The sequence below is a fragment of the Pseudomonas sp. MB-090624 genome, from assembly GCF_003205245.1.
In the GTDB taxonomy this organism is placed as follows: domain Bacteria; phylum Pseudomonadota; class Gammaproteobacteria; order Pseudomonadales; family Pseudomonadaceae; genus Aquipseudomonas; species Aquipseudomonas juntendi.
In genome coordinates this window covers 112,522-159,961 of the sequence record NZ_QJRK01000004.1, presented here as the reverse complement: position 1 = coordinate 159,961, position 47,440 = coordinate 112,522, and the positions used below count along the sequence as shown (strand labels likewise).

42 protein-coding genes (1 of these 42 cut by a window edge) are annotated in these 47,440 nt (G+C 60.3%); 27 read left to right on the top strand and 15 right to left on the bottom strand.

What is annotated here, in order from left to right:
* Positions 1-701: 701 nt before the first annotated feature.
* Entirely contained in the window at positions 702-1,259 is a 558-nt protein-coding gene (locus DMX12_RS03690) for an L-threonylcarbamoyladenylate synthase (protein ID WP_015268440.1), read from the bottom strand.
* Positions 1,260-1,300: 41 nt separating this feature from the next.
* Positions 1,301-2,398, bottom strand: a complete 1,098-nt coding sequence (gene dprA / locus DMX12_RS03685; RefSeq protein ID WP_054906112.1) for a DNA-processing protein DprA — start codon at positions 2,396-2,398, stop codon at positions 1,301-1,303.
* Positions 2,399-3,782: 1,384 nt separating this feature from the next.
* Between dprA and ltrA the strand changes: the two genes are divergently transcribed.
* The 6 genes from ltrA to DMX12_RS03655 all read left to right on the top strand — a co-directional run bounded on the left by ltrA (position 3,783) and on the right by DMX12_RS03655 (position 10,121).
* Entirely contained in the window at positions 3,783-5,489 is a 1,707-nt protein-coding gene (gene ltrA / locus DMX12_RS03680; RefSeq protein WP_110676278.1) for a group II intron reverse transcriptase/maturase, read from the top strand.
* 108 nt (positions 5,490-5,597) lie between these two features.
* The gene (def, locus tag DMX12_RS03675) at positions 5,598-6,104 is read left to right on the top strand and encodes a peptide deformylase (RefSeq protein ID WP_009682343.1); all 507 of its coding nucleotides are present in this window, start codon (positions 5,598-5,600) and stop codon (positions 6,102-6,104) included.
* Between the two features lie 60 nt (positions 6,105-6,164).
* The gene (gene fmt, locus DMX12_RS03670; protein ID WP_110676276.1) at positions 6,165-7,097 is read left to right on the top strand and encodes a methionyl-tRNA formyltransferase; all 933 of its coding nucleotides are present in this window, start codon (positions 6,165-6,167) and stop codon (positions 7,095-7,097) included.
* Entirely contained in the window at positions 7,094-8,404 is a 1,311-nt protein-coding gene (gene rsmB / locus DMX12_RS03665; RefSeq protein ID WP_110676274.1) for a 16S rRNA (cytosine(967)-C(5))-methyltransferase RsmB, read from the top strand. Before fmt ends, rsmB begins: the two co-directional genes overlap by 4 nt.
* Positions 8,405-8,427: 23 nt before the next feature.
* Positions 8,428-9,801, top strand: coding sequence for a Trk system potassium transporter TrkA (trkA, locus tag DMX12_RS03660; protein ID WP_009682347.1), 1,374 nt, complete (start codon positions 8,428-8,430; stop codon positions 9,799-9,801).
* An 11-nt stretch (positions 9,802-9,812) separates the two neighbouring features.
* Positions 9,813-10,121, top strand: a complete 309-nt coding sequence (locus tag DMX12_RS03655; protein ID WP_029888062.1) for a tetratricopeptide repeat protein — start codon at positions 9,813-9,815, stop codon at positions 10,119-10,121.
* Between the two features lie 429 nt (positions 10,122-10,550).
* Here the strand turns inward: DMX12_RS03655 and DMX12_RS03650 are convergent, their stop codons facing one another.
* Positions 10,551-11,438, bottom strand: coding sequence for a lysophospholipid acyltransferase (locus DMX12_RS03650; protein WP_009684691.1), 888 nt, complete (start codon positions 11,436-11,438; stop codon positions 10,551-10,553).
* Between the two features lie 41 nt (positions 11,439-11,479).
* Positions 11,480-12,031 (bottom strand): DNA-3-methyladenine glycosylase I, encoded by a 552-nt coding sequence (locus DMX12_RS03645; protein WP_009684690.1) that lies wholly within the window; start codon positions 12,029-12,031, stop codon positions 11,480-11,482.
* 83 nt (positions 12,032-12,114) lie between these two features.
* On the opposite strand from DMX12_RS03645, the gene glyQ reads away from it, so the two are divergent.
* From glyQ to DMX12_RS03625, 4 genes are read left to right on the top strand one after another with little or no spacing between them, the layout of a single operon-like run.
* Positions 12,115-13,062 (top strand): glycine--tRNA ligase subunit alpha, encoded by a 948-nt coding sequence (glyQ, locus tag DMX12_RS03640; RefSeq protein WP_003253126.1) that lies wholly within the window; start codon positions 12,115-12,117, stop codon positions 13,060-13,062.
* On the top strand, positions 13,059-15,110 hold the full coding sequence (glyS, locus tag DMX12_RS03635) for a glycine--tRNA ligase subunit beta (protein ID WP_029886429.1): 2,052 nt from the start codon (positions 13,059-13,061) through the stop codon (positions 15,108-15,110). Before glyQ ends, glyS begins: the two co-directional genes overlap by 4 nt.
* Before the next feature lie 3 nt (positions 15,111-15,113).
* Positions 15,114-15,641: a D-glycero-beta-D-manno-heptose 1,7-bisphosphate 7-phosphatase gene (gene gmhB / locus DMX12_RS03630; RefSeq protein WP_110676272.1), complete on the top strand. Its 528-nt coding sequence runs from the start codon at positions 15,114-15,116 to the stop codon at positions 15,639-15,641.
* A gap of 46 nt (positions 15,642-15,687) precedes the next feature.
* The gene (locus tag DMX12_RS03625; protein ID WP_110676270.1) at positions 15,688-16,473 is read left to right on the top strand and encodes a 1-acyl-sn-glycerol-3-phosphate acyltransferase; all 786 of its coding nucleotides are present in this window, start codon (positions 15,688-15,690) and stop codon (positions 16,471-16,473) included.
* 322 nt (positions 16,474-16,795) lie between these two features.
* Here the strand turns inward: DMX12_RS03625 and DMX12_RS03620 are convergent, their stop codons facing one another.
* Together DMX12_RS03620 and DMX12_RS03615 are read right to left on the bottom strand one after the other, a co-directional pair.
* Complete coding sequence (locus DMX12_RS03620; protein ID WP_009684686.1) at positions 16,796-18,415, bottom strand: MFS transporter; 1,620 nt, start codon at positions 18,413-18,415, stop codon at positions 16,796-16,798.
* A gap of 97 nt (positions 18,416-18,512) precedes the next feature.
* On the bottom strand, positions 18,513-20,159 hold the full coding sequence (locus DMX12_RS03615; RefSeq protein ID WP_110676268.1) for a GMC family oxidoreductase: 1,647 nt from the start codon (positions 20,157-20,159) through the stop codon (positions 18,513-18,515).
* A gap of 176 nt (positions 20,160-20,335) precedes the next feature.
* On the opposite strand from DMX12_RS03615, the gene DMX12_RS03610 reads away from it, so the two are divergent.
* Complete coding sequence (locus DMX12_RS03610) at positions 20,336-21,223, top strand: LysR family transcriptional regulator (protein ID WP_029886432.1); 888 nt, start codon at positions 20,336-20,338, stop codon at positions 21,221-21,223.
* On the opposite strand, the gene DMX12_RS03605 is transcribed toward DMX12_RS03610, so the two are convergent.
* Genes DMX12_RS03605 through DMX12_RS03595 form a run of 3 tightly spaced genes read right to left on the bottom strand, consistent with a single transcriptional unit; the run spans position 21,212 to position 24,222 of the window.
* Entirely contained in the window at positions 21,212-22,030 is an 819-nt protein-coding gene (locus tag DMX12_RS03605; RefSeq protein WP_009684683.1) for a sulfite exporter TauE/SafE family protein, read from the bottom strand. The genes DMX12_RS03610 and DMX12_RS03605 overlap by 12 nt on opposite strands.
* Positions 22,027-23,298, bottom strand: a complete 1,272-nt coding sequence (locus DMX12_RS03600; protein WP_110676266.1) for an FAD/NAD(P)-binding oxidoreductase — start codon at positions 23,296-23,298, stop codon at positions 22,027-22,029. Before DMX12_RS03600 ends, DMX12_RS03605 begins: the two co-directional genes overlap by 4 nt.
* Before the next feature lie 39 nt (positions 23,299-23,337).
* Positions 23,338-24,222 (bottom strand): MBL fold metallo-hydrolase, encoded by an 885-nt coding sequence (locus DMX12_RS03595; RefSeq protein ID WP_110676264.1) that lies wholly within the window; start codon positions 24,220-24,222, stop codon positions 23,338-23,340.
* 221 nt (positions 24,223-24,443) lie between these two features.
* Between DMX12_RS03595 and DMX12_RS03590 the strand changes: the two genes are divergently transcribed.
* Together DMX12_RS03590 and DMX12_RS03585 are read left to right on the top strand one after the other, a co-directional pair.
* Positions 24,444-25,736: a sigma-54-dependent Fis family transcriptional regulator gene (locus tag DMX12_RS03590; protein WP_029886434.1), complete on the top strand. Its 1,293-nt coding sequence runs from the start codon at positions 24,444-24,446 to the stop codon at positions 25,734-25,736.
* Positions 25,737-25,877: 141 nt separating this feature from the next.
* Entirely contained in the window at positions 25,878-26,279 is a 402-nt protein-coding gene (locus tag DMX12_RS03585) for an RcnB family protein (protein ID WP_110676262.1), read from the top strand.
* Between the two features lie 156 nt (positions 26,280-26,435).
* Here the strand turns inward: DMX12_RS03585 and DMX12_RS03580 are convergent, their stop codons facing one another.
* On the bottom strand, positions 26,436-27,017 hold the full coding sequence (locus tag DMX12_RS03580) for a helix-turn-helix domain-containing protein (RefSeq protein WP_110676260.1): 582 nt from the start codon (positions 27,015-27,017) through the stop codon (positions 26,436-26,438).
* 156 nt (positions 27,018-27,173) lie between these two features.
* Here DMX12_RS03580 and DMX12_RS03575 point away from each other — a divergent pair, with 156 nt between their 5' ends.
* Complete coding sequence (locus DMX12_RS03575) at positions 27,174-28,133, top strand: DMT family transporter (protein WP_110676258.1); 960 nt, start codon at positions 27,174-27,176, stop codon at positions 28,131-28,133.
* Positions 28,134-28,584: 451 nt separating this feature from the next.
* Here the strand turns inward: DMX12_RS03575 and yfcF are convergent, their stop codons facing one another.
* The 5 genes from yfcF to dnaA all read right to left on the bottom strand — a co-directional run bounded on the left by yfcF (position 28,585) and on the right by dnaA (position 35,764).
* On the bottom strand, positions 28,585-29,217 hold the full coding sequence (yfcF, locus tag DMX12_RS03565; RefSeq protein WP_110676256.1) for a glutathione transferase: 633 nt from the start codon (positions 29,215-29,217) through the stop codon (positions 28,585-28,587).
* A gap of 314 nt (positions 29,218-29,531) precedes the next feature.
* Positions 29,532-31,952, bottom strand: coding sequence for a DNA topoisomerase (ATP-hydrolyzing) subunit B (gene gyrB, locus DMX12_RS03560; RefSeq protein WP_009684678.1), 2,421 nt, complete (start codon positions 31,950-31,952; stop codon positions 29,532-29,534).
* A gap of 4 nt (positions 31,953-31,956) precedes the next feature.
* On the bottom strand, positions 31,957-33,060 hold the full coding sequence (gene recF / locus DMX12_RS03555) for a DNA replication/repair protein RecF (protein WP_054914199.1): 1,104 nt from the start codon (positions 33,058-33,060) through the stop codon (positions 31,957-31,959).
* 15 nt (positions 33,061-33,075) lie between these two features.
* On the bottom strand, positions 33,076-34,179 hold the full coding sequence (dnaN, locus tag DMX12_RS03550) for a DNA polymerase III subunit beta (RefSeq protein WP_029886848.1): 1,104 nt from the start codon (positions 34,177-34,179) through the stop codon (positions 33,076-33,078).
* A gap of 40 nt (positions 34,180-34,219) precedes the next feature.
* Positions 34,220-35,764 carry a chromosomal replication initiator protein DnaA gene (gene dnaA, locus DMX12_RS03545; RefSeq protein WP_110676253.1) on the bottom strand — a complete coding sequence of 515 codons (1,545 nt, stop codon included), beginning with the start codon at positions 35,762-35,764 and terminating at the stop codon, positions 34,220-34,222.
* Between the two features lie 595 nt (positions 35,765-36,359).
* On the opposite strand from dnaA, the gene rpmH reads away from it, so the two are divergent.
* The 13 genes from rpmH to DMX12_RS03480 all read left to right on the top strand — a co-directional run.
* Positions 36,360-36,494 (top strand): 50S ribosomal protein L34, encoded by a 135-nt coding sequence (gene rpmH, locus DMX12_RS03540; RefSeq protein WP_003253163.1) that lies wholly within the window; start codon positions 36,360-36,362, stop codon positions 36,492-36,494.
* Between the two features lie 13 nt (positions 36,495-36,507).
* Entirely contained in the window at positions 36,508-36,912 is a 405-nt protein-coding gene (gene rnpA, locus DMX12_RS03535) for a ribonuclease P protein component (RefSeq protein ID WP_029886846.1), read from the top strand.
* Positions 36,905-37,150 (top strand): membrane protein insertion efficiency factor YidD, encoded by a 246-nt coding sequence (yidD, locus tag DMX12_RS03530; RefSeq protein WP_009684672.1) that lies wholly within the window; start codon positions 36,905-36,907, stop codon positions 37,148-37,150. The genes rnpA and yidD overlap by 8 nt, the downstream gene beginning before the upstream one ends.
* Positions 37,151-37,152: 2 nt before the next feature.
* Positions 37,153-38,835 carry a membrane protein insertase YidC gene (gene yidC, locus DMX12_RS03525; protein WP_009684671.1) on the top strand — a complete coding sequence of 561 codons (1,683 nt, stop codon included), beginning with the start codon at positions 37,153-37,155 and terminating at the stop codon, positions 38,833-38,835.
* Between the two features lie 87 nt (positions 38,836-38,922).
* Positions 38,923-40,293 carry a tRNA uridine-5-carboxymethylaminomethyl(34) synthesis GTPase MnmE gene (gene mnmE / locus DMX12_RS03520; protein ID WP_110676251.1) on the top strand — a complete coding sequence of 457 codons (1,371 nt, stop codon included), beginning with the start codon at positions 38,923-38,925 and terminating at the stop codon, positions 40,291-40,293.
* A 600-nt stretch (positions 40,294-40,893) separates the two neighbouring features.
* The gene (gene mnmG / locus DMX12_RS03515; RefSeq protein WP_009684669.1) at positions 40,894-42,786 is read left to right on the top strand and encodes a tRNA uridine-5-carboxymethylaminomethyl(34) synthesis enzyme MnmG; all 1,893 of its coding nucleotides are present in this window, start codon (positions 40,894-40,896) and stop codon (positions 42,784-42,786) included.
* Entirely contained in the window at positions 42,783-43,433 is a 651-nt protein-coding gene (gene rsmG, locus DMX12_RS03510; protein ID WP_009684668.1) for a 16S rRNA (guanine(527)-N(7))-methyltransferase RsmG, read from the top strand. Before mnmG ends, rsmG begins: the two co-directional genes overlap by 4 nt.
* Positions 43,434-43,451: 18 nt before the next feature.
* Positions 43,452-44,243 (top strand): ParA family protein, encoded by a 792-nt coding sequence (locus tag DMX12_RS03505; RefSeq protein WP_009684667.1) that lies wholly within the window; start codon positions 43,452-43,454, stop codon positions 44,241-44,243.
* Between the two features lie 9 nt (positions 44,244-44,252).
* On the top strand, positions 44,253-45,125 hold the full coding sequence (locus tag DMX12_RS03500; RefSeq protein WP_009684666.1) for a ParB/RepB/Spo0J family partition protein: 873 nt from the start codon (positions 44,253-44,255) through the stop codon (positions 45,123-45,125).
* 149 nt (positions 45,126-45,274) lie between these two features.
* On the top strand, positions 45,275-45,682 hold the full coding sequence (locus DMX12_RS03495) for a F0F1 ATP synthase subunit I (RefSeq protein ID WP_009684665.1): 408 nt from the start codon (positions 45,275-45,277) through the stop codon (positions 45,680-45,682).
* Positions 45,683-45,698: 16 nt separating this feature from the next.
* On the top strand, positions 45,699-46,568 hold the full coding sequence (gene atpB / locus DMX12_RS03490; RefSeq protein ID WP_003260030.1) for a F0F1 ATP synthase subunit A: 870 nt from the start codon (positions 45,699-45,701) through the stop codon (positions 46,566-46,568).
* A 144-nt stretch (positions 46,569-46,712) separates the two neighbouring features.
* The gene (atpE, locus tag DMX12_RS03485; protein WP_003097235.1) at positions 46,713-46,970 is read left to right on the top strand and encodes a F0F1 ATP synthase subunit C; all 258 of its coding nucleotides are present in this window, start codon (positions 46,713-46,715) and stop codon (positions 46,968-46,970) included.
* A gap of 58 nt (positions 46,971-47,028) precedes the next feature.
* Positions 47,029-47,440, top strand: partial view of a F0F1 ATP synthase subunit B gene (locus DMX12_RS03480; protein WP_003253189.1) — the 5' portion only. It continues 59 nt past the right edge of the window; 412 of the gene's 471 nt are visible here — the first part of the coding sequence; it begins with the start codon at positions 47,029-47,031; its stop codon lies beyond the right edge, outside the window.

Below are 47,440 nucleotides of genomic sequence, written 5' to 3'. Positions count from 1 at the left end.
GGGTAGGGGTGGGTCGGGCACTATCTTTTTCATTGGAAACTCTCGCTTCAATGCCCCACCTATCCGTTACCACACGATTAGGTGGCAGCTGTACACGGGGTGGTAAACCGGAGAAAGTTCCCAAAACCCGGCAGGCACAAAGCCTCCCGCGTACAGCCGCCATTGACTGCCAGGAACTCTCCGGTTCGGGTTACCACACCCGATCGCCAAGTTATTCAGCGACGGTTGAAGCCTAAGGGCAGAGGTTCCCACTGAGAAGGTAATGGCAGGGGACGCGGCTCGTAGGATATTTCCCAAGCCGCAAGCTGGACAGCCATTTTGGTAAGATTCAGAAAACCCTGATCACGCAAATGGCAACAGGAGGCGCATGCACAGCACGTGAGAGAAAGGGCACTGCCTTGACCATGCTGGTTTGGAAGCGTAGCGTTTCTGCTTCAGGTTGTACTGGTGCGTCGGCTGAGCTCAAGTTATCCGGGCGAGTACATCCTTACCATTTGGGCCGCTTATGCGGCCTTTGTTTTTTGGGCAATCGGGCCTAGGCCACACCCTCAATCGATTTGGCGCACGCAGACCGCGTAACGGCAACCAGGCGCTCGATCTCATAAGCGAAGAAAGTTTCAAGGCTGGCACCCGTCAGCCCTCACACGATCACCCGCGAACCGAGACAAATCAGAAATCTGCGGAAGGCTTGTAGACAGATATCAGCCCGGGCGAACGACCTCGCCAGTAGCCAAATTCCGAATCACACTCGGATTCTTCCGCCCCCCCAGCGCCCCACCCAGCACCAGGTCTAGCTGGCCATGGAAGTACTGCTCCACCCGCAACCGGGTCTTCGCCGCCGGGCGCCCGCCGGGGTTGCACGAGGTGGAAATCAACGGCCCCACCAGCGCGCACAGTTCGCGCACCACCGGGTGGTCACTGACCCGCAGCGCTACGGTGTCATGCTGGCCGGTCACCCACTCCGGCAACAGGTCCTGGTGCGGCACCAGCCAGGTATTGGGCCCCGGCCAGGTGCTGCCCATACGGTCGATCCAGTCCTCGGGGAAATCTTCAAACAAAAAGTCGAACTGACGGATATTGTCGGCGACCAGGATCAGGCCTTTATCCACAGGCCGCGACTTCAGCGCCAGCAGGCGGTACACCGCGTCCTCGTTCCAGGGGTCGCAGCCCAGGCCCCAGACCGCTTCCGTTGGGTAGGCGATTACTGCGCCCGCCCGGATCTCACGTGCGGCTTGTTGCACACGAAAACTGCTTACCATTGCTGTTACTCCGCCTATGAACTTGCCTGTGCGCAGTGTACTTAGCCCGCGCGGGCAAACCAACGCCCGGCTTCATTGCTGACCCGCCCTTCCAGTTCCAGCTCGGTCAATTGCGCAAGCACTTCGGCCAGCGGCAACTCGCTGCAATGGGCCAGGCTTTCGCTGGTCTGGGGCGCCGCGTGCAGCAAGGCCAGCAGTGGGTGGTCGAACTTGTCCACAACCGCAGGTGGCAGGTTCTGCCAGCCCTGCAGGCTTTCCATGATCTGCTCCACGGTTTCCACCAGCAGCGCGCCGTCGCGAATCAACTGGTGGCAGCCCTTGGCCCCAGGGTGGTGGATGGAGCCCGGAATGGCATACACCTCGCGGCCTTGTTCTGCCGCCAGCCGCGCCGTGATCAGCGAACCACTGGCCAGGCTGGCCTCGACCACCAGCACGCCCAGCGACAAGCCACTAATGATGCGGTTACGCCGGGGGAAGTTGCTGGGCTGTGGCCCGGCATCCAGCGGGTACTCGGAAACCAGCGCGCCGCCGCTGTCGATAATCGCCTGGGCAAGCGCGGTGTGCCGCTGTGGATAAAGTTTTTGCAGCCCTGTGCCGAGCACCGCGATCGTACCCCCACCGGCCTGTATTGCGGCCCGATGAGCGGCGCCATCGATACCCACTGCCAACCCGCTGGTAATCGTGAAACCGGCCTGTGCCAGGTAACGGGAAAACGCCGCGGCAGTATCGAGGGCTGGCGGTGAAGCGCGCCTGCTTCCCACAATTGCCAGCTGCGGGCGCTCGAGCAGGGCAGGGTCGCCGGCGACAAACAGCAATGGCGGAGCGTCATCGATTTCCCCCAGCAGCGGTGGGTAACCAGGCCCGTCAAACATCAGTAAATGCTGGCCCGGCTGCTCTAGCCAGGCCATCGCCGCCAGCGCTCCGTCGCGCACTTCGGCACTACGCCGCGCGTCGATTGCTGCCTGGGGAATGCCTAACGCGCGCCAGGCGCCGGCCGGTGCGCACAGGGCAGAAGATGCGCTGCCAAACGCCTCCAGCAATGTGCAGAAACGCCGCAGGCCTGTGTCCGGCAAGCGGTGCAGACGCAGCCGCGCCTCCAGTTCAGCCGGCGCAACAGGCGACGAATGGTGATTCGACATGGGGATCATCCTTGATCTGAAAAGGGCCATCGGCGTGGCACAAGCTGTGGATAACTGTGTTGATAACGGTTTGACAACCTGTCTATCGAATAGCCGACAAGCAGGCCCTGAAAACCCTAGACGAGCTTTCACAGGTGCTGAAATCCACGTTTGCCTTTATTATGTGTGCTCAGGTGCGACACGCGTAGCGTGTCTCCGGTCCCAAGCTGTCGGGTCAGCTTGAGAGATTCCCCAAAGGAATCAAATACTTGGGTATCCATCCCCTTGAACCAAAACCCGCCCAGAAGTCCCTCGCCTTAAAGGACCGGCCGCAGCGGCGGTGGCGAAACCCCTAGGTCGCTAAGCACTCGGTAGCGCGACTGCGGGCCGATTTTATCGGTCTTGGAGTGCCATTCGTCGGAAAGTGATATGTACGAAATGAGTCATGACACATTTGGCATCATTTGCCTCACTAGCCTCCTAATCTTCTGCTTAGGACTGGCAACGTGGGCTAACTGGCCAGAAATCAAGAAACGTTTCAAACGGTCACCTCCACGACACTAACTCAAGCCCTTGCGGCTTCAACCCTTGCGGGAGAAATCCCCGCTGGGGCTTCTCCTGCCTCAAAACAGGAGATACTCAACTCAGGCGAGCTGCCACAGCAGTCCCCGCCCCCCCAAAACGGAGACATGAGCGAAAGCTCTGTCTGTCATTGTCCAACCATCGCCAGTACGGGATGGCAGCGGACTCGTTGTGCGACCAACGGTAGCCTACGACGGCGTGCATCACTAGTAATGGTGGTGTTCGAAGCCCGTCCGACAATGTAGCCCCCCTTCAAGGGGTGCCGTTCTCCTGTGAGGGAGACAGCAGATACTCGGAGCAGTACCGGGTTGAGGCGCTAGGCTGACTGGTACGGCCAACATACGTGAACTGCTACTAAACACCGTAAACATAGCCAAGCCAAAGCTGCTGATAGGCTTGAACCAAAAGGTACGTGATCGGTTACCCCCGTCTGAGCTGGGGGTACGTCGCCTTACAAGATCACCGGTGAAAAGGCAGGTCCTAACCCAGTCGTGTGACAGATAGGGAACGTGGTAAGCCCGTATCGCTGCCCTTGGGCAGGTGAACCGTAAGGAACACTGTTGGCGGTGCGGGTATGGGATCGCAGAGAAAGCGAATGTCAGGCTGTAATGGCTTGGATAGGGGTTGGAACATCACCCCACGGGAAACCGGGCAGACTTCTGCGTGGTCTTCCGTCGCAATAACTCTGACTGAGACCGTCTCATTAACTTCAGGGCTTGGCTTCACTGGCCCTTGATAATCCTACCCTGACGGGGTGCATGCACCCCTCAGTGGGGTACGTGCGCCTTCCGCTCGGGTGGTTTCACTTTGAGAGGAAAGCAGCATGAAAGAGCTCAGCCAGCAAGGTGAGTCTGCGCTTTCCGGCACTCCGCAGCAGTGGCACGACGTCGATTGGCGCCGGGTCCAGCGAAATGTCCGGGGAATGCAGATGCGAATTGCGAAGGCTTGTCGGGAGGGCAAATGGCGCAGAGTCAAATCTCTGCAACGGATGCTCACCCGCTCGAAGTCGGCCAGATACTTGGCCGTACGGAGAGTCACGGAAAATCAGGGGCGCCGCACGGCGGGAGTCGATAAGCAACTCTGGGATACACCCAACGCAAAATGGAATGCAGTTGGTCAGTTGAAGACGCGGGGATACAAGGCTCGGCCACTACGGCGAGTCTACATCCCGAAGTCGGACGGACGGGAACGCCCACTGGGCATACCGACCATGACGGACAGAGCCATGCAAGCGCTATACATGCTGGCCCTGTCTCCCATCGCTGAAACCCAAGGCGATCCGAATAGCTACGGTTTCAGGATCGAACGTTCCACGGCGGATGCGATGGCGCAGTTGTTCTTGTGTCTATCCAAACGGGCCTCGGCCTGCTGGGTATTGGATGCAGACATCGAAGGGTTCTTCGACAACATCAACCACGACTGGCTATTAAGGAACGCCCCCACGGATGTACGGATTCTCCGGCAATGGTTAAAAGCTGGAGTTATCCACAAGGGGCAATTGCATGCGACGGATGCGGGTACGCCGCAAGGAGGGATTATCTCTCCAACATTGGCAAACCTAGCACTGGATGGTCTGGAATCGCTTCTGAAGCAGTATCTAGGAGTGGTAAGAGCCAAGAAGCTGAAGGTGAATGTGGTGCGATACGCAGACGACTTCGTGATCACAGGTGCCTCTCCAGAGGTACTGGAGAACGAGGTAAAACCTTGGGTAGAGCAGTTCCTCGCGACGCGGGGGCTGCGGCTGTCACTCAAGAAAACGCAAATCACCCACATCGACGAAGGCTTCGACTTCCTGGGATGGAATTTCCGGAAATACGACGGAACGTTACTGATCAAACCGAGCAGGAAGAACGTCAAGGCGTTCTACAGCAAGGTAAGAGAGGTGATTGACTCTCACAAGACGGTTAAGCAAGAGGACCTGATCCGAATGCTCAACCCAAAACTGAGAGGCTGGGCGCTATACCACCAACCAGTAGTCGCGAAGCAAGCGTATAGCCAGATGGACAACAGGGTCTTTATTAAACTCTGGCGTTGGGCGAAAAGGCGGCACCCCAACAAGTCCCTCGACTGGGTAAGGAAGAAGTATTTCCGGACCTCAGGCGACAGGAGTTGGGTGTTTGCCACCACGGTGATAGATGAGGCAGGAAACAAAAGGGAGACCGAGCTGTACTCACTCGCGAGTACACCGATCGAGCGACACAAGAAGGTGAGTGGGGATTACAATCCCTACGATCCCACCATGGAGGCTCAAGGCGAGAAACTGCGGATGGACCGGATGCTGAGCAAGCTCAAGTACCGGAAACAAATCAACAGCCTCTTCGCCAGCCAAAATGGATTGTGTTTGCTCTGTAAGCATCCGATAACCAGGGAGACAGGGTGGCATGACCACCACGTCATCCACCGCTCCCTTGGCGGTGGAGACGAACTGGCCAATCGGGTACTCTTACATCCTAACTGTCACAACCAGCTCCACACCCGTGGTCTGTATGTGGACAAACCGGCTTCCATGGGAAGCTTAGTGAAGGCTTGAGCCGTATGCGCTGACAAGGCGCACGTACGGTTCTTAGGGGGGAGTGGGCCAGCAATGGCCGGCTCCCACCCGACTTTTCAACCAAACGCACAGTGACTGCCTGACCTTATGGCCATCTTGAACATTCTCGAATTCCCCGACCCGCGCCTGCGCACTATCGCCAAGCCGGTGACAGTGTTCGACGACGCCCTGCGTCAGCTGATCGACGACATGTTTGAAACCATGTACGAAGCCCCCGGCATCGGCCTGGCCGCGACCCAGGTCAACGTGCACCAGCAGGTCGTGGTGATGGACCTCAGCGAAGACCGCAGCGAACCGCGAGTCTTCATCAACCCTACGGTCGAAGAGCTGACCGACGACATGGGCCAGTACCAGGAAGGTTGCCTGTCGGTGCCGGGCTTCTACGAGAACGTCGACCGCCCGCTGCGGGTACGGGTAAAAGCCCAGGACCGCGACGGCAAGCCGTTCGAGCTGGAGTGCGAAGGCTTGCTGGCGGTCTGCGTGCAGCACGAATTCGATCACCTCAACGGCAAGCTGTTTGTCGACTATCTGTCGCAGCTCAAACGCGACCGGATCAAGAAGAAACTGGAAAAGCAGCACCGCCAACAAGCCTGATCCCCACCTTCCAGAAGGCTTGCTCCGGCAAGCCTTTTTCTTTTTTGAAGCGAGAACTCCATGCGCATCGTCTTTGCAGGCACCCCAGAGTTTGCTGCCGAACACCTCAAGGCCCTGCTCGACAGCCCTTACGAGATCGTGGCCGTCTACACCCAGCCTGACCGCCCTGCCGGCCGTGGCCAGAAGCTGATGCCCAGTGCGGTCAAGGCGCTGGCGGTGGCCCATGGCATCCCGGTACTGCAGCCGCAAACCCTGCGCAACGCCGAGGCGCAAGCGGAACTTGCCGCACTGCAGCCAGACTTGATGGTCGTGGTTGCCTACGGCCTGATTCTGCCGCAGGCGGTGCTGGATATCCCCCGCCTGGGCTGCATCAACAGCCACGCCTCCTTGCTGCCGCGCTGGCGCGGTGCAGCGCCGATCCAGCGTGCCGTGGAAGCCGGCGATACCGAAAGCGGTGTCACCGTGATGCGCATGGAAGCCGGCCTGGATACCGGCCCGATGCTGCTCAAGGTAACCACCCCGATCAGCGCCGAGGACACCGGCGGTAGCCTGCATGACCGCCTTGCGCAAATGGGCCCGCCCGCCGTCGTGCAGGCCATCGCCGGCCTGGCCGACGGGTCGCTGCAAGGCGAGGTGCAAAACGATGCCCTGGCCACTTATGCACACAAGCTGAACAAGGACGAAGCGCGCCTGGACTGGTGCCGCCCGGCCGTCGAACTGGAGCGCCTGATCCGTGCCTTCAACCCATGGCCGGTGTGCCACAGCACCCTCGATGGCGAGAGCGTGAAGGTGCTGGCAGCCAACGTGGCGGCAGGCAAAGGTGAGCCGGGCGAGATCCTGTCCGCCAGTAAAGATGGCCTTGTGGTTGCCTGTGGTGACCAGGCACTGAGCCTGACCCGCCTGCAATTGCCCGGTGGCAAGGCGCTGAGCTTCAGCGACCTGTTCAACAGCCGCCGCGAGAAGTTCGCCGCCGGCAAGGTACTTGGCCAATGAACCCACGCCTCGCCGCCGCCCGTGCCCTTGCCGCAGTACTCAGCGGCAAGGCTTCATTGAACAGCTCGCTGCCGGTACAACTGGACAAGGTCGATGAGCGCGACCGCGGCCTGACCCAGGACCTGGCGTTCGGCACTGCACGCTGGCAGCCCCGGCTCGACCTGCTGGCCGCCCAGCTGCTGCAGAAGCCGTTCAAAGCCGCAGACGCCGATGTGCAGGCGCTGCTGCTGGTCGGCCTGTACCAGCTGTTCTACACCCGTATTCCGGCCCACGCCGCAATTGGCGAGACCGTGGGTTGTGCCGACAAACTGAAGAAACCCTGGGCCAAGGGCCTGCTCAATGCCGTGCTGCGCCGCGCCCAGCGCGAAGGCGAAGCGCTGCTGGCCGGCATGGAGCGCGACCCCGTGGTACGCACCGCCCACCCGCGCTGGCTGCAAAAGGCGCTGAAGGCCTTCTGGCCAGAGCAGTGGGAGGCCATTTGCGCCGCCAACAATGCGCACCCGCCGATGATCTTGCGGGTCAACCGCCGTCATCACAGCCGTGACGCCTACCTGGGCCTGCTGGCCGACGCGGGCGTTGCCGCCAGCGCCTGCCACTACAGCCGCGATGGCATCGTGCTGGCCGAAGCCTGCGACGTACGTGGCCTGCCAGGCTTCGCCGAGGGCTGGGTGAGTGTGCAGGACGAAGCCGCGCAGTTGTCCGCTGACTTGCTGGAGCTGGCCGCCGGCCAACGCGTGCTCGACGCCTGTTGCGCGCCCGGCGGCAAAACCTGCCACCTGCTGGAAGCCGAACCAGGCCTGGCTCACCTGACAGCCATCGACCTTGAGGCCAAGCGCCTGACCCGCGTGCGCGAGAACCTCGACCGCCTGCAACTCGATGCCGAGCTGATCGCCTGCGACGCCCGCGACACTGCCAGCTGGTGGGACGGCAAACCGTTCCAGCGCATCTTGCTGGACGCCCCCTGCTCGGCCACTGGCGTGATCCGCCGCCACCCGGATATCAAGCTGACCCGCCAGGCCGACGACATTCCGGCCCTGGCCGCGCTGCAAGGTGAACTGCTCGATGCCCTGTGGCCGACACTGGAAGTGGGCGGCATGCTGCTGTATGCCACGTGCTCCAGCCTGCCGACCGAGAACACGCAAGTGATCGAGGCCTTCCTCGCCCGCACCCCCGGCGCGCGGGAGCTGGACCTGGCCACCGAGGCCGGCCTGCGCCAGCCGCACGGCCGCCAGTTGCTGGCTCAGGAAGGCGGCCACGACGGGTTCTACTATGCCAAGCTGATCAAGATCGCCGCCTCGCGCGGGTAAGCACAAAGGGTAGGGAGTAGCGGATGAAAATCATCATCCTCGGCGCAGGGCAAGTGGGCGGTACGCTGGCAGAGCACCTGGCCAGCGAGGCCAACGACATTACCGTGGTCGATACCGACGGCGACCGCCTGCGCGACCTGGGCGACCGCCTGGACATCCGCACCGTGCAAGGCCGCGGCTCGCTGCCGACGGTGCTGCGCCAGGCCGGTGCCGACGACGCCGACATGCTGGTGGCGGTAACCAACAGCGACGAAACCAATATGGTTGCCTGCCAGGTGGCCTATTCGCTGTTCCACACCCCGACCAAGATTGCCCGGGTACGCGAGTCGGCCTACCTGACCCGTGAAGAGCTGTTCGACAATGACCACATCCCGGTCGACGTGCTGATCAGCCCCGAGCAGGTGGTGACCAACTACATCAGGCGCCTGATCGAACACCCAGGGTCGCTGCAGGTGATCGACTTCGCCGAAGGCAAGGCGCAGCTGGTGGCCGTGAAGGCTTACTACGGCGGGCCGCTGGTGGGCCAGCAGCTGCGCCAGATCCGCGCGCACATGCCTAACGTGGATACCCGTGTGGCCGCCATTTTCCGCCGCGACCGGCCAATCACCCCGCGTGGCGACACGGTGATCGAAGCCGATGACGAGGTGTTCTTCATTGCCGCGAAAAAAGACATTCGGGCAGTGATGGGCGAGTTGCGTCGTATCGACCAGACCAACAAGCGCATCGTCATTGCCGGTGGTGGCCAAATTGGCGAGCGCCTGGCCGAAGCCATCGAAAGCCGCTATCAGGTGAAGATCATCGAGATGAGCCCAGCCCGCTGCCGGCACCTGTCCGATACGCTAGACAGCACCGTGGTGTTGCAGGGCAGCGCCTCGGACAGGGACCTGATGCTGGAAGAAAACATCGCCGACGCCGATATCTTCCTGGCCCTGACCAACGATGACGAAGCCAACATCATGTCGTCGCTGCTGGCCAAGCGCCTGGGTGCAGGCAAGGTGATGACCATCATCAACAACCCAGCCTACGTCGACCTAGTGCAGGGGGGTGAGATCGACATTGCCATCAGCCCGCAGCTGGCGACCATCGGCACCCTGCTGGCCCACGTGCGCCGGGGCGACATTGTCAGCGTGCACTCGCTGCGCCGTGGCGCAGCCGAAGCGATCGAGGCGGTGGCCCATGGCGATGCCAAGTCGAGCAAGGTCGTTGGCAAGGCGATAGCGGACATCAACCTGCCACCGGGGACCACGATCGGCGCGATCATCCGTGCCGAAGAGGTCATGATTGCCCACGACAACACCCTGATCGAATCGGGTGACCATGTGATCCTGTTCGTTGTGGATAAAAAGCACATTCGCGATGTGGAGAAGCTGTTCCACGTCGGCTTGAGTTTCTTCTAGGAGCAAAAGGCATGCGCGAGTCGCTGGAGAAGATGCTGGCCAAGGGTGTGGATAACCCGTTGCTGCGTTTCGGGCTGGGCAAGGCCTGGCTGGATGAAGGTAACGGTGCAGAAGCTGCGGTGCACCTGGCGCGCTGTGTAGAGCAGGACCCGAAGTACTCGGCAGCGTGGAAGCTGCTGGGCAAGGCCTGTCAGTTGCAGGGTGACCTGCCAGCGGCGCGCAAGGCCTGGGAGGATGGGATCGTGGCGGCACAGGCCCACGGGGACAAGCAGGCCGAGAAAGAGATGACCGTTTTTCTCAAGAAGCTGAACAAGGCTTGAGATAGCCGGGGCTGCTTTGCAGCCCATCGCAGGCAAGCCCCCCCCCACGGGGATCGCATCAGGGCTGACATGTGTTTGCCACAAGGTATGCAGCGCCTGTGAGATCGAGCGCCGCCCGCGCGGCGCATCGCGAGCTGCGCTCGCTCCTACGTTTGTTTCGGGCCAATTATTCCTGTGGGATTCGCGCGCGAACGCCTTGGTGCATGCCTCAATATCGCGCCGTACAAACAAGGCGGCCGCGCGCGCCTGTCACAGGCGTTACTGGCCCGAAACAAACGTAGGAGCGAGCGCAGCTCGCGATTGCGCCGCGCGGGCGGCGCTCGATCTCACAGGCGCTGCATATCTTGTGACAAACACCTATCAGCCCTGATGCGATCCCTGTGGGAGCTGGCGTGCCAGCGAATGGGGCGCAGAGCGCCCCCAGAGATCTCAATACCAGCGCGGCTCGCCAGCCGGGCGCTTCTTGAAGCGCTTCATGCTCCACATGTACTGGCTCGGGTACTCGCGCACATAACGCTCGACCACCTTGCTCATCGCCGCCGCCGACTCATTCACGTCGGTGCTGTACATCGCTTGCGGCGCGGCTTCGAGAAACACCTTGAAACCCGAGCCATCCGGCAGGCGCAAGGCATGCAGGAACACCCCCACTGCCTTGCCGCCCGCCAGCATGTTCGGCACGAACTTGCTGGTCAGTGCCTGGGTACCGAGAAATGGCACGAACACGCCTGCCGATTCGGCCGGCTCCGGGTCAGCGGGGATGCCCACCTGGCCGCCCCGGCGCACCTCCTTGATCACGCTGAGAATGCCTTCCTTGGTCGAAGGCGCAACGCGGTTGCCCATCTGTACGCGCTGCTCACGCAGCAGGTCATCCACAGCCTTGAGCTTGGGCGGGCGGTAGAAAATGATCGGCTTGCACTGGTTGCAATAGAAGTGGTTGAGCACCTCCCAGTTACCCAGGTGGCTGGTGATGCCCACCACGCCCTTGCCAGACGCCAGGGCTTGCTCCAGCACTTCCAGGCCGTGCACTTCCTTGACCAGTTCCAGCGAGCGCTGTGGCGGCCAGATCCAGGCACAGGCGCTTTCCACAAACGACTTGCCAATGTCCCGCAAGGCTTGGCCAACCAGTTGCTCACGGGCAACCGGGTCCATCTCGGGGAAACACTTGGCCAGGTTGATGCGCACCACGTTGCGTGAACCGTTGGGGATCTTCCACATCAGCCAGCCGATGCCGGCGCCCACGCGCTGTACAGCGCCCCAGGGCAGCTTGGCAAACAGGCGCAGCACCCCGACCATCAGGGCGCCCTTGAACTTTTCCACAGGCGAATTCCTTATTTCAGCAAGGCGCGCATTGTAACCCTTCAACGAACCAGGGCGGCGTAACGATCGCAATCGATGGTGTGGTCCATGACCATGCCGGTGGCTTGCATGAAGGCATAGCAGATGGTCGGGCCGACAAAGGTGAAGCCGGCTTTCTGCAGCGCCTTGCTCATGGCCTTGGCCTCGTCGGTGACCGCCGGCACGTCAGCGCGGCCTTGGAAGTGATTGATCTTCGGCGCACCGCCCACGAACGACCACAGCCATTCGGCGGGGTTATCCACAGCCAGCCAGGCCTGCGCATTGCGCCGGGCAGCCTTGAGTTTGAGGCGGTTGCGGATGATCCCGGGGTCCTGCATCAGCGCTTCGATGCGTTCGTCGCTGAGGGTGGCCAGTTTGACCGGGTCGAACCCGTGCATCACCTCGCGGTAACGCTCGCGTTTGCGCAAAACGGTGATCCATGAAAGCCCGGCCTGGAACCCTTCGAGCAAAAGCATCTCGAACAGCAACGCCGGATCGCGCTGCGGCGTTCCCCATTCCTGGTCATGGTAGGCCTGGTACAACGGATCGTCGGTACACCAAAAGCAGCGTGGCATAAGGCTCCAATGAGTAGAGGGCGAGGCGAATCAGGTTATACTCCCGCTCTTTACATCCGCATCCCCAGATACAGGTGAATTTCGTGAGCCAGCCTACGCCAGCCGTGCGTACCTTCCAAGACCTGATCCTCGCCCTGCAAAACTACTGGGCAGCTCAAGGTTGTGTGGTGCTTCAGCCCTACGATATGGAAGTAGGCGCCGGCACTTTCCACACCGCAACGTTCCTGCGCGCCGTGGGTCCAGAAACCTGGAACGCCGCCTACGTGCAGCCTAGCCGTCGCCCTGCCGACGGGCGGTATGGCGAAAACCCCAACCGCCTACAGCACTACTACCAGTTCCAGGTGGTGCTCAAGCCGAACCCGGCCAACTTCCAGGAGCTGTACCTGGGCTCGCTGAAAGCCATTGGCCTGGACCCGCTGGTGCACGACATTCGCTTTGTCGAAGACAACTGGGAATCGCCGACCCTCGGCGCCTGGGGCCTGGGCTGGGAAATCTGGCTGAACGGCATGGAAGTCACCCAGTTCACCTACTTCCAGCAGGTAGGTGGCATCGAGTGCTACCCGGTCACCGGTGAAATCACCTACGGCCTCGAACGCCTGGCCATGTACATCCAGGGCGTCGATTCGGTCTATGACCTGGTGTGGGCCGACGGCCCGTTCGGCAAGGTCACCTACGGTGACGTGTTCCACCAGAACGAGGTGGAGCAGTCGACCTACAACTTCGAACACGCCAACGTCGACAAGCTGTTCGAATTGTTCGACTTCTACGAAAGCGAAGCCAACCGCCTGATCAAGCTGGAGCTGCCGCTGCCGACCTATGAAATGGTGTTGAAGGCCTCGCATACCTTCAACCTGCTGGACGCCCGCCGCGCCATCTCGGTGACCGAGCGCCAGCGCTACATCCTGCGTGTGCGTACCCTGGCCCGGGACGTGGCGCAAAGCTATCTGCAAGCCCGCGCACGCCTGGGCTTCCCGATGGCCACCCCCGAACTGCGTGACGAAGTGTTGGCTAAGCTGGAGGCTGCACAATGAGTGCTCAAGATTTCCTGGTAGAACTGGGCACCGAAGAGCTGCCTCCCAAGGCCCTCGCCAGCCTCGGCGACGCCTTCCTGGCCGGCATCGAAAAGGGCCTGCAGGCCGCTGGCCTGAACTATACCGGCAAGCAGGTCTATGCTGCGCCGCGTCGCCTGGCCGTGCTGATTCGCCAGCTGGACGTGCAGCAGCCTGACCGCAGCATCAACATCGACGGCCCCCCCCTGCAGGCTGCTTTCAAAGACGGCGAGCCGACCCAGGCTGCCCTGGGCTTTGCCAAGAAGTGCGGTGTAGAGCTGGCCGAAATCGACCAGAGCGGCCCAAAGCTGCGTTTCTCCCAGCACATCCCAGGCAAAGCGACCGTCGGCTTGCTGCCGACCATCGTCGAGGACTCGCTGAACGATCTGCCCATTCCCAAGCGCATGCGCTGGGCCGCCAGCCGTGAAGAGTTCGTGCGCCCGACCCAATGGCTGGTCATGCTGCTGGGCGACCAGGTGGTCGATTGCACCATCCTGTCGCAGAAGGCTGGCCGTGAATCCCGTGGCCACCGCTTCCACCACCCGGAAAACGTGCTCATCACTGCCCCCGCCAACTACGTCGAAGACCTGCGCAAAGCCTACGTGCTGGCCGACTTCGCCGAGCGCCGCGAGCTGATCAGCAAGCGTACCGCAGAGCTGGCCATGCAGCAGGAAGGTACGGCCATCGTGCCACCGGCGCTGCTGGACGAAGTGACCGCGCTGGTCGAGTGGCCGGTGCCGCTGGTGTGCTCGTTCGAGGAGCGTTTCCTCGAAGTGCCGCAGGAAGCCCTGATCACCACCATGCAGGACAACCAGAAGTACTTCTGCCTGCTGGACAGCGAAGGCAAGCTGCTGCCGCGCTTCATCACCGTGGCCAACGTTGAAAGCCGCGACCCGAAGCAGATCGTGCAAGGCAACGAGAAAGTCGTGCGCCCACGCCTGACCGACGCCGAATTCTTCTTCAAGCAGGACAAGAAGCAGCCGCTGGAAACCTTCAACGAGCGCCTCAAGAACGTGGTCTTCCAGGCTCAGCTGGGCACTGTGTACGACAAGGCCGAGCGCGTTTCCAAACTGGCTGCCTTCATCGCCCCGCTGATCGGCGGCGACGCCCAGCGCGCCGGCCGGGCCGGCCTGCTGTCGAAATGCGACCTGGCCACTGAAATGGTCGGCGAATTCCCCGAGATGCAGGGTGTTGCCGGTTACTACTACGCGCTCAACGACGGTGAGCCGCAAGACGTTGCCCTGGCGCTGAACGAGCAGTACATGCCACGCGGGGCTGGTGCCGAGCTGCCGCAAACCCTCACCGGTGCCGCCGTGGCCATCGCCGACAAGCTCGACACCCTGGTGGGCATCTTCGGCATCGGCATGCTGCCAACCGGCAGCAAAGACCCTTACGCCCTGCGCCGTGCAGCGCTGGGTGTGCTGCGTATCCTGATCGAGAAGCAGCTGGACCTGAACCTGACCGGTGCGGTGGAATTCGCGGTCAAGCAGTTCGGTGCCAAGGTCAAGGCTGCCGGCCTGGCCGAGCAGGTGCTGGAGTTCATCTTCGACCGCCTGCGTGCGCGCTACGAAGACGAAGGCATCGACGTGGCCACCTACCTGTCGGTACGTGCCCTGCAGCCAGGCTCGGCGCTGGACTTCGACCAGCGTGTTCAGGCGGTGCAAGCGTTCCGCAAGCTGCCCGAAGCCGAGGCCCTGGCCGCGGTCAACAAACGTGTGTCGAACCTGCTGAGCAAGGCCGAAGGCGCCATCGCCGAGCAGGTCGAGCCGAAGTACTTCGACAATGCCAACGAGTTCTCGCTGTACTCGGCCATCCAGCAGGCCGACCAGGCCGTGCAACCGATGGCTGCTGCACGGCAGTACAGCGAATCGCTGGCCCGCCTGGCAGCCCTGCGCGACCCGGTTGATGCCTTCTTCGAGGCGGTCATGGTCAACGCCGAAGACGCCAAGGTACGTGCCAACCGCTACGCCCTGCTCAGCCGCCTGCGCGGCCTGTTCCTGGGTGTGGCCGACATCTCGTTGCTGGGGTAAGCCTTGAAACTGCTGATTCTCGACCGTGACGGGGTGATCAACTACGACTCCGACGCCTACATCAAGACGCTGGAAGAGTGGGTCCCGATCCCTGGCTCGGTCGCAGCGATCGCGCAGTTGAGCAAGGCGGGCTGGACGGTGGCCGTTGCCACCAACCAGTCCGGTATCGCCCGTGGCTATTACCCGCTGGCAACCCTCGAGGCCATGCACGCGCGCCTGCGCGCGCTGGTGGCCGAGCAGGGCGGCGAGGTTGGCCACATCGTGTATTGCCCGCACGGCCCGGATGAAGGCTGCGATTGCCGCAAGCCCAAGCCAGGCATGCTGCGGGCGATCGCCGAGCATTACCAGGTCGGCCTTGAAGGCGTCTGGTTCGTTGGCGACAGCAAAGGTGACCTGGAGGCCGCCCTGGCCGTCGGTGCACAACCCGTGTTGGTGAAAACCGGCAAAGGTGAGTGGACCCTGGCAAAAGGTGTTCCGGAAACTACACTGATTTTCGACGATCTGGCAGCTATCGCCAGAGAACTAATTTAAACAGTGCGCCTGCGGGCGCATTTTTCTCAGGCGGGCATGCCCCGCAATGGTACAAGCCACTATGTCGATCCTGCAGGCGATCAGAATCTTTCTTTTTTACCTGCTGCTGGGCACCAGTTCGTTGCTGTGGTGCTCGCTGAGCTTTTTCGTCGCGCCGTTTCTGTCGTTCCCCAAGCGCTACAAGTTCATCAATGTGTACTGGTGCCGCTGTGCCTTGTTCCTCGTGCGGACGATTCTGGGCATCGACTACAAGATCACCGGTGCCGAGAACGTGCCGGCCGAGCCTTGCGTGATCCTGTCGAACCACCAAAGCACCTGGGAAACATTCTTCCTGTCGCAGTACTTCTCGCCGCTTAGCCAGGTGCTCAAGCGCGAACTGCTGTACGTGCCGTTCTTCGGCTGGGCCATGGCCATGCTGCGGCCGATCGCGATCAACCGCGACAACCCGAAGGAGGCACTGCGCCAGGTCGCGAGCAAGGGCGATGAGCTGCTCAAGCAGAAGACCTGGGTGCTGATCTTCCCGGAGGGCACCCGCGTGCCGTTCGGCACGGTCGGCAAGTTCTCGCGCGGGGGCACCGCGCTGGCAGTCAATGCCGGGCTGCCGGTACTGCCGATTGCCCACAACGCCGGCAAGTTCTGGCCGAAAACCGGTTGGGGCAAGCGCTCGGGCACCATCGAGGTGGTGATTGGCGAGCCGATGTACGCCAACGGCACCGGGCCACGGGCCATTGCCGAGCTCAACGACCGCGCTCAGGCGTGGAATGAAGCGACCCAGCGGGCCATGGGCTCGCTGCCGCCAGCAGCAGAAAAACCGCAGGAGCAGATGGCGTGATATCTGTGGATAACTTGTGAGCACTTTTTCGTTGAAATGCTTGAAGTAATCGCTAAGTTATTGAATTGGCTGTTTATTTTTGCGTATGACATTTTTCTGAAAAGCGTGCATAAGTTTTTTCGGGGCATAAGAAAACCGGCTTATACAGCCGGTTTTTTTATGGGCTCCATTTCCAGTACGCATCGCTTTGTGTAGGAGCGGCCTTGTGTCGCGATGGGCCGCAAAGCGGCCCCGGCAATGTGTGCATCAAGGCAGAAATCCTGGGGCCGCTGCGCGGCCCATCGCGACACAAGGCCGCTCCTACAAGGATCCGCGCCAGCTTTCAGATCTTGTCGATATCCACATCCTTGGTTTCTTTCAGGCAGAAAATCCCCACCACAAGGCTGATGCCGGTCACCAGGATCGGGTACCAAAGCCCGTAGAAAATGTCCCCGGTGTACACCACCAGTGCAAACGACACGGTGGGCAGGAAGCCGCCGAACCAGCCGTTGCCAATGTGGTAGGGCAGCGACATCGAGGTGTAGCGAATGCGGGTCGGGAACAGCTCGACCATCACTGCGGCCAACGGGCCGTAGGTCATGGTCGCGATCAGGATCATCGCCACGATCAGCACCACGACCATCACCTGGTTGACCTGCGCGGGGTCAGCCTTGGCCGGGTAGCCTGCCTGCTCCACTGCCGCACGCATCGCGGCTTCGTCAAAGCCGTTGATGGTCTTGTCGCCCACATTCACCACTACCTCGCTGCCGGCTACGCTGACCGAGCTGTAAGGCAGGCCCTGTTTGACCAGGAAGGTCTTGACCTTGTCGCACGGGCTGTCGAAACGGGCCTTGCCGACCGGATCGAACTGGAACGTGCAGCCTTGCGGATCAGCAGTGACCACGATCGGCGCCTGGCGGCTGGCGGCGTCAATTTGTGGGTTGGCATAGTGGCTCAAGGCCTTGAACAGCGGGAAGTACAGCACCGTGGCCAGCAGCAAGCCCAGCATCAGGATCGGTTTGCGCCCGATACGGTCCGACAGCCAGCCAAAAAACACGAAGAACGGCGCACCGATCACCACGCTGATGATCAGCAGGGTATTGGCCTGGGCCGGGTCTACCTTCAGCATCTGGGTCATGAAGAACAGCACGTAGAACTGCGCGGTGTAGAAGGTCACCGCTTGCCCGGCATTGATACTGAACAGTGCGGTCAGTACGACTTTGAGGTTCGGCCACGAGGTGAACGACTCCCGGATCGGCGACTTGCTGACCTTGCCCTGGGCCTTCATTTTCACGAAGGCTGGCGACTCATGCATGCTCATGCGGATCCAGGTGGAAATGCCCAGCAGCACGATCGACAGCAGGAACGGCAGGCGCCAGCCCCAGGTTTCGAACTGATCGCCACTGACATAGCGGCTGCCCAGTACCACCAGCAACGACAATAACAGGCCTAGGGTGGCGGTGGACTGAATGAAGCCGGTGTGGAAACCGCGCTTGCCCGGGGGGGCATGTTCGGCCACATAAGTGGCTGCACCACCGTACTCCCCGCCCAGCGCCAGGCCCTGCAGCATGCGCAGTATCACCAGAATGATCGGTGCGGCGATGCCGATACTGGCATACGTAGGCAGCAAGCCCACGGCAAAAGTGGACAGCCCCATCAATACGATGGTGACCAGGAAGGTGTATTTGCGCCCGATCATGTCCCCCAGGCGGCCGAACACCAATGCACCGAACGGCCGCACAAGGAAGCCGGCAGCGAAGGCCATGAGGGCGAAGATGAAAGCGGTGGTGTCGTTCACACCCGCAAAGAACTGCTTGCTGATGACCGCTGCCAACGCGCCATAGAGAAAAAAGTCATACCACTCGAACACCGTCCCGAGGGATGACGCGAAAATGATCTTGCGTTCTTCACGACGGTTGGAACTGCCGGCCGCCGCAGCCTGCTCTTGAATGTAATCCGACATCGTTGCTGTCCTCGGCCCGCAGGCCACAGTGATTATTCTTGTTGTTCCACTGTCGGCAGCCTTCGACCGCAAGCTGCCGCTACTGCACGCACCCGGGTCAGGGCGTCGGTAACGCGTCTTCGTTCAGGTAGGTCTGGGTAGCAGCTCCTTTGAGAATCAGTTGTGCCGCCTTTTCGGCGATCATCAGGGTGGGGGAACAGGTATTGCCTGAGGTGATCTGCGGCATGATCGAGGCATCGGCCACGCGCAGGCCGGGGATGCCATGCACGCGCAGCTGGTTATCCACAACGTCCATCGCGCCATTGCCCATACGGCAGGTACCCACCGGGTGGAAAATGGTAGTGCCGATCTTGCCGGCAGCCTCAATCAGGTCCTGTTCGCTTTGCAGGGTCGCGCCAGGCAGATATTCCTCGGGCTCGAATACGGCCAGGGCAGGGGCCTGAACGATGCGCCGGGTAAAGCGGATGGCATCGGCGGCCACCTGCAGGTCCTGGGGGTCGCTCAGGTAGTTGGGGTCGATCAGCGGCGTGCTGTGCATGTCGGTGCTGCGAATATCGATACGCCCAAGGCTGGCCGGGCGCAGGTTGCAGACCGAGGCGGTAAAGGCCGGGAAGCGGTGCAACGGCTCGCCGAAGCGCTCCAGCGACAGCGGCTGCACGTGGTACTGCAAGTTGGCGGTGGCCTGGTCCGGGCTGGAGCGTACGAACGCGCCCAACTGGCTCGGGGCCATGGCCAGCGGGCCGCTGCGGTCGTAGAGGTAGCGCAGGCCCATGCCCATCTTGCCCCACAGGCTGTTGGCCATCTGGTTCAAGGTGCGGGTATTGCGGATCTGGTAGATCAGCCGCAGTTGCAGGTGGTCTTGCAGGTTGCCACCCACCCCTGGCATGTCGTGGCGAACGCCAATACCCAGGCTTTCCAGTAATTGCCGTGGACCAATGCCGGAGCGTTGCAGGATGCCCGGGGAACCGACCGCCCCAGCACACAGCACGATCTCGCGGCGAGCCGCAAACTCGTGCCAGGCGCCTTGCCAGAATGCTTTCACCGCACGTGCGCGGGTATTGTTGAGCAGCACCTGGTCAACCTGCACACCCGTAAGCACGGTGAGGTTGGCGCGGTGCTGAACCGGCCGCAGAAACGCCTTGGAGGCATTCCAGCGCACGCCACTGCGTTGGTTGACCTGGAAATAACCACACCCCTGGTTATCGCCCGTGTTGAAGTCATCCACCTTGGCGATGCCGCTTTGCTCGGCGGCGTCGCGGAAGGCATCCAGTATCGGCCAGCTGTAGCGCTGGCGTTCGACCCGCCACTCGCCACCGCCGCCATGGTGTTCGCTGGCGCCAGCAAAGTGGTTTTCACTGGCCTTGAACAGCGGTAGCACGTCCTTCCAGGCCCAGCCGGGGTTGCCCTGTTCGGCCCAGTGGTCGTAGTCGGCAGCCTGGCCACGCATATAGATCATGCCATTGATGGAAGAGCAGCCGCCCAGCACCTTGCCGCGCGGGTAGCCCAATGCGCGCCCACCCAGGCCGGGCTGGGCTTGGGTCTTGAAGCACCAATCGGTGCGTGGGTTGCCAATGCAGTAGAGGTAACCCACGGGAATGTGAATCCAGGGATAGTTGTCCCGTCCACCCGCTTCCAGCAGCAGCACGCGGCAAGCAGGGTCGGCGGACAAGCGGTTGGCCAGCAGGCACCCGGCGGGGCCGGCGCCTACCACCACGTAATCGAAGACAGGATCGGCTGATGGCATGTGCAACCTCGGGCCTGATAATTATTCTTGTCCCGATCCATCTTAGTGCGTAATTTCGTGGGTGAAACACGCGATTTCGCGCAGCGGTTGTGCGTTTTAGCACAGCGGCACGTCTGTACTGGCCCTCTCGCGGGTTCATCCGGAAAAGGGCTAGACGAACAGCCACAAGGATCAGCATGTTCGATTGGAACGATCTGCGGTTTTTCCTCGAATTGCAGCGCAGCGGCCGCCTGCTTACCGCCGCCAAGCGCCTCAATACCACCCACAGCACCGTGGCCCGGCACATCGAGCGCATCGAAGAAAGCCTGGGCACGGCCTTGTTCGTGCAACACGCCCAAGGCTATGAGCTGACCCCTTCGGGCCAGGCCCTGCTCAAGCACGCCGAAGCCATGGAGAACGTCGCCCTGCTGGCCCAGGAAGAAATCACCCAGGCCATCACCCCTCTGGGCAAGATTCGCCTGGGGGTCACCGAAGGCATTGGCATCATGTTCTTCACCCCGCGCATGAACGCGCTGTTCGAGCGCTACCCCGGGCTGGAAGTGGAGCTGGTGGCAGTGCCGAGGTTCGTCAGCATCCTCAACCGCGAAGCCGAGATCAGTATTCACCTGGAGCGGCCCAACGCCGATTTGCTGATCACGCGCAAACTCACCGACTACCGCCTGGCCCTGTATGCCAGCCAGGGCTACCTCGACCGCGCACCACCCCTGCGCAACCGCGAGGATCTGGCCCGCCACAGCTGGATCGGCTACGTCGACGACCTGCTGTTCAGCCAGGAGCTGCTGTTTCTCAACAGCTTCTGCCGGGCGCCCAATGTGGTCTTCCGCAGCACCAGCGTGATTGCCCAGCAGGTGGCCGCACGTGCTGGGCTGGGCATTGCAGTGCTGCCCAACTACATGGCCCGGCACGACCCGACCCTGGTCCGCGTACTGCCTGGCGAAACCATCCAGCGCAGTTACTGGATCTGTACCCGCCGCGAGCTGCACAAGTCGGTGCGCCTGCGGGTCGTATGGGATTACCTGCTGGCGCTGTGCGCAGAGCAACAGGGCGAGCTGTTAGCTCAGTAATGCCTTGCTGGCCAGCAGCAGGGCAGCGGCGCAACCTGCCACGGCAAACATCTGCTGCAGGCGTGGGCCGGCCAACCTGGCCGCCAGGGGGCGCGCCAGCAGCAAGCCAAGCACGGCGCCGACAGCGAACGGGCCACCCACTTGCCAATGCAGGACACCTGCAAGGCTGGCACTGATCACACTGCCGGCAGACACCAAGGCAATCACCGCCAGCGACGTGGAGACGATCGTGGCCATGCGCAGGTTGGTATAGCGGTTGAGCGCCGGAATGATCACGAACCCGCCCCCCACACCGAGCAGGCCAGACAGCAAGCCGGACAGCGCACCGGTGAATGCCAGGGCGCGAGCGCAGGGCAGGGTCCAGCGCAAGCGACCCTGCAGCGGGTTCAGCACACAAGGCTCGATAAAGCGATGCGCATCGTTGGCTTCGCCACGCAGCTCCCTGGCCGCCTTGCGCCAGATACGCAGGCAGGCGTAGGTGAGCACACCGGCGAACACCAGTTGCAACGGCGTATTGGGCAAACGGTGCGCCAGCATCAACCCCAGTGGCGCTGCCGCCACCCCGATCAAGGCGATGAACAGTGCCGCCCGATAGCGCACCAGGCCGCGACGCAAACCCAGTACCGCGCCCACGGCTGCCGCCAGGCCAACCGCCAACAAGCCGACCGGTGCCGCCTCGACCATCGACAGGCCAAGGCCGAACACCAACAGGGGCACGGCAAGAATGCCTCCGCCGGCGCCCGTCAACGCCAGCACGGCGCCGATGATGGCCCCCAGGGCTGCGCCAAGCAGTTGAGTTTCGATCACTGCCCGCCCTCTGCTACCAACGGTTGTGGCCGTGCCAGCCACTCCCGCCCCTTGAGCATGCCTTGCCAGTACAGCGGCGGCAGGGCCTGGGCCTTGAGCAACCAAGCCAGGCGGCTCGGCTTGCGACCGTCCAGCAACCAGTTGGGGAAGCTGGGCGCCAGCTTGCCACCATAGGTGAACTCGGCCAGCACGATCTTGCCGCGCTCGACCGTGAGCGGGCATGAGCCGTAACCGTCGTACTGGGCCAGTGTCTGCAACCGCCCCAGCGCTACCAGCACATTATTGGCCACTACCGGAGCCTGCTTGCGGGCCGCTGCAGCGGTCTTGGCGTTGCTGGTATTGGCCACATCGCCCAAGGCGTGAACAGTGCTGTACTGGCGATGGCGCAGGGTGTGCGGGTCTACATCGACCCAGCCGGCACTGTCGGCCAATGGGCTTTCACGAATGAAGTCCGGGGCGACTTGCGGCGGAACCACATGCAGCATGTCGAAGGCCTCGACGCGGGTTTCGCTGCTGCCATCGGGCAGGCTACGCACGAAGGTGGCGCGTTGGTTGGGGCCGTCCACGGCGGCCAGCCGATGGCTGAAATTGAGGTCCACGGCATATTTTTCGATGTACTGCATCAAGGCAGGCACGTAGTCGGCCACACCGAACAAGACTGCGCCGGCATTGAAGAAGCTGGCTTTGATCGCGCCCAGGTGACCGTGGCGTAGCCAATGGTCGCACGACAGGTACAGCGCCTTCTGTGGCGCGCCGGCGCACTTGATAGGCATGGGCGGCTGGCTGAACAGGGCACGGCCGTGCTTGAGCTTTTGCACCAGCTCCCAGGTATAGGGCGCCAGGTCGTAGCGGTAATTGGAGGTGACCCCGTTACGGCCCAAGGTCTCGCTGAGCCCATCAATGGCCGCCCAATCGAGCTTCAGGCCAGGGCAAACCACCAGTTGTTCATAGCCGATGGCCCGGCCATCTTCGAGCATGACCAACTGGCGCACCGGGTCGAAACCCTGGACGCGCGCCTTTACCCAGCGCACCCCGCTCGGAATCGTCGAAGCCATGGTGCGGGCAGTGCTCGCCGCGTTGAAAACACCAGCGCCGACCATGGTCCAGCCAGGTTGGTAGTAGTGCACCTCGGCTGGGTCGATCAAGGCCACATCCAGGGACGCGTCGCGGCTGATCAGGCTGGATGCAGTGGCGATACCGGCGGCACCGGCACCGACGATGACCACTGTGTGGTGGTCGGGATGGGTAGTGGACGACAAGGCAGGCATGGCAATAAATCCTGGAAATCTGGTTATAGGGCAGGGCGCTTACAGCGTGTTCAGCGGGATCTTCAAATACCTGACGCCGTTGGCTTCCGGCTCCGGGAAGTGGCCACTGCGCATGTTCACCTGCACCGACGGCAGGATCAGCACCGGCATGTCGAGGGTTTTGTCGCGGGCCTCGCGCATGGCGACGAAGCTGTCCTCGTCGATACCCTGGTGGATGTGGATATTGCTGGCGCGCTGCTCGGCAACGGTGGTGACGTACCGCATTTCGCGACCACCTGGCAGGTAGTCGTGGCACATGAACAGGCGGGTCTGGTCAGGGAACGCCAGCAAGCGCCGGATCGAGCGGTACAGCGTACGGGCGTCGGCGCCGGGGAAATCGCAACGGGCAGTACCGTAGTCAGGCATGAACAAGGTGTCGCCGACGAACACCGCGGTCTCACCCGCATCCTCGATCATGAAGCTCATGCATGCAGGCGTGTGCCCAGGGGTGTGCAATGCACGCGCATGCAGGTTGCCGATGCGGAAACCTTCCTCGTCTTCGAACAGCACATCGAACTGGCTGCCATCACGGGCAAAGCCAGGCTCGGCGTTGAACAGGCTGCCAAAAACCTTCTGCACCTGGGTGATGTGCGCACCAATGGCGGTATGGCCGCCAAGCCTCTCCTTCAGGTAGGCCGCTGCCGATAGGTGGTCGGCATGCACGTGTGTTTCAAGTATCCAGCGCACGCTGGCGTGCAATTCAGCCACGCGCTCGACCAGCCGATCTGCTGAGGCAGTACAGGTGCGCCCGGCCTTGGGGTCGTAATCCAGCACGCTGTCGATCAACGCGCACTGCCGGGTTTCACGGTCCATGACCAGGTAGCTGATGGTCGAGGTCGCCTCATCGTAAAAGGCGTCCACGTGAAGGTTGTTGCCGATGATCATCACGTTCTCCAGTTATCCGCCGCGTCTATTCAAGGCGTAGGCAGTGACAGGAGGTTTATCAAGATGCATGCCAGGCTCTTAATCGTGCCGGGCCCAACGAAACCGGAGCAGTGCTGACAGCACCTGGCTGAATTGGCAGCACGATTGGCAGTCGACTGTCAGCCAATGGCAGTGTTTGGCAGTCCTTGTTACCCTGCATCCATCATCCGAACGGTGCTGTCATGCCTGAAACCCATCCGTTTATCCTGGCGCTGGTTTCCTACCTCGAGCACGATGCCCTGCCGACCATCGTGCTGGACACCGACTACAACATCCTGGCAGCCAATGCTGCGTATCGCCGCCAGTTCGGCCAGCACGAACAAGCACCCCTCGGGGAAAAGTGCCACAGGGTGTCGCACCACTATGCCGTGCCATGCGACCAGGCTGGCGAACATTGCCCCATGCGCAAAGCCTGGGACAGCAAGGTCGCGGAGCGCGTGTTGCACATTCACCACACGCCACGCGGGCCCGAGCACGTGGATGTAGAGCTGCGGCCGATCCTGGACGAACAGGGTACGGTCGTAGCCTTTGTCGAACGCTTGACCACCATCACGCTGGCCTCGGCCCAGCCGCAAGAGCAAGGGCTGGTCGGCCGTGCGCCGGCCTTCAAGGCAGCCCTGGCCAGCCTGCAACGCGCGGCGCCAGCGCAGATCCCTGTCTTGCTGCAAGGTGAGTCAGGCACCGGCAAGGAGCTGTTCGCCCGTGCGCTGCACATGGGTAGCGCCAGGGCAAACGGCCCACTGGTGGTGGTGGACTGCACCGGCTTGACCGAGTCATTGTTCGAGAGCGAACTGTTCGGGTACGAAAAAGGCGCGTTCACCGGTGCCAACCAGCGCAAGATCGGCCTGGCCGAAGCCGCCCATGGCGGCACGCTGTTCCTTGATGAAATTGGTGAAGTGCCGCTGGCGATGCAGGTGAAGCTGTTGCGCCTGATCGAGTCTGGCAGCTTCCGCCCGGTAGGCAGCCTGCGCACAGTGCATTCGGATTTCCGCCTAGTATCGGCCACGCACAAACCCCTCAGGCAAATGGTTGCCGATGGCAGCTTCCGTGAAGACCTGTACTACCGCATCAGCGGCTTCCCGATTCGCCTGCCGGCACTGCGTGAGCGGGTAGAGGACCTTCCCTTGCTGGCGCAGAGCCTGCTGCAACGCATGGCGGGCACATCGGTCCCCAGCTTGAGTGACGATGCCTTGCAGCGCCTTGCCTTGCATCCGTTCCCGGGCAACATCCGCGAGCTGCGCAATGTTCTGGAACGGGCGCGGTTGTTCGCTGATGATGGGGTGATCAGGCCGGAGCACCTGCCTGAGGACATCGGCGCGCAAACGCCGGTGAGCCGTGGCGCAAAGCGCCGTGACCTCGGTGAACTGGCCCAGGCTCTGGAACAGTTCAAAGGTTCGCGCAGTGAGCTGGCGCTTCATTTGGGCATGAGCGAACGCACGCTGTACCGTCGCTTGAAAGCGCTTGGGCTACGCTAGCTTCGTGTTTTTGCCAGGCCACCTTTACCGGACCTTTACCTCTGTCCTGACATTAAACGATCTGGTTCATGGTCTGATTGGTTAACCGTACCCGGTAACTGAAAGATTCAGCCGGGCGTTAATACACAGAGGACCGCAACGATGAAAAAGACCGTGACCATGATTTGCGCGGCGCTGATGCTCAGCGCACCTCTGGCAAGCTTCGCGCAGCCTGGCCCACCTGACCGTCATGATGGCGGCCCAGGGCACCCAGGCAACCCGCCCCACGCTCAGCCGCAGGGCCGCCACGACAATGGCCGCGGGCCTGCTTATCGCGACCCGAACTTCCACCCGCAAAAAGGCATGCCGGTGCCCCACCAGCAGTGGCGCCGCGGCCATGTGGTCGACCCGCATTACCGTGGTGACCGTTACTGGGTAACCGACTGGAAGGCGCGGCACCTGTATGCACCTCCGCGCGATCACCGCTGGTTGTACGTGAACGGTGACTACGTACTGGTCGCCATCGCCAGCGGAGTGATCGTCAACATTCTCAGCGGCTACTGATGTGTGGGAACACGCTGTTCAGTTAGCAGTCGGGGCTGCCCTGCGGCCCATCGCAGACAAGCCAATTCTCACAAAACCGCGCATTATTTGATGTGTGCGCTGTGCCTGCGGGAGATGGCTTGCTTGCGATGGGCTTAACTAGGCGCCCGCATACGCTCAGGCGTGTTCGATCACCATGACCGCGGTGGTGTCCGCCTCGAACGCTTCGAACACATGAGGAAGGTTGGCGGAGTAGCTGACGTAGTCACCTGCATGCAGCAGTACGGGCTCGTTGGCAGGCCCGACATTGGCGCTGCCGCTGCACAGGACCACATGTTCGACGGTGCCTGGCAGGTGCGGTTGGGACAGGCGCGCCTCACCCGGCTGGACCTTCAAGCGATAGATATCACGCTGCACGCCAGCAGGGCAGTCGGCAAGCAGCGTCGCCGCGTAGTTCGAGGCTTCGGCATAAGCGGTCATTCCCTCGTTGGCGCGAATTACCCGCAGGTGCTGCTGTGGCTGCTCGAAGAAGCGCGTCACTTGCAGGCCCATGGCCATGGCCAGCGACCAAAGGGTCTCGATGCTGGGGTTACCAATTCCGGACTCCAGCTGCGACAGCGTTGATTTCGCCACCCCGGCCCGTTTGGCCAGCTCTGTCACCGAGAGGCCCGCCAACTGACGCTCACGCTTGATTGCCAATGCTAGAAGGTCGATGCGGCTGAGCGGATTAGCAGGTCTTTCGTTCGTTATGTCATTCATATGTTCTTTAAATCATCCATAAATGGGTTGACGACCTCACACGCCTTGTTCAGTATGTTGATCGTTAGTTCATTATAGTGTTCGTCTTGTGAGTCGCTGGGCCAGCATGAATATGTCTTAGGTTACGTCATTACCCGTCGCAAGGAAGCTGTACATATGAAGCCTGAAGCCCGTGGCGTTGTAGAAATGACCCTGGCCATGATGATTTCCGGCACCGTAGGCTGGTTTGTAATCATGTCCGGTCAATCGCCGCAAGCCGTCGTATTCTGGCGCTGCCTGTTCGGCGCCCTGGCAATGCTGATGACTTGTCTGGCGCTGGGTGTTTTTCGCCGCTCGCAGATGGGCCTGCAGCAATTCCTCCTGGTCTGTCTAGGAGGTGTGGCGTTGGTGCTCAACTGGGTGCTGCTGTTCAGTGCCTACAGCCGCTCCTCGATTGCCATCGCGACAGTGGTCTACCACATCCAACCCTTCATGCTGGTTGGCTTAGGTGTGGTGTTCTTCGCTGAGCGCCTGAGCGCGGCGAAAGTGGCTTGGTTGTCACTTGCCTTTGGCGGCCTTGTGCTGATCGTAGTGGCTAAGAACAGTGGCCAAGCCATGGGCCCCGATTACCTTGTGGGTATATGCCTGGCGCTGGCCTCAGCGTTTTTCTATGCCGTGGCGGCGGCTATCACCAAACGCCTGAAAGCATTACCCGCGCACCTGATCGTGCTGATCCAGATGATGGTCGGTGTGGTGTTGCTTGCCCCTTTCGTGGACATAACCGTCGATATGTCCACTGAAGCGTGGAGCTACTTGGTGATTATCGGGGTGGTACATACCGGCATCATGTCGACGCTGCTCTACAGCGCTATTCAAAAGACTCCCACGGCGCTAGTGGGGGCGCTTTCCTACATCTATCCGATCGTTGCGATCCTGGTCGACTGGATAGCCTTCGGCCACCCATTGGGGGTTCTGCAGATCATTGGTGCCGCCGCCATCCTGCTGGCCGCCGCTGGCATGAATTTCGGCTGGAAACTGGCGCGCCCTGGCCAGTATACGAATACCTCGCCCAGACCTTGCGCAAGCGACAGGCAGCCCGGAGGCTTGCACCCGATGCCACCAAGGCAAGATGGCTGAGTGGGCAGCTCAAGCGGGCGAGGGTCGGTTGGGCCACCCGCAGCGTCCACCTCCCTACGATGAGACCTTTCAGGCGGTGCGTACTCGCAGCGCAGACTCCATGGCCCTGCTTGCCGAAGCGATCGATGACATGGGTAAACCTGCAATCGTGAGGGTAACGGCAGCCGATCGGCTCGCAGACTTCGGCGAGGCTGCGCTACCCAGCCTGAGCCAGGCGTTGAATGACGACAGCGTCTTAGTGCGTGCTCACCCGGCAAGTGGTTTTACGGTGCTTCCACCAGCCGAAGGCTGTCGTGATCGCCCCCTCGCAGTGGGTTGCAAACGACCAAGATTTCATCCTTAGTTAATGGGCCTGCAACAACATTGCCAGTCGTAAAAGAACCTGGGCTGCACGCCTACGCTTGGTAGCGACGCTCTACCAGAGGCAGCTCCAGGTCGAGAGCCCGTGTGATTAGAGAGGAGGTCGCTCCAACTGCAACCACTCCTGCACGGTTGGGCGCTGCCATTGCCGCTGAGCATAATCCTCCAGTCGAGCGGGAAGGCGGTCGCCATTGAGTATCAATCGATTCAACATCAAAGCGAGATCGACATCGGCGGTAGACCACTGGCCAAAAAGATAGTCCGGGCTATCGCGTAGCAGCAGTTGCGCAGCCTCCACCAACTTTCGCGTCGAGGCCACAGCTGAGGCAGACAAAGCCCCGTATTTAACGCCATAGAACACGACAAGTGTGGAGCGTTCCTTTCGGATAGGGAGCAAATCACTGCGCAGCCAGGCTTGAACTTGCCGCGCCTTGGCACGTTGCTGCGGGCTGGTCGGGTAAATCGGCGTCTGAGGGAAAAGGTCTTCCAGGTACTCAGTGATTGCGGATGATTCAGCCAAAGAAAATTCGCCATGCACCAGAGTGGGCACTCTCTGAGTTACAGAAATACGGGAATAATCCTGTGTCTGATGCTCTAGCGTGTCGAGGTCAAGGGTCTTCATTTGAAATTCGATGCCCTTCTCACGAAGCGCCACAAAACATGACATGGCGTAAGGGCTGGTGAATTGAGCGTCTACATACAAGCACAGCTTTGAAGCGTTCATACCGTCATCTCCATACGCAAGAGAAACTACGGTAGGGATTCAGGACCTATAAATAAAATTCATGTTTTTCATAGGGGGATTCCACTCAGGAATGCACTTATCCTGAACCCTTCGCCCCACCGTTCGGCGTGACCTTGCTTTCCCATCCAAGCGTACGAGGCAAAAGCTACGAGCCGTTGGGAGGAGGGTAGGAATTTGAGACAAGAAAAAAAGCCCGCTAGTGCGGGCTTGATGGTGGCCGGCGCAGACCAGGCTTTTGGCCGGGCCGGGCATCTTTTGGAAAACGTGCAGCGTTACTTTGAACCTACACCTGCTCAGAAGTCCAGGTTAGAAACCGACAGGGCATTGCTCTCGATGAAGTCACGGCGTGGTTCGACCGCATCACCCATCAGGGTGTTGAAGATCTGGTCGGCAGCGATTGCATCTTCGATGGTGACCTTGAGCATACGGCGCACGGTTGGGTCCATGGTGGTTTCCCACAGCTGCTCAGGGTTCATCTCACCCAGCCCTTTGTATCGCTGGATAGTATGCCGCTTGGTGCTTTCGTTCATCAGCCAGTCCAGCGCTTCCTTGAACTCGCTGACCGCCTTGCGGCGCTCGCCGCGCTGCACATAAGCACCTTCGCCCAGCAGGGTAGAAAGGTTGGCCCCCAGCTTCACCACCGTACGGTAGTCGTTGCTGCCAAAGAAGTCGCGGTTGAACGTGACGTAGCTGGCCAGGCCGTGGGAGGTCACTTCCACTTCCGGCAGCCACACATTGCGCTCTTTGTCTTCGCGCAGGCTGGCCTGATAAGCAAGGCCGGACTTCTGGCTGTTGCTCAGGCGCGCCTGGAACTTCACCAGCCAGGCTTGCATCGCAGCGTGATCGCCCAGTTGCTCGACGGTCACTTCCGGCAGGTAGATGAAATGCTCGGTGATGTCTTCTGGGTACAAGCGCGACAGGCGCTTGAGCGTTTTCATCACGCCGCGGAATTCGTTGACCAGGTTTTCCAGTTGTACACCGGCAACCGCTGGCGCCGACTCGTCCAGGTGCAAGCTGGCATCTTCCAGGGCCGACTGGGTCATGTACTCTTCCATGGCCTCGTCGTCTTTGATGTACTGCTCCTGCTTACCTCGCTTGACCTTGTACAGCGGCGGCTGAGCAATGTAGATGTAGCCGCGCTCGACAAGCTCCGGCAACTGGCGGAAGAAGAAGGTCAGCAACAAGGTACGGATGTGCGAACCGTCAACGTCAGCATCGGTCATGATGATGATGTTGTGATAACGCAATTTATCGATGTTGTACTCTTCGCGGCCAATGCCACACCCCAGCGCCGTAATCAACGTGCCCACTTCCTGGGACGAGATCATCTTGTCGAAGCGCGCCTTCTCGACGTTGAGGATCTTACCCTTCAGCGGCAGGATCGCCTGGGTACGGCGGTTACGGCCCTGTTTGGCGGAGCCACCTGCAGAGTCACCCTCCACCAGGTACAGTTCAGAAAGGGCAGGGTCCTTTTCCTGGCAGTCCGCCAATTTGCCCGGCAAGCCGGCAATGTCCAACGCGCCCTTGCGACGGGTCATTTCACGGGCTTTGCGGGCCGCTTCCCGAGCACGCGCAGCGTCGATCATCTTGCCAACGACGGCCTTGGCCTCGTTGGGGTTCTCCAGCAGGAAGTCGGCAAAGTACTTGTTCATTTCCTGCTCAACGGCGGTTTTCACCTCCGAGGAAACCAACTTGTCTTTGGTCTGTGAGCTGAACTTAGGGTCCGGGACCTTCACCGAAATGATCGCGGTCAGGCCTTCACGGGCATCGTCGCCAGTGGTGGCTACCTTGTTCTTCTTCGCCAGACCTTCCTGCTCGATGTAGTTGTTAAGGCTACGGGTCAGCGAGGAACGGAAGCCCACCAGGTGGGTACCACCATCACGCTGCGGAATGTTGTTGGTGAAGCACAGCAGGTTTTCGTTGAAGCTGTCGTTCCATTGCAGGGCAACTTCAACACCTACGCCATCCTCGCGCTGCACATTGAAGTGGAACACCTGGTTGTTGACCGGCGTCTTGTTGGTGTTCAGGTACTCAACGAACGCTCGCAGGCCACCTTCGTATTTGAAGAACTCTTCCTTACCACTGCGCTCATCCTTCAGCAGAATGCCGACGCCCGAGTTGAGGAACGACAGTTCGCGAATCCGCTTGGCCAGGATGTCCCAGCTGAAATGGATGTTCTTGAATGTTTCAGCCGAAGGCTTGAAATGGATATGGGTGCCCGTGGTTTCGCTGTCACCCACAACCGCCATCGGCGCTTGTGGAACACCGTGAACGTAGGTCTGTTCCCAGATTTTGCCACTGCGGCGAACGGTCAATACCAGCTTCTCGGAGAGGGCGTTTACGACCGAAACCCCAACACCGTGCAAACCGCCGGAGACTTTGTAGGAGTTATCGTCAAACTTACCGCCGGCGTGCAGGACGGTCATGATGACCTCAGCGGCGGAAACACCTTCTTCTTTATGCACATCGACCGGAATGCCGCGGCCGTTGTCGCGGACACTGATGGATTCGTCCGGGTGAATAATGACAGTGATGTCATCGCAGTGACCGGCGAGGGCTTCGTCGATCGAGTTGTCGACCACTTCGAAGACCATGTGGTGCAGGCCGCTACCATCATCGGTGTCGCCAATGTACATGCCGGGACGCTTGCGTACGGCATCCAAACCTTTCAGCACCTTGATGCTGGAGGAGTCGTACGTTTGATTTTCGCTCATGCCTTCACTCCCGATGGTCGTGGGTCTGGGTGATACGGCCTTGTTCCACGTGGAACAAAGCAACTGGCGTTTCCGTCTGCCAGCCTTCCCTCAGTAATTCGTGATCTACACAAGTGATGAACACCTGGCAGCGTAATTCTTCAAGCAAGCGGCACAGAGCGCGGCGGTGCTGGTCGTCGAGTTCGGACGGCAAGTCATCCACGAGATAAATACAGTGACCGCGGCGAGCCTGGCTGACGAGGTGGCCTTGGGCAATGCGCAGTGCGCACACCACCAACTTTTGCTGACCACGCGACAAAATGTCGGCTGCATTATTGGCAGCCAGACGAAGACGCAGATCAGCGCGCTGCGGACCGGCTTGGGTATGGCCCATTTGCTGATCGCGAAGGAGAGAGGAGGCGAGTACTTCTTGCAGTTCCCGGTCCTTGTCCCAGCCTCGGTAGTAGCTCAGGGTCAACCCGTCCAGTTCGACCAGTTCGCTCAGGGTTCGCTCGAAGACGGGCTTCAAGGCCTTGATATAGTTGCGACGGTATTCATCTATTTCCGCACTGGCCAGGCACAGTTCCCGGTCCCAGGCGGCTTGCGAAGCTGGGTCAAGTGTACCATGCCGCAACCATGAGTTCCGCTGCCGCAGCGCCTTCTGCAGCCGTTGCCAAGCGGGTAGGAAGCGAGGTTCCACGTGGAACACTCCCCAATCCAGGAACTGGCGACGAATTTTTGGTGCGCCCTCCAGCAGCCGAAAGCTGTCCGGGTTGATGAGCTGCAACGGCAGCAGCTCTGCCAACTGCGCAGCGCTACGGGCGTTCTGCCCATCGATGCGAATGGTAAAGTCCCCCTGGCGCTCGCGGGACACACCGAGGTTACTGGTACCGCCCTCCGTCAATTGCACCTCACCAAACACCGTACAGGCAGCCTGTTCATACTGTATGACCGGGTTCAAGCGAGTGCTGCGGAATGAGCGCGCTAATCCAAGCAAATGCACGGCTTCCAGCACACTGGTCTTGCCGCTGCCGTTGGCGCCGTAAAGGATATTGATGCGGGGGGAGGGTGAGAGCGTCACCGGGTGCAGGTTGCGCACCGCGGTGACCATGATACGTCGAAGGGACATTTCGCCTGCTACAGGTTACAGGCGCATCGGCATGACAACGTAGGAAGAATCATCATTCCCGGCTTCCTGCAGCAGCGCACTGCTGTTGGAGTCAGACAGGATCAGACGAACTTGCTCAGTGGTCATCACACCCAGCACATCCAGCAGGTAGCTGACGTTGAAGCCGATTTCCAGCGAGCTACCATCGTAGTCCACACTGATTTCTTCTTCCGCCTCTTCCTGCTCGGGGTTATTGGCCTGAATCTTCAATTGACCAGCAGCCAGCTGCAGGCGAATACCGCGGTACTTCTCGTTGGAAAGAATCGCGGTACGGCTGAATGCCTCACGCAACGCCTGACGATCGCCAACCACCACCTTGTCGCCGCCTTTGGGCAATACGCGCTCATAGTCGGGGAATTTGCCGTCTACCAGCTTGGAGGTAAAGGTGAACTCGCCAGTGGTCGCGCGAATGTGGTGCTGGCCGAGCACGATGCTGACCATGCCTTCTGGGTCGGTCAGCAAGCGCGCCAACTCCAGGATACCTTTGCGGGGCACGATAACCTGGTGGCGGTCGTCTTGCTCGATGGGCGCCGTCATGGAGCACAGGGCCAGGCGGTGACCGTCGGTAGACACTGCACGCAGGGTGTTGCGGGAAACCTCAAGCAGCATGCCGTTGAGGTAGTAGCGCACATCCTGCTGAGCCATGGCGAAGCTGGTGCGCTCGATCAAGCGGCGCAGCTTGCTCTGCTCCAGGTTGCAGGTCAGCGAACCCGGGCCTTCTTCCACTGTGGGGAAGTCGTTTGCAGGCAGGGTGGACAAGGTGAAACGGCTACGGCCGGCCTTGAGCAACAGTTTCTGCTCGTCGACTTTGATATCGATCAGGGCGTCATTGGGCAGGCTTTTGCAGATGTCCATCAGCTTGCGCGCCGGGACAGTGATCTCGCCAGGCTCAGCCGGCTCTTCCAGTTGCACGCGGCCTACCAGTTCGACTTCCAGGTCGGTACCGGTCAACGACAGTTGCTGGCCTTGCACGACCAGCAACACGTTGGACAGGACCGGCAAGGTCTGACGGCGCTCGACGACACCGGCGACCAGTTGCAGGGGTTTCAACAGGGCTTCGCGTTGAATGGTGAAATGCATGGTCTAGTCCCTTGCCTTCAATTAGCTGCGCACACGGCCATCAGGTCGTCAGCGTTCGCAGCAGGTTCTTGTAGTCCTCGCGGATATCCGCGTCGGATTCCTTCAATTCGTTGATCTTGCGACAGGCGTGCAGCACGGTCGTATGGTCGCGGCCGCCAAACATGTCGCCGATTTCCGGCAAGCTGTGGTTGGTCAGCTCTTTGGACAGTGCCATGGCCACCTGGCGAGGGCGCGCCACGGAACGCGACCGTCGCTTGGACAGCAAATCGGAGATCTTGATCTTGTAGTATTCGGCGACGGTACGCTGAATGTTATCCACACTGACCAGCTTGTCCTGCAGGGCCAGAAGGTCCTTCAGCGATTCGCGGATCAGCTCGATGGTGATATCGCGCCCCATGAAATGCGAGTGAGCGATCACCCGCTTCAGCGCACCTTCCAGTTCGCGAACGTTGGAACGGATACGCTGGGCGATGAAGAACGCTGCATCATGCGGCAGTTCGACCTTGGCCTGGTCAGCCTTCTTCATGAGGATGGCTACCCGCGTCTCCAGCTCTGGCGGCTCTACGGCAACCGTGAGGCCCCAGCCAAAGCGCGACTTCAAGCGCTCTTCCAGGCCTTCGATCTCTTTGGGGTAGCGGTCGGAGGTCAGGATGACCTGCTGGCCACCCTCAAGCAGCGCGTTGAAGGTGTGGAAGAATTCTTCCTGGGAGCGCTCCTTGCGGGCAAAGAACTGGATATCGTCAATCAGCAGCGCATCTACCGAACGGTAGAAACGCTTGAATTCGTTGATGGCATTGAGCTGCAGCGCCTTGACCATGTCTGCGACGAAGCGCTCCGAATGCAGGTACACAACCTTGGCGTTCGGGTTCTTCTTCAGCAAGTGGTTACCCACAGCATGCATAAGGTGGGTTTTACCCAGACCCACACCGCCATAAAGGAACAACGGGTTGTAGCCATGCTTGGGGTTGTCTGCGACCTGCCAGGCCGCTGCGCGCGCCAGCTGGTTCGACTTACCCTCGACAAAGGTATCGAAGGTGAAGGTTCGGTTCAGATAGCTGGTGTGCTTGAGCGCACCTTCAACCTGTACGGTGCGCTGTTCGGCCCTGCCACTGGTGGCTGGCGCAGCGGCCGGCTCAGCCATGGCATCGAAGCTGTCGCGCGAAGACGACTCGGCCATTTCATCCATCGGCACAGATTCGGTAACCGTTACTGCTGCAGGTTCGAGTGTAGCCGCAGCAGGCGCAGCCTTGAGGGTCTGGCTTTTGGCCTGGGTCTGCGCCTGTGAAGCGGCGACCGCAGCACTGACCGGCGCGTTGGGCGCGGCGCGCGGGGCCGAGCTGCGGCGGCTGCCTATTAATAAGGAAAGGGCAGGTGCTATGCCGCTGCCGTTCTCGCCCAACAATTCGAGCAAGCGGCCCAGGTACTTTTCATTGACCCAATCGAGAACGAAACGGTTAGGCGCATAGACGCGCAACTCGTCGCCTTCGGCTTCGACCTGTAGCGGACGGATCCAGGTGTTGAATTGCTGGGCAGGCAGTTCATCGCGCAGAAGCTCCACGCACTGCTGCCAAAGTTCCACTGACACGGATATCCCCTGAGTTTGAAAGCCGGATGAGGCAAAAACAAACCGCCATTGTACCGGTCGAGCGTCCAGTTATCCACATGTGGACACATGAGTAACCATGACAAATCAGCCATTTATCGACCAAATTGGCATGAAGGCGGTGTTGATAAGCTCTGTGGATAACCCGTCGTGAGGGCTATGCACAACCCTGGGTTCTAGCCTGTGGATAATTCACCTGTGCATAACAGGCGATTTAATCCACAGGTTGCGACCACCTACGAAACAAGCGCAGCACGGGTTCAGAACATACTTATGAAACGCTGTACATCCCATCAACCGTGGCCTGAAGTAGGTTATCCACAGAAAGTTATCCACCTAAGCTTTATAGGTTTATCAGAAAAGCTTTTTATATCTCTCTTCTTTTTTTTCATGTTGTCCTCAACGCGCACCTTCGATCAAGCACCCTGGGGTCATGGCCGAGCAGTTGCCGTCCATCACATGCTCTATAGGGAAAGACTGGTTGGAAATTGACCTACGGGCTTGCTTTCTCTAGAATCGCCGGTCTCGTAAAAAGGGGGCCATCCCGGCCCGTCGTCGACAAACCAGGTAACACGCCATGAAACGTACTTTCCAACCAAGCACCATCAAGCGCGCGCGCACTCACGGTTTCCGTGCCCGTATGGCTACCAAGAACGGCCGCGCTGTTCTGTCGCGTCGTCGTGCCAAAGGCCGTAAGCGTCTGGCCATTTGATTTTTCGGCACAGGTGGTGAGTCAGGACTTCAGTCGGGAAAAGCGACTGCTTACACCCCGGCATTTCAAAGCGGTCTTCGACTCCCCAACCGGCAAGGTTCCAGGGAAAAACCTGCTGATCCTTGCTCGCGAGAACGGCCTCGATCACCCACGGCTGGGCCTGGTGATCGGCAAGAAAAGCGTCAAACTCGCCGTTCAACGCAATCGCCTCAAGCGCTTGATGCGCGATTCCTTTCGTCTGAACCAGCAGTTACTCGCCGGGCTGGACATCGTGATCGTCGCGCGCAAGGGATTGGGTGAAGTAGAAAACCCGGAATTGCACCAACACTTTGGCAAACTCTGGAAACGCCTGGCGCGCTCCCGCCCAGCACCAGTAGTCACCGCCAATTGCGCAGGGGTAGACAGCCAAGATGCGTAAACTGGCGCTCGTTCCGATCCAGTTTTACCGTTACGCCATTAGTCCTCTGATGGCCAGCCACTGTCGTTTCTTCCCCAGCTGCTCCTGTTACGCCTACGAAGCCATCGAAAATCATGGCTTGTGGCGTGGTGGGTGGCTGGCTGTTCGTCGCCTGGGGCGTTGTCATCCGTGGAATGCAGGCGGTTTCGACCCCGTTCCACCCGCTCCTTCCTCCCGAACTTCTTCGATAGCCGAGTAATCATGGATATTAAACGCACGATCCTGATCGCCGCGCTGGCAGTCGTGTCCTACGTCATGGTCCTGAAGTGGAACGATGACTACGGCCAAGCTGCCTTGCCGACTCAGAATACTGCTGCCAGCACTGTTGCGCCGGGCTTGCCCGATGGCGTGCCGGCCGGTAACAACGGTGCCAGCGCCGATGTACCGAGCGCCAACGCCGACTCCAGCCCTGCCGAACTGGCACCGGTCGCACTCAGCAAGGACCTGATCCGCGTCAAGACCGACGTCCTTGAGCTGGCTATCGACCCGGTTGGTGGTGACATCGTCCAGCTGAACCTGCCGAAATACCCCCGCCGCCAGGACCACCCGGACATCCCGTTCCAGTTGTTCGACAATGGTGGTGAGCGTGTCTACCTGGCACAAAGTGGCCTGACCGGCGCCAACGGCCCGGATGCCCGCGCCAGCGGCCGCCCACTGTATGCCGCCGAGCAGAAAAGCTACCAACTGGCTGACGGCCAGCAGCAACTGGTGGTCGACCTTAAGTTCAGCGACAACGGCGTCAACTACATCAAGCGCTTCAGCTTCAAGCGCGGTGAGTACGACCTGAATGTCAGCTACCTGATCGACAACCAGAGCAGCCAGCCGTGGAGCGGCAACATGTTTGCCCAGCTCAAGCGTGACGCCAGCGGCGATCCGTCTTCGAGCACTGCGACCGGCACCGCCACCTACCTGGGTGCAGCCCTGTGGACAGCTTCCGAGCCTTACAAAAAGGTCTCGATGAAGGACATGGACAAGGGCAATTTGAAAGAAAATGTGTCTGGTGGCTGGGTAGCCTGGCTGCAGCACTACTTCGTGACCGCGTGGATCCCGGCCAAGTCGGACAACAACGTTGTTCAGACGCGCAAGGACAGCCAAGGCAACTACATCATCGGCTACACCGGCCCGGCACTGAACGTACCTGCCGGTGGCAAGGTTGAAACCAGCGCCATGCTGTATGCCGGTCCGAAGATCCAGTCCAAGCTCAAGGAATTGTCCCCAGGCCTGGAACTGACCGTCGACTACGGCTTCCTGTGGTTCATCGCCCAGCCGATCTTCTGGCTGCTGCAACATATCCACAGCCTGCTGGGCAACTGGGGCTGGTCGATCATCGTGCTGACCATGCTGATCAAAGGCCTGTTCTTCCCGTTGTCGGCTGCCAGCTACCGTTCCATGGCGCGCATGCGTGCCGTTGCACCGAAACTCGCCGCGTTGAAAGAGCGCTTCGGTGATGATCGCCAGAAGATGTCCCAGGCGATGATGGAGCTGTACAAGAAAGAGAAGATCAACCCGTTGGGCGGCTGCCTGCCGATCCTGGTGCAGATGCCGGTGTTCCTGGCCCTGTACTGGGTGCTGCTGGAAAGCGTTGAAATGCGCCAGGCGCCATGGATGCTGTGGATTACCGACCTGTCGATCAAGGATCCGTTCTTCATCCTGCCGATCATCATGGGCGCCACCATGTTCATCCAGCAACGCCTGAACCCAACGCCGCCGGATCCGATGCAGGCCAAGGTGATGAAAATGATGCCGATCATCTTCACCTTCTTCTTCCTGTGGTTCCCAGCGGGTCTGGTGCTGTACTGGGTTGTGAACAACTGCTTGTCGATTTCGCAGCAGTGGTACATCACACGTCGCATCGAAGCAGCCACGAAAAAAGCTGCTGCCTGACGGGCTGCTACGCTAGCCTGTGAATAAAAACGCCCCCTAGTGGGGCGTTTTTGCTATCTGTCGTTGTTGTCGTAGAGGCTTTCGAGCATGAACATTGTGCGTGAAACCATCGCAGCCGTCGCCACCGCCCAGGGCCGCGGCGGGGTGGGGATTGTCAGGTTGTCCGGGCCCCTGGCCGCCAAGGCTGGGCAATTGATCACCGGCCGTACGCTTACCCCGCGCCACGCCCATTACGGCCCCTTCCGCGATGAGGACGGGCTGGTACTGGACGAAGGGATCGCATTGTTCTTCCCCGGGCCCAATTCGTTCACCGGCGAGGACGTGCTTGAGCTGCAGGGCCACGGTGGCCCGGTGGTGCTGGACATGCTGCTGCAGCGCTGTGTACAAGTTGGCTGTCGGCTGGCCCGCCCAGGTGAGTTCAGCGAGCGCGCATTCCTCAACGACAAGCTCGACCTGGCGCAGGCCGAAGCCATTGCCGACCTGATCGAGGCCAGCTCCAGCCAGGCGGCCCGCAACGCCCTGCGCTCGCTACAGGGCGAGTTCTCCAAGCGTGTGCAGGGTTTGACCGAGGCGTTGATCGCATTGCGCATCTACGTCGAGGCAGCGATCGACTTCCCTGAAGAAGAGATCGACTTCCTCGCCGACGGCCACGTGCTTTCGATGCTCGATACCGTACGCCGAGAGTTATCCACCGTGCAGCGCGAGGCGGGGCAGGGTGCATTGCTGCGCGACGGCATGACGGTGGTTATCGCCGGCAGGCCCAATGCCGGTAAATCCAGCCTGCTGAACCAGCTGGCAGGGCGCGAAGCAGCGATCGTCACCGACATTGCCGGCACCACACGGGATATTTTGCGCGAACATATCCACATTGATGGCATGCCGCTGCATGTGGTGGACACCGCCGGGTTGCGGGCCACCGATGACCATGTGGAAAAGATTGGTGTGGAACGGGCGCTGAAGGCCATTGGCGAGGCTGACCGGGTATTGCTGGTAGTCGACTCCACAGCGCCCGAAGCCAGCAACCCGTTTGCCCTGTGGCCAGAGTTTCTCGACCAGCGGCCAGACCCGGCGAAGGTTACGCTGATCCGTAACAAGGCAGACCTGAGTGGCGAGCGGGTAGGGCTGGAACAAAGCGATGATGGCCACGTCACGATCACCCTTAGCGCCAAGGGCAATGACGCAGGCCTGCAGCTGCTACGCGACCACCTGAAGGCGTGCATGGGTTATGAACAGACTGCCGAGAGCGGTTTCAGCGCCCGCAGGCGCCACCTGGATGCGTTGCGCCAGGCCAGTGAGCACTTGGAGCACGGCCGCGCACAACTGACCCTGGCGGGCGCGGGAGAGCTGTTGGCGGAAGACCTGCGTCAGGCCCAGCATGCGTTGGGCGAGATCACCGGGGCATTCAGTTCGGATGATTTGCTGGGTCGGATCTTCTCCAGCTTCTGTATTGGCAAATAATCCACAGCCGGGCACTGCCAATGGCCGCTTCTTCGGGAGCGGCTTTTTTTTGCCTGGAATTCACGCATCTGCCGTGCGGGCGCCATCGCCGGCCTGCCAGCACCCAGAAGCTTCCTGCTTGTCATGCTTGTTCCGCCCTCCTGTGGGAACGGGTTTACCTGCGAGAAGGCCAGTACAGGCTCACAATTTTTCATACACAAGCTTGGAAATGCGCTCAGGAGCCCTGTGGAAAAGCCACCTTCAGCTCCGTTGATAAGCATGCTTTTTTTCTGAGGACAAAACCCCCTGTGGGTAAACAGGCATTTAATCCACAGGCTAAATCACGTTATCCATACCCCTCAGGCCACTCCAACCACAGGGTTTAATTTCTCTGTACATGACGTACTTCAAGGCCTGCAAAGGTTTATCCACAGATAAGGCTGTGCATAAGAATAAACATAAAAACAAAGCTTTTATAAATTTCTCTTCTTTGATTTCTGTTGTGGGCCACTCATCCACAGACTGGTCAAAATTTGCTCAGACGGTTTCTTTAAGGGGGGGTAAGTCCCTATACTTGTCGGCTTACCTTCTCTATTCGCAAAAACAGGCACGAGGTGCGTGGTGGATTTCCCTTCCCGTTTTGAAGTGATCGTCATCGGCGGCGGCCATGCCGGTACCGAGGCTGCGCTTGCGTCAGCACGCATGGGTGTGAAAACCCTGCTGTTGACCCATAACGTGGAAACCCTCGGTCACATGAGCTGCAACCCCGCTATCGGCGGTATCGGCAAAAGCCATCTGGTCAAAGAGATCGATGCCCTTGGCGGCGCCATGGCGTTGGCTACCGACAAGAGCGGCATCCAGTTCCGCGTTCTGAACAACCGCAAAGGTCCAGCTGTACGGGCAACCCGTGCCCAGGCCGACCGCGCCATCTACAAGGCGGTGGTTCGTGAAATCCTGGAGAACCAGCCAAACCTGTGGATATTCCAGCAGTCCTGCGATGACCTGATCGTCGAACAGGATCAGGTCAAAGGCGTGGTGACCCAGATGGGTCTGCGTTTCTTTGCCGAATCGGTGGTACTGACCACCGGTACCTTCCTTGGCGGCCTGATCCACATCGGGTTGCAAAACCATTCAGGTGGTCGTGCCGGTGATCCGCCTTCGATCGCGCTGGCACACCGTATGCGCGAGCTACCACTGCGCGTGGGCCGCTTGAAAACGGGTACGCCACCACGTATCGACGGTCGTTCGGTGGATTTTTCGGTCATGACCGAGCAACCAGGCGATACGCCCATACCGGTGATGTCGTTCATGGGCAATGCCGAAATGCACCCGCGCCAGGTCAGTTGCTGGATTACCCATACCAACGCGCGTACCCACGAAATCATTGCCTCGAACCTCGACCGCTCGCCCATGTATTCGGGCGTGATCGAAGGTGTGGGCCCGCGCTACTGCCCATCGATCGAAGACAAGATCCACCGGTTCGCAGACAAGGAAAGCCACCAGGTGTTCATCGAGCCCGAGGGCTTGACCACCCATGAGCTGTACCCGAACGGTATTTCCACGTCGCTGCCTTTCGACGTGCAGCTGGAACTGGTCCGTTCGATCCGTGGCATGGAAAACGCCCACATCGTGCGCCCTGGCTATGCCATCGAGTACGACTACTTCGACCCGCGTGACCTCAAGTACAGCCTCGAGACCAAAGTCATCGGCGGCTTGTTCTTCGCCGGCCAGATCAATGGCACCACCGGTTACGAAGAAGCCGGCGCCCAGGGCCTGCTGGCCGGGACCAACGCCGCGCTGCGGGCACAAGGCCGTGACAGCTGGTGCCCTCGGCGTGACGAGGCCTACATCGGCGTACTGGTCGACGACCTGATTACCCTGGGCACCCAGGAGCCGTACCGTATGTTTACGTCGCGTGCCGAGTACCGGCTGATTCTGCGCGAAGACAACGCCGACCTGCGTCTGACCGAAAAGGGCCGTGAACTGGGCCTGATCGATGACCAGCGCTGGGCGGCCTTCTGCGCCAAGCGCGACGGTATCGAGCGCGAGGAGCAGCGCCTGAAGTCGACCTGGGTACGACCCAATACCGAACAAGGCCAAGCCATTGTGGATAAGTTCGGCACGCCGCTCAGCCACGAGTACAGCTTGCTCAACCTGCTGGCCCGCCCGGAAATCGACTACGCCGGCCTGATCGAGGCCACCGGCGGGGAGGCAATCGATCCACAGGTCGCCGAACAGGTCGAGATTCGCACCAAGTACGCCGGTTACATCGACCGCCAGCAGGATGAGATCGCTCGCCTGCGTGCCAGCGAGGACACCCGGTTGCCTGTGGATATCGACTACACGACCATTTCCGGCCTGTCGAAGGAGATCCAGGGCAAGCTGGGCCAGACCCGCCCGGAAACCCTGGGCCAGGCATCGCGCATTCCAGGCGTGACCCCGGCGGCGATTTCCCTGTTGCTGATTCACTTGAAAAAACGCGGCGCTGGCCGCGAATTGGAGCAAAGCGCTTGAGTGCCCTGGTTACCCCGCAACATGCTGAAGAGTTGTCCACAGGTGCGCGGCAGCTTGGTGTAGAACTGAGTGCCGAGCAGCATGAAAAACTGCTCGGCTACCTGGCCTTGTTGATCAAATGGAACAAAGCCTACAACCTGACCGCCGTGCGCGACCCGGACGAGATGGTTTCGCGGCATCTGCTCGACAGCCTGAGCGTCATGGCGTTTATCCACAGCGCGCGGGACAACTGGCTGGATGTCGGCAGTGGTGGTGGCATGCCTGGTATTCCTTTGGCTATCCTGCACCCGCACAAGCGGGTGACCGTGCTCGATGCCAATGGCAAGAAAACCCGCTTCCTGACCCAGGTGAAAATGGAACTCAAGCTGGACAACCTCACGGTTATCCACAGCCGGGTCGAGGCGTTCCAACCTGCACAACCGTTCGATGGGATCATCTCCCGTGCCTTCAGCAGCATGGAGAACTTCACCAACTGGACCCGCCACCTGGGCGACACCGGGACGCAATGGCTTGCAATGAAGGGGCTGCATCCTGCCGATGAACTGGTAGCATTGCCCGCAGACTTCACAGTGGAAAGCGAACAGGCCCTGACCGTTCCAGGTTGCCAGGGCCAGCGCCATCTGCTGATACTGCGCCGCAAGGCATGACTGGGAACACGCGCATCAATGGCTAAGGTATTCGCAATCGCGAACCAGAAAGGTGGTGTAGGCAAGACCACCACCTGTATCAATCTCGCCGCCTCGCTGGCCGCAACCAAGCGTCGTGTGCTGCTGATCGACCTCGATCCGCAGGGCAACGCCACCATGGGCAGCGGTGTGGACAAACACGAACTCGAGCACTCGGTCTACGACCTGCTGATCGGGGAGTGCGACCTGGCCCAGGCCATGCATTACTCCGAGCACGGTGGTTTTCAGTTGCTGCCGGCCAACCGCGACCTGACCGCCGCCGAAGTGGTGCTGCTGGAAATGCAGGTCAAGGAAAGCCGCCTGCGCAACGCGCTGGCGCCCATCCGTGACAACTACGACTACATCCTGATCGATTGCCCGCCGTCGCTGTCGATGCTGACGCTCAACGCCCTGGTCGCAGCCGATGGCGTGATCATCCCCATGCAGTGCGAGTACTACGCACTGGAGGGTCTCAGTGACCTTGTGGATAACATCAAGCGCATCGCTGCCCGGCTGAACCCGGAGCTGAAGATCGAGGGCTTGCTGCGGACCATGTACGATCCCCGCCTGAGCCTGAACAACGATGTGTCGGCCCAGCTCAAGGAGCACTTCGGGCCCCAGCTTTACGACACGGTCATTCCGCGCAACATTCGCCTGGCCGAGGCGCCCAGCTTCGGCATGCCGGCCCTGGCCTACGACAAGCAATCGCGTGGCGCCCTGGCTTATCTGGCGCTGGCTGGGGAACTGGTTCGCCGGCAACGCCGTCAGTCGCGCACTGCACAGACAACTTAAGGAATCCGTATGGCCGTCAAGAAACGGGGTCTCGGACGTGGGTTGGATGCACTGCTCAGTGGTCCTACCGTGAGCGCGCTCGAAGAGCAGGCTGTGAAGATCGACCAGAAGGAGCTTCAGCACCTGCCAGTCGAACTGATCCAGCGTGGCAAATATCAGCCACGCCGGGACATGGACCCACAGGCGCTGGAAGAACTTGCCCACTCGATTCGCAACCATGGGGTGATGCAACCGATCGTGGTGCGCCCGATCGGCGATAACCGCTACGAGATCATTGCCGGTGAGCGCCGTTGGCGTGCCACCCAGCAGGCCGGCCTGGACACCATCCCGGCCATGGTCCGCGAAGTGGCCGACGAGGCCGCCATCGCCATGGCACTGATCGAGAACATCCAGCGTGAAGACCTCAACCCGCTGGAAGAGGCGCTGGCCCTGCAGCGGCTGCAGCAGGAGTTCGAACTGACTCAGCAACAAGTGGCCGATGCGGTCGGCAAGTCGCGGGTCACCGTGGCCAACCTGCTGCGCTTGATTACCTTGCCAGAGGCGATCAAGACCATGCTCGCCCACGGCGACCTGGAAATGGGTCACGCCCGCGCATTGCTCGGGTTGGATGAGAATCGCCAGGAAGAGGGGGCGCGTCATGTTGTCGCACGTGGTCTCACCGTGCGCCAAACTGAAGCACTGGTTCGCCAATGGCTCAGCGACAAGCCTGAACCGGCCGAACCGGGCAAACCTGATCCGGATATCGCGCGCCTTGAACAGCGGCTCGCAGAGCGCCTGGGCTCGGCTGTGCAGATTCGCCACGGCAACAAGGGCAAAGGCCAATTGGTTATTCGCTACAACTCGCTTGACGAGTTGCAAGGTGTGCTTGCACACATCCGCTGAAACAATTGCTGTTGTAGCGGGCAGTCGGAAATCACTACCGAAGAGTTGAATAGGGGTTAAACCACCCCTATACTCTGCGCGCATTTTGTCGGCACAAATTATGCCAAGTCATCACTGACTTGTTGGTCGACTTCCGAGGAGCAGTTGTGATGGAAATCCGCACGCCAAACCGCCTGCCTTTCCATCGCTGGGCGGTTTTTCCGGTACTGCTGGCTCAATTTGTCGTATTCCTGCTGGCGACCCTGGTGTTGTGGCAGTGGAAAGGGGCGGTCAGTGGATATTCAGGCCTTTGCGGAGGTTTGATTGCCTGGCTGCCCAACGTGTATTTCGCCTGGAAGGCTTTTCGCTTTAGCGGAGCTCGGGCGGCACAAGCCATCGTCAAGTCGTTCTACGCTGGCGAGGCAGGCAAGATGATTTTGACGGCAGTGCTTTTTGCACTGACCTTCGCAGGAGTGAAGCCACTGGCGCCGCTAGCAGTATTCGGCGTCTTCGTGTTGACCCTTTTGGTCAGCTGGTTCGCGCCCCTGCTGATGAATAAAAGACTTTCGAGACCTTAGGGCGTTTGAGGCAACCATGGCAGCAGAAACCGCTTCGGGCTATATCCAGCACCACTTGCAGAACCTGACCTACGGTCAACTACCAGACGGCAGCTGGGGCTTTGCCCATTCGGCTGCAGAAGCCAAGGCAATGGGCTTCTGGGCGTTCCACCTGGACACCCTGGGTTGGTCCGTCGCGCTGGGTCTGATCTTCCTGTTCATCTTCCGCATGGCGGCCAAGAAGGCCACCTCCGGCCAGCCTGGCGGCCTGCAGAACTTCGTGGAAGTGATGGTCGACTTCGTCAACGGCAGCGTGAAGGACTCCTTCCACGGCCGTAGCCCGGTCATCGCACCGCTGGCGCTGACCATCTTCGTCTGGGTATTCCTGATGAACGCCGTCGACCTGGTACCGGTCGACTGGATTCCTCAGCTGGCCATCCTGATCTCCGGTGATCCGCACATTCCGTTCCGCGCCGTGTCGACCACCGACCCGAACGCGACCCTGGCCATGGCGTTCTGCGTATTCGCGCTGATCATCTTCTACAGCATCAAGGTCAAGGGCCTGGGCGGCTTCATCGGTGAGCTGACCCTGCACCCGTTCGGCAGCAAGAACATCTTCGTGCAGATCCTGCTGATTCCGGTCAACTTCCTGCTCGAATTCGTCACCCTGATCGCCAAGCCGATCTCGCTGGCACTGCGTCTGTTCGGCAACATGTATGCCGGCGAACTGGTGTTCATCCTGATCGCGGTCATGTTCGGTTCCGGCCTGCTGTGGCTGAGCGGCCTGGGTGTCGTGCTGCAATGGGCGTGGGCGGTGTTCCACATCCTGATCATCACCCTGCAAGCTTTCATCTTCATGATGCTCACCATCGTCTACCTGTCGATGGCGCACGAAGATAACCATTAAGACCGCCTGGCGTGTCTGATAGCCTTCCCCGCTCGTTTGGGGGGAGGGCTTAAAAAGTCCGCAAGGGCATGCTGTACCAAACGATTTGTTTTACCGCTTCAACTTAAAAACCTAACCAATACGACGTAAAAGTCGGGAGGAAAGATGGAAACTGTAGTTGGTCTGACCGCTATCGCTGTTGCTCTGCTGATCGGCCTGGGTGCTCTGGGTACCGCCATTGGTTTCGGCCTGCTGGGCGGCAAATTCCTGGAAGGCGCTGCTCGCCAGCCAGAAATGGTTCCAATGCTGCAGGTTAAAATGTTCATCGTTGCCGGTCTGCTCGACGCCGTAACCATGATCGGTGTTGGTATCGCTCTGTTCTTCACCTTCGCGAATCCGTTCGTTGGTCAAATCGCCGGCTAATCACTCGTAACCACGAGTTGATAGCTGTGATGAACCAAAGACCGAGCGAGGTGTTGGCGTGAATATTAATGCAACCCTGATTGGCCAATCCGTTGCCTTCTTGATTTTTGTACTCTTCTGCATGAAGTACGTATGGCCTCCGGTCATCACTGCTCTGCAAGAGCGCCAAAAGAAGATTGCCGACGGCTTGGACGCTGCCAACCGCGCAGCTCGCGACCTGGAGCTGGCCCAAGAAAAAGCGGGTCAGCAACTGCGTGAAGCTAAGGCACAGGCAGCCGAAATCATTGAGCAAAGCAAGAAACGCGCTGCTCAGCTTGTCGAGGAAGCCCGTGAACAGGCCCGCGTCGAAGCTGACCGTGTGAAGGCTCAGGCTCTGGCCGAGATCGAACAGGAACTGAACAGTGCTAAAGACGCCCTGCGTGCCCAAGTGGGTGCTCTGGCCGTTGGCGGTGCTGAAAAGATCCTTGGCG

Bases quoted from the DNA above. Each gene is read 5' to 3' on its own strand.
- DMX12_RS03690 (WP_015268440.1), bottom strand. From the start codon at position 1,259: ATGGTAAGCAGTTTTCGTGTGCAACAAGCCGCACGTGAGATCCGGGCG.
- dprA (WP_054906112.1), bottom strand. From the start codon at position 2,398: ATGTCGAATCACCATTCGTCGCCTGTTGCGCCGGCTGAACTGGAGGCG.
- ltrA (WP_110676278.1), top strand. From the start codon at position 3,783: ATGAAAGAGCTCAGCCAGCAAGGTGAGTCTGCGCTTTCCGGCACTCCG.
- def (WP_009682343.1), top strand. From the start codon at position 5,598: ATGGCCATCTTGAACATTCTCGAATTCCCCGACCCGCGCCTGCGCACT.
- fmt (WP_110676276.1), top strand. From the start codon at position 6,165: ATGCGCATCGTCTTTGCAGGCACCCCAGAGTTTGCTGCCGAACACCTC.
- rsmB (WP_110676274.1), top strand. From the start codon at position 7,094: ATGAACCCACGCCTCGCCGCCGCCCGTGCCCTTGCCGCAGTACTCAGC.
- trkA (WP_009682347.1), top strand. From the start codon at position 8,428: ATGAAAATCATCATCCTCGGCGCAGGGCAAGTGGGCGGTACGCTGGCA.
- DMX12_RS03655 (WP_029888062.1), top strand. From the start codon at position 9,813: ATGCGCGAGTCGCTGGAGAAGATGCTGGCCAAGGGTGTGGATAACCCG.
- DMX12_RS03645 (WP_009684690.1), bottom strand. From the start codon at position 12,031: ATGCCACGCTGCTTTTGGTGTACCGACGATCCGTTGTACCAGGCCTAC.
- glyS (WP_029886429.1), top strand. From the start codon at position 13,059: ATGAGTGCTCAAGATTTCCTGGTAGAACTGGGCACCGAAGAGCTGCCT.
- DMX12_RS03625 (WP_110676270.1), top strand. From the start codon at position 15,688: ATGGTACAAGCCACTATGTCGATCCTGCAGGCGATCAGAATCTTTCTT.
- DMX12_RS03620 (WP_009684686.1), bottom strand. From the start codon at position 18,415: ATGTCGGATTACATTCAAGAGCAGGCTGCGGCGGCCGGCAGTTCCAAC.
- DMX12_RS03615 (WP_110676268.1), bottom strand. From the start codon at position 20,159: ATGCCATCAGCCGATCCTGTCTTCGATTACGTGGTGGTAGGCGCCGGC.
- DMX12_RS03610 (WP_029886432.1), top strand. From the start codon at position 20,336: ATGTTCGATTGGAACGATCTGCGGTTTTTCCTCGAATTGCAGCGCAGC.
- DMX12_RS03600 (WP_110676266.1), bottom strand. From the start codon at position 23,298: ATGCCTGCCTTGTCGTCCACTACCCATCCCGACCACCACACAGTGGTC.
- DMX12_RS03595 (WP_110676264.1), bottom strand. From the start codon at position 24,222: ATGATCATCGGCAACAACCTTCACGTGGACGCCTTTTACGATGAGGCG.
- DMX12_RS03590 (WP_029886434.1), top strand. From the start codon at position 24,444: ATGCCTGAAACCCATCCGTTTATCCTGGCGCTGGTTTCCTACCTCGAG.
- DMX12_RS03585 (WP_110676262.1), top strand. From the start codon at position 25,878: ATGAAAAAGACCGTGACCATGATTTGCGCGGCGCTGATGCTCAGCGCA.
- DMX12_RS03580 (WP_110676260.1), bottom strand. From the start codon at position 27,017: ATGAATGACATAACGAACGAAAGACCTGCTAATCCGCTCAGCCGCATC.
- DMX12_RS03575 (WP_110676258.1), top strand. From the start codon at position 27,174: ATGAAGCCTGAAGCCCGTGGCGTTGTAGAAATGACCCTGGCCATGATG.
- yfcF (WP_110676256.1), bottom strand. From the start codon at position 29,217: ATGAACGCTTCAAAGCTGTGCTTGTATGTAGACGCTCAATTCACCAGC.
- gyrB (WP_009684678.1), bottom strand. From the start codon at position 31,952: ATGAGCGAAAATCAAACGTACGACTCCTCCAGCATCAAGGTGCTGAAA.
- recF (WP_054914199.1), bottom strand. From the start codon at position 33,060: ATGTCCCTTCGACGTATCATGGTCACCGCGGTGCGCAACCTGCACCCG.
- dnaN (WP_029886848.1), bottom strand. From the start codon at position 34,179: ATGCATTTCACCATTCAACGCGAAGCCCTGTTGAAACCCCTGCAACTG.
- rpmH (WP_003253163.1), top strand. From the start codon at position 36,360: ATGAAACGTACTTTCCAACCAAGCACCATCAAGCGCGCGCGCACTCAC.
- yidD (WP_009684672.1), top strand. From the start codon at position 36,905: ATGCGTAAACTGGCGCTCGTTCCGATCCAGTTTTACCGTTACGCCATT.
- yidC (WP_009684671.1), top strand. From the start codon at position 37,153: ATGGATATTAAACGCACGATCCTGATCGCCGCGCTGGCAGTCGTGTCC.
- mnmE (WP_110676251.1), top strand. From the start codon at position 38,923: ATGAACATTGTGCGTGAAACCATCGCAGCCGTCGCCACCGCCCAGGGC.
- DMX12_RS03505 (WP_009684667.1), top strand. From the start codon at position 43,452: ATGGCTAAGGTATTCGCAATCGCGAACCAGAAAGGTGGTGTAGGCAAG.
- DMX12_RS03500 (WP_009684666.1), top strand. From the start codon at position 44,253: ATGGCCGTCAAGAAACGGGGTCTCGGACGTGGGTTGGATGCACTGCTC.
- DMX12_RS03495 (WP_009684665.1), top strand. From the start codon at position 45,275: ATGGAAATCCGCACGCCAAACCGCCTGCCTTTCCATCGCTGGGCGGTT.
- atpB (WP_003260030.1), top strand. From the start codon at position 45,699: ATGGCAGCAGAAACCGCTTCGGGCTATATCCAGCACCACTTGCAGAAC.
- atpE (WP_003097235.1), top strand. From the start codon at position 46,713: ATGGAAACTGTAGTTGGTCTGACCGCTATCGCTGTTGCTCTGCTGATC.